This is a genomic window from Streptomyces flavotricini, assembly GCF_020639365.1.
In the GTDB taxonomy this organism is placed as follows: Bacteria; Actinomycetota; Actinomycetes; order Streptomycetales; family Streptomycetaceae; genus Streptomyces; species Streptomyces flavotricini.
In genome coordinates, this window is record NZ_JAINUL010000001.1 from 3,760,216 (window position 1) to 3,815,930 (window position 55,715).

General features: G+C 72.4%; 52 protein-coding genes, 1 pseudogene and 1 riboswitch (1 of these 54 running past the window's edge). Of the genes and pseudogenes, 22 read left to right on the top strand and 31 right to left on the bottom strand.

Annotated elements, in window-relative coordinates; translation table 11 throughout:
- Positions 1–186: 186 nt before the first annotated feature.
- From K7B10_RS16820 to K7B10_RS16830, 3 genes and pseudogenes are all read right to left on the bottom strand, one after another.
- Positions 187–1,098: an N-acetylneuraminate synthase family protein gene (locus K7B10_RS16820; RefSeq protein ID WP_229336812.1), complete on the bottom strand. Its 912-nt coding sequence runs from the start codon at positions 1,096–1,098 to the stop codon at positions 187–189.
- Between the two features lie 47 nt (positions 1,099–1,145).
- Positions 1,146–1,859, bottom strand: a pseudogene (locus tag K7B10_RS16825) (acylneuraminate cytidylyltransferase family protein); the annotation flags it as partial.
- Positions 1,856–3,220 (bottom strand): DUF6716 putative glycosyltransferase, encoded by a 1,365-nt coding sequence (locus K7B10_RS16830; RefSeq protein WP_229336813.1) that lies wholly within the window; start codon positions 3,218–3,220, stop codon positions 1,856–1,858. The gene K7B10_RS16830 and the pseudogene K7B10_RS16825, both read right to left, overlap by 4 nt.
- Positions 3,221–3,396: 176 nt before the next feature.
- Between K7B10_RS16830 and K7B10_RS16835 the strand changes: the two genes are divergently transcribed.
- Both K7B10_RS16835 and K7B10_RS16840 read left to right on the top strand, forming a co-directional pair.
- A complete protein-coding gene (locus tag K7B10_RS16835) occupies positions 3,397–4,374 on the top strand; it encodes a glycosyltransferase family 2 protein (RefSeq protein WP_229336814.1) in 978 nt (325 codons plus the stop codon).
- Positions 4,374–5,738 carry a polysialyltransferase family glycosyltransferase gene (locus K7B10_RS16840; protein WP_229336815.1) on the top strand — a complete coding sequence of 455 codons (1,365 nt, stop codon included), beginning with the start codon at positions 4,374–4,376 and terminating at the stop codon, positions 5,736–5,738. Before K7B10_RS16835 ends, K7B10_RS16840 begins: the two co-directional genes overlap by 1 nt.
- A gap of 58 nt (positions 5,739–5,796) precedes the next feature.
- Here the strand turns inward: K7B10_RS16840 and leuE are convergent, their stop codons facing one another.
- Entirely contained in the window at positions 5,797–6,450 is a 654-nt protein-coding gene (leuE, locus tag K7B10_RS16845) for a leucine efflux protein LeuE (RefSeq protein WP_229336816.1), read from the bottom strand.
- 58 nt (positions 6,451–6,508) lie between these two features.
- Complete coding sequence (locus K7B10_RS16850; protein ID WP_229336817.1) at positions 6,509–8,089, bottom strand: acyl-CoA mutase large subunit family protein; 1,581 nt, start codon at positions 8,087–8,089, stop codon at positions 6,509–6,511.
- 176 nt (positions 8,090–8,265) lie between these two features.
- Here K7B10_RS16850 and K7B10_RS16855 point away from each other — a divergent pair, with 176 nt between their 5' ends.
- Positions 8,266–9,150, top strand: coding sequence for a L,D-transpeptidase family protein (locus tag K7B10_RS16855; protein ID WP_267501410.1), 885 nt, complete (start codon positions 8,266–8,268; stop codon positions 9,148–9,150).
- A 296-nt stretch (positions 9,151–9,446) separates the two neighbouring features.
- On the opposite strand, the gene K7B10_RS16860 is transcribed toward K7B10_RS16855, so the two are convergent.
- On the bottom strand, positions 9,447–10,493 hold the full coding sequence (locus tag K7B10_RS16860) for a hypothetical protein (RefSeq protein ID WP_229336820.1): 1,047 nt from the start codon (positions 10,491–10,493) through the stop codon (positions 9,447–9,449).
- Positions 10,493–11,236 carry an RNA polymerase sigma factor gene (locus K7B10_RS16865; protein WP_229345155.1) on the bottom strand — a complete coding sequence of 248 codons (744 nt, stop codon included), beginning with the start codon at positions 11,234–11,236 and terminating at the stop codon, positions 10,493–10,495. Before K7B10_RS16865 ends, K7B10_RS16860 begins: the two co-directional genes overlap by 1 nt.
- 333 nt (positions 11,237–11,569) lie before the next feature.
- Here K7B10_RS16865 and K7B10_RS16870 point away from each other — a divergent pair, with 333 nt between their 5' ends.
- From K7B10_RS16870 to K7B10_RS16900, 7 genes are all read left to right on the top strand, one after another.
- Positions 11,570–12,175: a 2-oxo-4-hydroxy-4-carboxy-5-ureidoimidazoline decarboxylase gene (locus K7B10_RS16870; RefSeq protein ID WP_372481426.1), complete on the top strand. Its 606-nt coding sequence runs from the start codon at positions 11,570–11,572 to the stop codon at positions 12,173–12,175.
- 152 nt (positions 12,176–12,327) lie between these two features.
- Positions 12,328–12,708, top strand: a complete 381-nt coding sequence (gene sdhC, locus K7B10_RS16875) for a succinate dehydrogenase, cytochrome b556 subunit (RefSeq protein WP_078621959.1) — start codon at positions 12,328–12,330, stop codon at positions 12,706–12,708.
- Between the two features lie 5 nt (positions 12,709–12,713).
- A complete protein-coding gene (locus tag K7B10_RS16880; RefSeq protein WP_030865242.1) occupies positions 12,714–13,196 on the top strand; it encodes a succinate dehydrogenase hydrophobic membrane anchor subunit in 483 nt (160 codons plus the stop codon).
- Positions 13,197–13,219: 23 nt separating this feature from the next.
- The gene (gene sdhA / locus K7B10_RS16885) at positions 13,220–14,974 is read left to right on the top strand and encodes a succinate dehydrogenase flavoprotein subunit (protein WP_229336822.1); all 1,755 of its coding nucleotides are present in this window, start codon (positions 13,220–13,222) and stop codon (positions 14,972–14,974) included.
- Complete coding sequence (locus tag K7B10_RS16890; RefSeq protein ID WP_229336824.1) at positions 14,974–15,732, top strand: succinate dehydrogenase iron-sulfur subunit; 759 nt, start codon at positions 14,974–14,976, stop codon at positions 15,730–15,732. Before sdhA ends, K7B10_RS16890 begins: the two co-directional genes overlap by 1 nt.
- 154 nt (positions 15,733–15,886) lie before the next feature.
- Complete coding sequence (locus K7B10_RS41605) at positions 15,887–16,156, top strand: hypothetical protein (protein WP_372481427.1); 270 nt, start codon at positions 15,887–15,889, stop codon at positions 16,154–16,156.
- 42 nt (positions 16,157–16,198) lie between these two features.
- Positions 16,199–16,768, top strand: a complete 570-nt coding sequence (locus K7B10_RS16900; RefSeq protein ID WP_229336826.1) for a hypothetical protein — start codon at positions 16,199–16,201, stop codon at positions 16,766–16,768.
- On the opposite strand, the gene K7B10_RS16905 is transcribed toward K7B10_RS16900, so the two are convergent.
- A complete protein-coding gene (locus K7B10_RS16905) occupies positions 16,744–17,025 on the bottom strand; it encodes a DUF7737 domain-containing protein (RefSeq protein ID WP_229336828.1) in 282 nt (93 codons plus the stop codon). The two genes, K7B10_RS16900 and K7B10_RS16905, sit on opposite strands and share 25 nt — an antisense overlap.
- Positions 17,026–17,110: 85 nt before the next feature.
- Between K7B10_RS16905 and K7B10_RS16910 the strand changes: the two genes are divergently transcribed.
- The 5 genes from K7B10_RS16910 to K7B10_RS16930 all read left to right on the top strand — a co-directional run bounded on the left by K7B10_RS16910 (position 17,111) and on the right by K7B10_RS16930 (position 21,742).
- Positions 17,111–17,908 (top strand): alpha/beta fold hydrolase, encoded by a 798-nt coding sequence (locus K7B10_RS16910; protein WP_229336830.1) that lies wholly within the window; start codon positions 17,111–17,113, stop codon positions 17,906–17,908.
- A 78-nt stretch (positions 17,909–17,986) separates the two neighbouring features.
- Positions 17,987–19,993, top strand: a complete 2,007-nt coding sequence (locus K7B10_RS16915; RefSeq protein WP_229336833.1) for a bifunctional metallophosphatase/5'-nucleotidase — start codon at positions 17,987–17,989, stop codon at positions 19,991–19,993.
- A gap of 118 nt (positions 19,994–20,111) precedes the next feature.
- Entirely contained in the window at positions 20,112–20,516 is a 405-nt protein-coding gene (locus K7B10_RS16920) for a hypothetical protein (RefSeq protein WP_229336835.1), read from the top strand.
- Between the two features lie 3 nt (positions 20,517–20,519).
- Entirely contained in the window at positions 20,520–20,963 is a 444-nt protein-coding gene (locus K7B10_RS16925; protein WP_229336837.1) for a thiol-disulfide oxidoreductase DCC family protein, read from the top strand.
- Positions 20,964–20,974: 11 nt separating this feature from the next.
- The gene (locus tag K7B10_RS16930; RefSeq protein ID WP_229336838.1) at positions 20,975–21,742 is read left to right on the top strand and encodes a TetR/AcrR family transcriptional regulator; all 768 of its coding nucleotides are present in this window, start codon (positions 20,975–20,977) and stop codon (positions 21,740–21,742) included.
- On the opposite strand, the gene K7B10_RS16935 is transcribed toward K7B10_RS16930, so the two are convergent.
- The 3 genes from K7B10_RS16935 to K7B10_RS16945 all read right to left on the bottom strand — a co-directional run bounded on the left by K7B10_RS16935 (position 21,729) and on the right by K7B10_RS16945 (position 25,008).
- Positions 21,729–23,291, bottom strand: a complete 1,563-nt coding sequence (locus tag K7B10_RS16935) for an ABC transporter substrate-binding protein (protein WP_229336839.1) — start codon at positions 23,289–23,291, stop codon at positions 21,729–21,731. The two genes, K7B10_RS16930 and K7B10_RS16935, sit on opposite strands and share 14 nt — an antisense overlap.
- 140 nt (positions 23,292–23,431) lie before the next feature.
- Positions 23,432–24,751: a metallophosphoesterase gene (locus K7B10_RS16940; RefSeq protein WP_229336840.1), complete on the bottom strand. Its 1,320-nt coding sequence runs from the start codon at positions 24,749–24,751 to the stop codon at positions 23,432–23,434.
- Entirely contained in the window at positions 24,748–25,008 is a 261-nt protein-coding gene (locus tag K7B10_RS16945; RefSeq protein WP_030154873.1) for an SCO4848 family membrane protein, read from the bottom strand. The genes K7B10_RS16940 and K7B10_RS16945 overlap by 4 nt, the downstream gene beginning before the upstream one ends.
- A gap of 121 nt (positions 25,009–25,129) precedes the next feature.
- On the opposite strand from K7B10_RS16945, the gene K7B10_RS16950 reads away from it, so the two are divergent.
- Positions 25,130–26,386 carry a D-alanyl-D-alanine carboxypeptidase family protein gene (locus K7B10_RS16950; RefSeq protein WP_229336841.1) on the top strand — a complete coding sequence of 419 codons (1,257 nt, stop codon included), beginning with the start codon at positions 25,130–25,132 and terminating at the stop codon, positions 26,384–26,386.
- Here K7B10_RS16950 and K7B10_RS16955 read toward each other — a convergent pair.
- The 4 genes from K7B10_RS16955 to glyA form a co-directional block, all read right to left on the bottom strand.
- The gene (locus K7B10_RS16955; RefSeq protein ID WP_229336842.1) at positions 26,383–27,312 is read right to left on the bottom strand and encodes a YihY/virulence factor BrkB family protein; all 930 of its coding nucleotides are present in this window, start codon (positions 27,310–27,312) and stop codon (positions 26,383–26,385) included. The genes K7B10_RS16950 and K7B10_RS16955 overlap by 4 nt on opposite strands.
- A 166-nt stretch (positions 27,313–27,478) precedes the next feature.
- Positions 27,479–28,099, bottom strand: coding sequence for a 2'-5' RNA ligase family protein (locus K7B10_RS16960; protein ID WP_229336843.1), 621 nt, complete (start codon positions 28,097–28,099; stop codon positions 27,479–27,481).
- A gap of 98 nt (positions 28,100–28,197) precedes the next feature.
- A complete protein-coding gene (trpS, locus tag K7B10_RS16965) occupies positions 28,198–29,211 on the bottom strand; it encodes a tryptophan--tRNA ligase (protein ID WP_229336845.1) in 1,014 nt (337 codons plus the stop codon).
- A gap of 86 nt (positions 29,212–29,297) precedes the next feature.
- Entirely contained in the window at positions 29,298–30,566 is a 1,269-nt protein-coding gene (gene glyA / locus K7B10_RS16970) for a serine hydroxymethyltransferase (RefSeq protein ID WP_229336847.1), read from the bottom strand.
- A gap of 35 nt (positions 30,567–30,601) precedes the next feature.
- A riboswitch (ZMP/ZTP riboswitch) is annotated at positions 30,602–30,692 on the bottom strand.
- A gap of 158 nt (positions 30,693–30,850) precedes the next feature.
- Here glyA and rocD point away from each other — a divergent pair.
- The gene (gene rocD / locus K7B10_RS16975) at positions 30,851–32,065 is read left to right on the top strand and encodes an ornithine--oxo-acid transaminase (RefSeq protein ID WP_229336849.1); all 1,215 of its coding nucleotides are present in this window, start codon (positions 30,851–30,853) and stop codon (positions 32,063–32,065) included.
- A 15-nt stretch (positions 32,066–32,080) separates the two neighbouring features.
- Here rocD and K7B10_RS16980 read toward each other — a convergent pair whose 3' ends face one another.
- Entirely contained in the window at positions 32,081–33,274 is a 1,194-nt protein-coding gene (locus tag K7B10_RS16980; RefSeq protein ID WP_229336851.1) for a glutathionylspermidine synthase family protein, read from the bottom strand.
- Positions 33,275–33,280: 6 nt separating this feature from the next.
- Positions 33,281–33,610 (bottom strand): hypothetical protein, encoded by a 330-nt coding sequence (locus K7B10_RS16985; RefSeq protein ID WP_229336853.1) that lies wholly within the window; start codon positions 33,608–33,610, stop codon positions 33,281–33,283.
- Between the two features lie 97 nt (positions 33,611–33,707).
- On the opposite strand from K7B10_RS16985, the gene K7B10_RS16990 reads away from it, so the two are divergent.
- Entirely contained in the window at positions 33,708–34,559 is an 852-nt protein-coding gene (locus K7B10_RS16990) for a DMT family protein (protein ID WP_229345160.1), read from the top strand.
- 375 nt (positions 34,560–34,934) lie between these two features.
- Here the strand turns inward: K7B10_RS16990 and pdxR are convergent, their stop codons facing one another.
- On the bottom strand, positions 34,935–36,386 hold the full coding sequence (pdxR, locus tag K7B10_RS16995) for a MocR-like pyridoxine biosynthesis transcription factor PdxR (RefSeq protein WP_229336855.1): 1,452 nt from the start codon (positions 36,384–36,386) through the stop codon (positions 34,935–34,937).
- A gap of 46 nt (positions 36,387–36,432) precedes the next feature.
- On the opposite strand from pdxR, the gene K7B10_RS17000 reads away from it, so the two are divergent.
- Positions 36,433–36,936, top strand: a complete 504-nt coding sequence (locus K7B10_RS17000; RefSeq protein WP_030864199.1) for a carboxymuconolactone decarboxylase family protein — start codon at positions 36,433–36,435, stop codon at positions 36,934–36,936.
- 52 nt (positions 36,937–36,988) lie between these two features.
- On the opposite strand, the gene K7B10_RS17005 is transcribed toward K7B10_RS17000, so the two are convergent.
- The 6 genes from K7B10_RS17005 to K7B10_RS17030 all read right to left on the bottom strand — a co-directional run bounded on the left by K7B10_RS17005 (position 36,989) and on the right by K7B10_RS17030 (position 42,745).
- The gene (locus K7B10_RS17005) at positions 36,989–37,642 is read right to left on the bottom strand and encodes a serine/threonine kinase C-terminal domain-containing protein (RefSeq protein WP_229336857.1); all 654 of its coding nucleotides are present in this window, start codon (positions 37,640–37,642) and stop codon (positions 36,989–36,991) included.
- A gap of 150 nt (positions 37,643–37,792) precedes the next feature.
- The gene (locus K7B10_RS17010; RefSeq protein WP_229336859.1) at positions 37,793–38,188 is read right to left on the bottom strand and encodes a hypothetical protein; all 396 of its coding nucleotides are present in this window, start codon (positions 38,186–38,188) and stop codon (positions 37,793–37,795) included.
- On the bottom strand, positions 38,178–39,947 hold the full coding sequence (locus K7B10_RS17015) for an AbeC-like domain-containing protein (protein WP_229336861.1): 1,770 nt from the start codon (positions 39,945–39,947) through the stop codon (positions 38,178–38,180). The genes K7B10_RS17010 and K7B10_RS17015 overlap by 11 nt, the downstream gene beginning before the upstream one ends.
- Positions 39,948–40,122: 175 nt before the next feature.
- Complete coding sequence (locus tag K7B10_RS17020) at positions 40,123–41,112, bottom strand: malate dehydrogenase (protein WP_030154844.1); 990 nt, start codon at positions 41,110–41,112, stop codon at positions 40,123–40,125.
- Between the two features lie 309 nt (positions 41,113–41,421).
- Complete coding sequence (locus K7B10_RS41265) at positions 41,422–41,892, bottom strand: DUF3017 domain-containing protein (RefSeq protein WP_229336863.1); 471 nt, start codon at positions 41,890–41,892, stop codon at positions 41,422–41,424.
- On the bottom strand, positions 41,882–42,745 hold the full coding sequence (locus K7B10_RS17030) for a bifunctional methylenetetrahydrofolate dehydrogenase/methenyltetrahydrofolate cyclohydrolase (RefSeq protein WP_229336865.1): 864 nt from the start codon (positions 42,743–42,745) through the stop codon (positions 41,882–41,884). The genes K7B10_RS41265 and K7B10_RS17030 overlap by 11 nt, the downstream gene beginning before the upstream one ends.
- A gap of 281 nt (positions 42,746–43,026) precedes the next feature.
- Here K7B10_RS17030 and K7B10_RS17035 point away from each other — a divergent pair, with 281 nt between their 5' ends.
- Complete coding sequence (locus K7B10_RS17035; RefSeq protein WP_229336867.1) at positions 43,027–43,683, top strand: hypothetical protein; 657 nt, start codon at positions 43,027–43,029, stop codon at positions 43,681–43,683.
- 80 nt (positions 43,684–43,763) lie between these two features.
- Here the strand turns inward: K7B10_RS17035 and purH are convergent, their stop codons facing one another.
- On the bottom strand, positions 43,764–45,353 hold the full coding sequence (gene purH, locus K7B10_RS17040; protein WP_229336869.1) for a bifunctional phosphoribosylaminoimidazolecarboxamide formyltransferase/IMP cyclohydrolase: 1,590 nt from the start codon (positions 45,351–45,353) through the stop codon (positions 43,764–43,766).
- Positions 45,350–45,973 (bottom strand): phosphoribosylglycinamide formyltransferase, encoded by a 624-nt coding sequence (gene purN, locus K7B10_RS17045; protein WP_229336871.1) that lies wholly within the window; start codon positions 45,971–45,973, stop codon positions 45,350–45,352. The genes purH and purN overlap by 4 nt, the downstream gene beginning before the upstream one ends.
- A gap of 323 nt (positions 45,974–46,296) precedes the next feature.
- Here purN and K7B10_RS17050 point away from each other — a divergent pair, with 323 nt between their 5' ends.
- Entirely contained in the window at positions 46,297–46,929 is a 633-nt protein-coding gene (locus tag K7B10_RS17050) for a hypothetical protein (protein WP_229336873.1), read from the top strand.
- A 16-nt stretch (positions 46,930–46,945) separates the two neighbouring features.
- Here K7B10_RS17050 and K7B10_RS17055 read toward each other — a convergent pair whose 3' ends face one another.
- Entirely contained in the window at positions 46,946–48,601 is a 1,656-nt protein-coding gene (locus K7B10_RS17055) for a cell division protein PerM (protein WP_229336875.1), read from the bottom strand.
- Between the two features lie 123 nt (positions 48,602–48,724).
- Here K7B10_RS17055 and K7B10_RS41610 point away from each other — a divergent pair, with 123 nt between their 5' ends.
- Entirely contained in the window at positions 48,725–50,548 is a 1,824-nt protein-coding gene (locus K7B10_RS41610) for a helix-turn-helix domain-containing protein (RefSeq protein ID WP_229336877.1), read from the top strand.
- Positions 50,549–50,635: 87 nt separating this feature from the next.
- Here K7B10_RS41610 and sucD read toward each other — a convergent pair whose 3' ends face one another.
- From sucD to K7B10_RS17080, 4 genes are all read right to left on the bottom strand, one after another.
- On the bottom strand, positions 50,636–51,526 hold the full coding sequence (sucD, locus tag K7B10_RS17065) for a succinate--CoA ligase subunit alpha (RefSeq protein WP_030864229.1): 891 nt from the start codon (positions 51,524–51,526) through the stop codon (positions 50,636–50,638).
- Between the two features lie 21 nt (positions 51,527–51,547).
- Positions 51,548–52,726, bottom strand: coding sequence for an ADP-forming succinate--CoA ligase subunit beta (gene sucC, locus K7B10_RS17070; protein WP_030011549.1), 1,179 nt, complete (start codon positions 52,724–52,726; stop codon positions 51,548–51,550).
- Positions 52,727–53,088: 362 nt separating this feature from the next.
- Entirely contained in the window at positions 53,089–54,237 is a 1,149-nt protein-coding gene (locus K7B10_RS17075; RefSeq protein ID WP_229336879.1) for a VWA domain-containing protein, read from the bottom strand.
- 67 nt (positions 54,238–54,304) lie between these two features.
- Positions 54,305–55,715, bottom strand: partial view of a DUF5682 family protein gene (locus tag K7B10_RS17080; protein ID WP_229336881.1) — the 3' portion only. The gene runs 836 nt beyond the window's last position; only the last 1,411 of its 2,247 coding nucleotides appear in the window; its start codon lies beyond the right edge, outside the window; its stop codon occupies positions 54,305–54,307.

The following is a 55,715-nucleotide window of genomic DNA, read 5'->3' on the forward strand; positions in this document are numbered from 1 at the left end:
CCGGCCGGGCTGGCGCGGGACGGCGCCGAGCAGCGGGGCGCCGCCCGGCGTCGTCGCGGCCTCGGCGTGCGCCCACTCCAGCACGTTCAGGAGTTGGACCGGACTCTCGACGAAAGCCAGGGTGGAGGCGGAGGGGGTCACCACGTACTCCTCGTCAGGGGCGGCGGGTCGGGGCGTCGTACCGGGTCAGACCGAGGCGAGCTCGCCCCGGACCCGGCGGAGCTTCTTCATGGGGCCGAGCTCGGAGTCGTAGACGCGCTTCACGCCGTCGCCGAGGGCGGTCTCGATGGTGCGGATGTCGCGGACCAGGCGGGCCAGGCCGCCGGGCTCCACGGAGGCGGCCTGATCGGATCCCCACATGGCGCGGTCGAGGGTGATGTGGCGTTCGACGAAGGTGGCGCCGAGGGCGACGGCCGCGAGGGTGGTCTGCAGGCCCGTCTCGTGGCCGGAGTAGCCGATCGGGACGTTGGGGTACTCCTCCTGGAGGGTGTTGATCACCCGCAGGTTGAGCTCCTCCGCCTTGGCCGGGTACGTGGACGTGGCGTGGCAGAGCAGGATGTTGTCGCTGCCGAGCACCTCCACGGCGTGGCGGATCTGCCGCGGGGTGGACATGCCGGTGGACAGGACGACGGTGCGGCCGGTGGCGCGCAGGGCGCGCAGCAGCTCGTCGTCGGTGAGGGAGGCGGAGGCCACCTTGTGGGCGGGGACGTCGAACTTCTCCAGGAAGGCGACGGCCTCGGTGTCCCACGGGGAGGCGAACCAGTCGATGCCGCGCTTGGCGCAGTGCTCGTCGATGGAGCGGTACTCGGCCTCGCCGAACTCCACGCGGTGGCGGTACTCGATGTACGTCATCCGGCCCCAGGGGGTGTCGCGCTCGATGTCCCACTGGTCGCGCGGCGTGCAGATCTCCGGGGTGCGCTTCTGGAACTTCACGGCGTCGCAGCCCGCTTCGGCGGCGGCGTCGATGAGGGCGAACGCGTTGCCGAGGTCGCCGTTGTGGTTGATGCCGATCTCACCGACGACGTACACGGGGCGGCCGGGGCCGGCGGTGCGGGAGCCGAAGGTGCGCAGGCGGGAGTGGGGAGTGGCGACGGTCATGGCAGCTGAGGTCCTTCGTTCGGTGCGTGGGGGTGTCCGGGGGAGGTGAACAGCGGGGCGAGGAGGCGGGCGCGCGCCAGGTCGTGCGGGTCGTCGATCTCCAGGACCCGTGCGGGGTCGGTGGCGACGGGGAGGGTCCGCCCGAAGAAGCGGTGCCGCGCGCCGCGGAAGCCGGCGGCGTCCATGGCGTAGGCGGCGCCGGTCTCCAGCAGGTCCTGGGGCCGGTCCTGGCGGCGGGGGCGGACTGCCTTGTCGTGGTTGACGCCGACGCCGGTCCTCCCGTCGCGTTCGGCCGCCTCCCGCCAGAGGAACCCGTGGAAGGGGGCGACGGTCAGGGCCGAGTCGGCCGCGCCGGTGGCGACGGCGGCGGCGACCGACTCGACGTCGGAGGAGGTCAGGAAGGGGCTGGTGCACTGGACGAGGAGGACGACGTCCACCGTGAGGGAGTGCAGTTCCTCGAAGGCGTCGAGCGCGTGCAGCACGGCGGCCTCGCTGCTCGCGGTGTCCCCGGAGATCGCCGCGGGGCGGCGGATCGCGTCGGCGCCGGCGGTGCGGGCGGCGTCGGCGATGGGGTCGGCGTCGGTGGAGACCACGACGTCGGTGACGGTGGCCGCACCCCGGCAGGCCTGGACGGCCCGTACGACGAGCGGGACTCCGGCCACTTCGGCGAGGTTCTTGCCCGGGACCCCCTTGGAGCCGCCCCGGGCCGGGATCACGGCCAGTACGCGGGGGCGGGCGGCGGCGCTCGCGCGGGGGCTCACAGCTCCCCCATCCGGCGGATCATCGGGGCCACGCGCTGGACGCCGTGCCGGTACGCCCCGCGGGCGGCGTCGCGCAGGTGCGCGCGGAGCCTGCGGCGCAGCCGGGACTCCCCGCCGCTCTCGCGGAGGGCGCCGGGCAGTGGGGTGCCGTCGGGGGCGAGGTGGTGGCGGGCCAGGATCCCGGGCAGGTACCCGGGCGCGGTGGTCTGCGTGTAGTAGGGGGCGACGGCGGGGAGCACCGGGAGGTCCAGCAGTTCGCCGAGCCGGGCGCGGGCTGCGGCGAAGGGGTCCCGGGCGCCGGACGCACCGGCCGAGCCGGGCGCCCCCGTGACGCCCTGGTCGGCCAGCCACTGCGGGTCGCCCTGCGGCAGGAGCCCCGCGTCGAGCTGGTCCCAGGAGGCCAGGCAGCCCGAGCCGAGGAAGTGGTGGTTGCCGAGCACCTCGCGGATGCCGAGGTCGGTGAGGACCGCCGTCGGGATCCCGCGGTGCAGGGACTCCAGGGCGGCCGTGGAGGAGACGGTGACCAGCAGGTCGGTGCCGTCCAGGACCTCGCCCATGTTCCCGTACACCAGGCGGCAGTTGGCGGGCAGTCCGCCCGGGATCCGCTCGGCGAGCCGCTGGTACGGCTGCTCCTCCAGGTGCGTGGTGTGCTCCCCGGGCCGGCTGCGCAGCTTGATCAGCACCTCGCGCTCCGGGTGCAGCCGGGCGTGCCGGGCGGCCCGCTCCAGCAGGTGGGCGCGGTCGGCGCGGCTCTCGGGGACGGAGGGCTGGACGGCGAAGACCACGGTGTGCGCGCGGCTGCCGGCCTTCTCGTACGCCGCTCCGTCCAGGAAGGGCAGTGCCGTCTGCGTGACGGCGCCGGCGTCCGCGCCGACGCCCTCGTAGACCGCGCGGAAGCGTCCCGCGTCGTACCGGGAGTTGGCGAGGACGAGGTCGGCCCCGTGGCGCAGCAGCAGCCCGTCGGCGAGCTTCTCGTACACGACGCCCACGTACCCGGTGACGAGCACGGGACGGTCGGCCGGCTCGGGCCACAGTGCGCGGACCCCGTGCAGGACGGCCTGTACGGCCCCGCCGACGAGGGCGAGGACGACGACGTCGTACTTCTCGCGCTCGATCTCCGCGAGGAACTGTGCGCAGGTCACCTCGGAGAGCCGGTCCGCCCGGACGCCCACTTCGCCGAGCTGGCGGGCGGTCGGGGTGGCCCGGCCGCGGAGCAGGAACCCGGTGAGGTGCGGCTGCGTCGCGAGGCGGCGGGCGGTGAGTGCGCCCCATTTCCACCGTGTATCGGAATCGGCGAGTACGGCGACGCGGAGGGCGGTCCGGGGATGGCTGCGAGATGCTGCGCGATTGCTGGCTGGCACCCGGCAGAAGCTATTCCGCAATTTCGGTGATCGGCCCAACGAATGCACAACAGCGGGTTAACAACCCGTCTACGTCATGCGAAACCGCACCGGTTAACGCGCCCGCCCCGCTTCGTTCACATGGAATCCGCGTACGAGCCATGGTGAATGCCGGCCAACGCCTTAATGTCTCGCAGGTGCTCAAGCTCTCTGTTGTCGTGCCGTTCTACAACGTGCAGACATACGCACCCGATGCCCTGAAAAGCCTCGAACTGAACGCCCGGGACGATTTCGAGTTCCTGCTCGTCGACGACCGCTCGACGGACGGCACGCCCGAACTCCTGGAGCGGGCGGCCCGCGAGCTGCCGGGGGCGGTGCTCCTCAGACACGAACGGAACGGCGGCCTGGCCACCGCCCGGAACACCGGCCTGGACGCGGCGCGCGGCGAGTACGTCACGTTCCTGGACGGCGACGACTGGCTGGCGCCCGGCCACCTGGCCCGCACGCTGGCCGCCATAGAGGCCCTGAGCTGCGATTTCGTCCGCAACGACCATGTCCAGGTGACCGGCCGCACCCGCAGCGTGCAGCGCGTCCCGTACGGCCCGCAGCTGGTCGTCGGCGATCCGCGCGCCGGGATCCTGCCCGCCTCCCGGGCCACCTCGGTCGACTACCCGTACGCCTGGGCCGGCATGTACCACCGGCGGCTTTTGGACCGCGGGCTGCTGCACTTCACCGACGGGCTGCGGACGGCGGAGGACCGGCCGTGGATCTGGCGGCTGCACCGGGGCGCCGAATCGTTCGCGGCGGTCGGACTGCCGGGGATCTTCTACCGGCGCGGTGTCGCCACCTCGCTCACGCAGATCAAAGACGAGCGCCAGCTCGATTTCATCAAGGCTTTCGACCAGGTCCTGGCCGATACGGCCGAAGACCGGGAAAGTGATCTTCTGCTCCCGAAAGCCGTCCGAACATATTGTGCAATTATCGCGCACCATATCGGGACCATTGAAAGGTACGAACCGGCCGTGGCCAGGAAACTCCGTTCGATGAGCACGGCCGCGCTCGGACGCATGCCCCAGGACGTACTCGACCAGGCCCTGAACGCGATGGACGCCGACCGCGCCGGAGTGCTGCGCCGCCTGCGCCGCCGGCCCGCACGAGCGGGAGCCACGCTCTGATGACGACTCGGCACACCCCCTGCACGCAGATCTTCCTCGCCTCCACCCTCTACGGGACGGCCACGCTCGCCGCCGGCATCGACGCGGGCAGCTTCCCGCCGGCCCGCCGCCGCATCCTGCTCACCAGCAACCACGCCCTCACCGCCGAGGTCTCCCCCGGCCTCGCCGACATGCCGGGCTTCGCAGCGCTGCGCACCCGCTTCGACGAGGTGCTCGACTGGAACGCCGCCATCGCCCCGCAGCACCCGAGTGCCTGGGCCCCCCGCCCCGAGGACGTTCCGCTGTGGGAGCGGCAGCTCCGGGCGATCTGGGGACTGGGCGAGGACCGCGTCGAGATCATCGTGGAGTCGATCCAGGTCCCGCCCGCCCGGACCCTGTGCACGCTGTTCCCCGGCGCCGCCGTCGATGTCTACGCCGACGGGCTGATGAGCTACGGCCCCACCCGCTTCCGCCTCGACCCGCAGCTCGGCATGCGCGTGCGCCGCGTACTGCACCTGGACCTGGTGCCGGGTCTGGAACCGCTGCTGCTCACCGAGTTCGACGTACGGCCGGAGCTGGTCCCGGCCCCCGCGTTCCTGAAGGTGCTCGCCGAGCTGCCCTCGTACGGGCCCGAGCTCGACGGGGTCGCAGAGGCCCCGGCGCTGCTGCTCGGCCAGTACCTCTCCGCGCTCGAACTGCTCTCCCCGCAGGAAGAGGAGGAACTCCACGTGGAGATGGTCCGGGGCGCGTGCGCCCTCGGCCACCGCGAGCTCGTCTTCAAACCGCACCCCAGCGCCCCGGCAGCGTACTCGCGCCGCGCCGAGGCGGAGGCGGAGCGGCTCGGCGCCCGGCTCACCGTCATGTCCACCCCGGTCCTGGCCGAGACCCTCTACCAGCGGCTGCGCCCGGCGCTGGTCGTCGGATGCTTCTCGACCGGGCTGCTCACCGCCGCCACCCTGTACGGACTGCCCGTCGCGCGCACCGGGACCGAGGCCATACTGGCCCGCCTCACCCCCTACCAGAACAGCAACCGGATCCCGCTGACGATCGTGGACGCGCTGCTGCCCTCCCTCGCGGACGCCGCGGCCGTGGCCGGCTGGACCGCGCCCGGCCCCGAGGAGAACCGGGACCGGCTGACCGGGCTGCTCACCGCCGTCGGGTTCACCATGCAGCCGCAGATCCTGGCGGCGCGGCGCACCGAGGCCGAACGCCACCTGGCCGCGCATCTGGACGACCGGACCTGGCGCTACTTCAAGCGCCGCCGGCTGACCACCCTCGGGCTGCCCGGCGGCATCCCGGCCCAGCTGTCCTTCCTGCCGCACAGCCCGGCCGTCCGCCGCGTGGTCCGCCGGCTGAAGCGGCTGCGCGCGACCCGCGCCCGGTGACGGCGGCCGCCGGACAGGCCGGGCCGGGGCCTGTCCGACCCGGCCCTCCGGACAGCGCTCAGCTGACGGCGAGCTTGGCGGCGAAGCCGAGGAACAGCACGCCCGCCGCCGAGGTGGCCCCGGCCGAGAGCCGCTTGCGGCGGCGGAAGGCGGCGGACAGCCGGGTCCCGCTGAAGATCAGCACGGTCAGGTACAGGAAGCTGCCGAGCTGGAGCAGCGCCCCCAGCAGCAGGAACGAGAGCGCCGGGTAGGCGTACGAGGGATCCACGAACTGCACGAAGAAGGAGACGAGGAACAGGATCGCCTTGGGGTTGAAGAGGCTGATCAGCAGCGCCCGGCGGTACGGCCGCTCCCCTTCGGCGGCCTCGCCCGCGGGCGGGGCCGCGGCCCGTTCCTCCCGCTCGGCCCGCGAGCGCCACAGCGCCCACGCCCCGCGCATCATCCCGACCGCGAGCCAGGTCAGGTACCCGGCGCCGAGCAGCTTGACGACGCCGAAGGCCACCGGACTGGTCTGGAGCAGCGCCCCGGCGCCCGCGGCGGCGAGCGCCATGAGCACGGCGTCGCCGGTGAACACCCCGGCGGCGGCCTTGTACCCGGTCCGCACCCCGCGGCGGGCCGCGACGGAGAGCACGTACAGCGAATTCGGCCCCGGCAGCAAAATGATCAATATGAGCCCGACGAGATAGGTCGGCAGATCGATGACTCCCAGCATGGGCAGGAGTGTCCCATAGGGTTGCTCCTGTCGTGGCCGACGCTTTCCATTAAATACGTCACCATGTGGAATCCGTCGGTTCGTACGTCCCCCACACCTCCCGCAGCGCGTTGCAGACCTCGCCCACCGTGGCCCGGGCGCGCAGGGCCTCCTTCATCGGATACAGCACGTTCGCCGTGCCCGCCGCCGCCTCGCGCAGGGAGTCCAGCGCCGCCGCCACCGCCTCCCCGTCGCGCTCCGCGCGCAGCGCCGCCAGCGCCTCGCGCTGGCGGTCCTCGATCTCCGGGTCGACGCGCAGCGGCTCGTACCGCTCCTCCTGCTCCAGCGCGAAGCGGTTGACGCCGACCACGACGCGCTCGCCGCCGTCCGTCTCCCGCGCGATGCGGTACGCGTTCCGCTCGATCTCCCCCTTCTGGAAGCCGGCCTCGATCGCGGCCACCGCCCCGCCCAGGTCCTCGACCCGCCGCATCAGAGCGAGCGCCGCCTCCTCCACCTCGTCCGTCATCCGCTCCACCGCGTACGAGCCGGCGAAGGGGTCGACGGTGTGCGGCACGTCCGTCTCGTACGCGAGCACCTGCTGGGTGCGCAGCGCCAGCCGGGCCGATTTCTCCGTCGGCAGCGCGATCGCCTCGTCGAAGGAGTTGGTGTGCAGCGACTGGGTGCCGCCCAGCACCGCCGCCAGCGCCTGCACGGCCACCCGTACGAGATTCAGCTCGGGCTGCTGCGCCGTCAGCTGGACCCCGGCCGTCTGGGTGTGGAAGCGCAGCATCAGCGACTTCGGGTCCCGGGCGCCGAACTCCTCGCGCATGACGTGGGCCCAGATCCGGCGCGCGGCCCGGAACTTCGCGACCTCCTCCAGCAGCGTGGTGCGGGCGACGAAGAAGAAGGACAGGCGCGGGGCGAACTCGTCGATCTCCATCCCTGCGGCCAGCGCGGTCCGTACGTACGCGATCCCGTCCGCCAGCGTGAAGGCGATCTCCTGCGCGGGCGAGGCCCCGGCCTCGGCCATGTGGTAGCCGGAGATGGAGATGGTGTTCCAGCGGGGGATCTCGGCCTTGCAGTACCGGAAGGTGTCCGCGGTCAGCCGCAGCGAGGGGCCGGGCGGGAAGATGTAGGTGCCCCGCGCGATGTACTCCTTCAGCACGTCGTTCTGCACGGTGCCGGTCAGCCGGGCGCCCGTGATCCCGTGCTCCTCGGCGACCAGCTGGTACATGAGCAGCAGCAGCGCGGCCGGTGCGTTGATCGTCATGGACGTGGAGACCCGGTCGAGCGGGATGCCGTCGAAGAGCACCCGCATGTCGTCGACGGAGTCGACGGCGACGCCGACCTTGCCGACCTCCCCGTGGGCGAGGGGCGCGTCGGAGTCGTGTCCCATCTGCGTCGGGAGGTCGAAGGCGACCGACAGTCCGGTGCCGCCGCCCGCGATGAGCTGCCGGTACCGTGCGTTGGATTCGGCCGCCGTCCCGAACCCGGCGTACTGCCGCATGGTCCACGGCTTGCCGGTGTACATGGTCGGGTAGACACCACGCGTGTACGGATACGCCCCTGGTTCACCCAGTTTGACCCCGGGATCCCATCCCGTCAGATCGCCCGGCCCATACACGGGTTCGATCGGGATCCCGCTCTCGGTACTCGCCATGTGACCAAACCCTCCATGGAGCAAACGGGCTCGGGGCTGGTACAACTCCCCGCGGCGGCTCCGGCTGTCGTCTGACGGCCGCTGGTCACAATGGCGCAACATCCCTGGACCGTCTGCAACTGTCCACGCCCGCCAGGCATCACCTACATACACGACGTAGAAATCGGGGGACTGCAATGCTTCGCCAGAGAGTCATAATCCGCACGCTCGGGGTGGCCACCGCCGTCGCGCTCGCCGCGACCGCCTGCGGGCCCCAGAAGACGGAGCCGGCCGGCTCCGCTTCGAAGGTTCCGTCCGCGTCCGCGGCGGGTTCCACCCCCGAAACCTCCCCGTCCACGGACGACAAGCCCGCCGACGCCTCGCCCTCGCCCTCGCCCTCCGCGTCCGCCTCGCAGTCGGCCTCGCCGTCCGCGTCCCCCTCGCCGACGGTCAAGGCCATCATGGCGAACGGCGACGAGAGCGAGCAGGTGCGCGAGCTCCAGGCCCGCCTGAAGCAGCTCAAGTACATGACGGTCGCGCCGACCGGCTTCTACGGCTCGAAGACGACCGCCGCGGTCAAGTCCTTCCAGTCGAAGAACGGCCTGACGGCCTCCGGCGCGGTCGACGACGCCACCTGGAAGAAGGTCCAGAGCGTCAGCAAGAAGCCCACCGCCGACGAGCTGCGCCCGCCGACCGTCAACGAGGTCGACGCCCCGGACCCGCGCTGCATGACGGGCCGCGTCATGTGCATCAGCAAGGAGAGCCGCACGCTCGCCTGGATGATCGACGGCAAGATCGTCTCCACGATGGACGTCCGCTTCGGCTCCGAGAACACCCCGACCCGTGAGGGCCAGTTCAAGGTGGAGTGGAAGGCCAAGGACTGGACGTCGACGATCTACCACACGCCGATGCCGTACTCGATGTTCTTCAGCCAGGGCCAGGCGGTGCACTACTCCGCCGACTTCGCGGCCCGCGGCTACGCAGGTGCCTCGCACGGCTGCGTGAACGTCCGGGACAAGGGCAAGCTCGCGTCGCTGTTCGAGCAGGTGCAGGTCGGCGACAAGGTCGTCGTCTACTGGTGATCCCCGATGGCCGGGCGGTGCCGGTGATCCCGGTGTCCCCGGTGATCCGGTCTGTGAAGTAAAGGGCGCGGGCAGGGCCGGGGGAACGAACCCTGCCCGCGCCGGGTGCGCAGAGCCCAGGGGTACGGGGGGAACCCCGGCTCATGCGCGGCCGATGACCAGTCGGCTCGATATGTACTGCGCCGCAGGTTCGAAAAGTGTTACAGCCCGCTCATGACGTCGCCCGGAACCTTCCCGGTGCGCCCGTACGGACCACCCGAAAGGTGGCCGGAAACCGCCGTCGGGTCCTTGGAGCCTCAGCGCGACGGCAGCCGGGCGGGCGCCGAGATCCCCGGACTGGCCGGGGCCAGCGTCGGGGCCTTGAGCACTTCGCCCCCGCTGTCCGAACCGCGCGGAACGGTCGGAGTGGTGCTCCTGACCGGCCCGTCGAGCAGTTCCTCGCAGAAGTGCGGGATGCGCGCGAGGCCCTTCGCCAGCTTCGAGAGCTTGTCCCGGCGGTCCGGGTTCATCTCCCCCGAGCGGTAGGCCTCGCACAGATCCACCGCCTTTAGGCGGGTCTGCCCGTCCCCGTCCTTCAGCGAGGTGGTCCCGCCGGCGAGCGCGTCCTTGCCGTCCGGCGTGCCCTTGCCGTCCCGGCCGTCCGGGTCGGCGCCGCCGCCGGACGCCGCGTCGGGGCCCGTCACCGTTCCGGTTCCGAATCCCTGCAGCGCGCCCGAGTCCAGGCCGCCGGGCGCCTGCCCGCCGCCGGGGCTGGGCTGCACTCCGTCGGCTCCCCGGAAGGGGGTGGGCCGCAGCTGCAGGCCCGGGGTCGGGCCGCCGGTGTCGCCGGGCGGCGACGGGTTCTCGTCGGCACTGAGGGAGACCGCAGGTACGGGACCCGCCGAATCGTGCGTGCTCCGGTCCAGCAGCCCGGCCCCCGCGGCGACCGCGAGGCCTCCGACGGCGACGCCCGCCAGCGCGGCGACGAGCCCGAAACGCACCGGGCGGCCGCGCCGGGCCGGGGACACGGGGGCCGCGAGAGGAAGGATCCTGCCGAGTTCCACGAGGGGGGAGGTGTCGCCGCCGGCCGGGCCGGCCGGCCCCGACAGCCCCGGCACCGCCGATGTGCCGGACATCCCGGGAGCCCCGGCACCGCCCCGCGCCGCGCGGAAGGCGGCCACCGCGGCGGCCTCGCCGGACAGTTCCGCACCGGCGCACGGCTGCGCGGCCAGCACGTCGAGGGCGGCCCTGAGCCGGGCCTCCGCTTCGCGGGCGCTCCGGTCGCCGCCAGGTACGGCCTGGCCGCCGCTCAGCAGTCGTTCCGCCGCGGCCCGGTCCAGCCACCTGTTGCGCTCGTCGGCCATCACATGTCCTTCTGCGTCCGCCAACGTGAATGCGTCACACCGGTTTGCCGTACGAGACCGCCGCCCCGGCCGCGTTGGGCGGGCACCGCGTCGAGATCCCTCCCGCCCCCGCCGTCCCGCGCCTGGCCACCGGCATTATGACCGACCGGGTCCACCGGATCCGAGCCCGGATCCGACTCCGGCGCGAAGCCGCCGTCCGCGCCGATCAGCTCGGCCAGTTTCTTCAGGCCCCGATGGGCCGCGGTGCGTACGGCCCCGGGCCGCTTGCCCAGGGTCTCCGCCGCGGTCTTCGCGTCGAGGCCGACGACCACGCGGAGCACCACGGCCTCGGCCTGGTCCTGCGGAAGCTGGGCGATCAGCGCCATGGTCCGGCCGGTCGACAGGGCCTCCATCGCCTCGCCGGCGGTGTCGCTGTCGGCGGCGCGCCCCGTCAGCTCGGTCTCGTCGCCGCCGATGGCGGGACGGCGTCCGCGCATGCGGATGTGGTCGAGCGCGCGATTGCGGCCGATGCGGGCGGCCCAGCCGCGGAAGCGGTCGGCGTCGCCCGTGAAGGAGTCCAGGTCGCGGGCGATCTGCAGCCACGCCTCCGAGGTCACGTCCTCCGCGTCGCCGTCTCCGACGAGCGTGCGTACGTAACCGAGCAGGCGCGGGTGCACGGCGCGGTACACAGACCGGAACGCGCTCTCGTCGCCGCCCTGTGCCGCGAGCACCGCGGCGGTCAGCTCCGCGTCGTCCCCCAGCAAAGTCCCCAACCGTTTCACTGTCCTGTACCTGTGGCGCAAATCAGCACGTTACGGCTTTCAAGTACCTTCGTCCACGAGTTGTACGGGGAGCAACCAATCGTGCGCGAAGCGGGGTGTGACACAAAACGCACTCGCGGCGCTGACAGGGGTACGGGCTTGTCGCACGAGCCCGTACGGACGGCGACCGGGGCCTCTCCTGTGGGGGGTGGCGGCCTCGGTCGTCTTCCTCCCTCCCCCACCAGGCCGTTCCCTCGACACGCCCGTCATCCTTTCGGCTCACTTCCGGGTGAAAACCTCGGATCGGTACGACACACCCGGCCCGGCGTCGCTAGCGTGGCGGTACACCCACGCCACGCCCCGAGGAGCCCCCCGCTGTCCAGCCACCTTCCGGCACAGGTCCGCGGCAGCTCCGATCCCCTCCCCGGCTCCGGACTGGCGCGGTTCAACGCCCTCTCCCCCGAGGCCGCCGAGGCCGTGCTGCTGCACTGCTGCGGGAGCAGGCGCTGGGCGCAGCGGGTGGCCAGGCACCGCCCGTACCCGGACCCGGGCGTGCTGCTGGCCGCCGCCGACGAGGCCTCGTACGACCTCTCCCAGGCGGACCTGAGCGAGGCGCTGGCCTCGGAGGTCCCGGTCGAGCTGGACCACGGGGCCCCGTACGCCGCGCTGCTGGCGCTCGACGCCGCCCACGCCGAGTACGAGCGCAACTTCGGCCACGTCTTCGTGATCTGCCTGGACGGGCACCCCCCGGAGGAGCAGGCGGACCAGCTGCTCGCCGCGATCCGGCGGCGGATGGGACTGGAGGCGGACGAGGAGCGGTCGATCTCGGCGGACGAGCTGCGCCGCCTCGCCCAGGTGCGGCTCGCCGACCTGACACACTGGCTGACCTCCCAGGACGGGGTAAACGCCGAGGATTCAGGGCTATTCGCCCCTGTGGGATAGCCCGTCCGTGCCTGTTTGATCACACCGATGGACCCGGCGCGAGGGAACCGACAAAGCGTCGCTACGATGTCCGGGGCCGGAGGACCGTACCCGGCCGGGCCCGACCGACAAAGAAGCCGGCTGGCCCCCGCCCCGCTTCCGGAGGGTTTTCCGTGCCGGCTGGAACGTTGTACCGCGGCCGGGAAGGAATGTGGTCCTGGGTGGCTCATCGAGTCACCGGCGTCCTCATCTTCTTCTTCCTGTTCGTACACGTCCTCGACACCGCTCTCGTCCGCGTCTCTCCCGAGGCGTACGACGATGTCGTGGCTACCTACAAGACTCCGATCGTCGCGCTGCTGGAGTACGGCCTCGTGGCCGCCATCCTGTTCCACGCGCTCAACGGTCTCCGTGTGATCGCCGTGGACTTCTGGTCCAAGGGCCCCCGTCTCCAGAAGCAGATGCTCTGGGGCGTCATGATCATCTGGATCATCCTGATGATCGGGGCCCTGTACCCCGTCCTGGGCCACGCAGCTGCCGAACTGTTCGGGAAGTGACACCCATGTCTTCTGACACTTCTTCCGCCCAGGCCATCGGCGACGTGGAGGGCGTAAGCCTCTACGACGTCGACAACCCGGCGCCGTACATCGAGGCCCCGCGCAAGCGCACGGGCAAGACGCCCCGCTCGACCCGCGGCAACTTCGAGATGGCCGCCTGGCTGTTCATGCGCCTCTCGGGCATCGTCCTCGTCGTCCTCGTCATCGGCCACCTGCTCATCCAGCTGGTGCTGGACGGCGGCGTGTCCAAGATCGGCTTCGCCTTCGTGGCCGGCCGCTGGGCGTCCCCGTTCTGGCAGGTCTGGGACCTGCTGATGCTGTGGCTCGCCATGCTGCACGGCACCAACGGTCTGCGTACCGTGATCAACGACTACGCGGAGCGCGCCAACACGCGGCTGTGGCTGAAGGGCCTGCTCTACACCGCCACGGTGTTCACCATCATTCTGGGCACGCTGGTGATCTTCACCTTCGACCCGAACATCCGCTAGGCAACGGGGCTGAGGCGAAACCAATGAAGATCCACAAGTACGACACCGTCATCGTCGGCGCGGGTGGCGCGGGCATGCGCGCCGCCATCGAGTCGACGAAGCGCAGCCGCACCGCCGTGCTGACGAAGCTCTACCCCACCCGCTCCCACACGGGCGCGGCGCAGGGCGGCATGGCCGCCGCGCTGGCGAACGTGGAGGAGGACAACTGGGAGTGGCACACCTTCGACACGGTCAAGGGCGGTGACTACCTGGTCGACCAGGACGCCGCCGAGATCCTGGCGAAGGAGGCCATCGACGCCGTCCTCGACCTGGAGAAGATGGGCCTGCCGTTCAACCGCACCCCGGACGGCACCATCGACCAGCGCCGCTTCGGCGGCCACTCGCGCAACCACGGCGAGGCGCCGGTCCGCCGGTCCTGCTACGCCGCGGACCGCACCGGCCACATGATCCTCCAGACGCTGTACCAGAACTGCGTCAAGGAGGGCGTGGAGTTCTTCAACGAGTTCTACGTCCTGGACCAGCTGCTGGTCGAGGAGGACGGGGTCAAGAAGTCGGCCGGCGTGGTCGCGTACGAGCTCGCCACCGGCGAGATCCACGTGTTCCAGGCGAAGGCCGTCATCTACGCCTCCGGCGGCACCGGCAAGTTCTTCAAGGTGACCTCGAACGCGCACACCCTCACGGGTGACGGCCAGGCGGCCTGCTACCGCCGCGGCCTGCCGCTCGAGGACATGGAGTTCTTCCAGTTCCACCCGACGGGCATCTGGCGCATGGGCATCCTGCTGACGGAGGGCGCCCGCGGTGAGGGCGGCATCCTCCGCAACAAGGACGGCGAGCGCTTCATGGAGAAGTACGCGCCGGTCATGAAGGACCTCGCGTCCCGTGACGTCGTCTCGCGCTCCATCTACACCGAGATCCGCGAGGGCCGCGGCTGCGGTCCGGCCGGTGACCACGTGTACCTGGACCTGACGCACCTGCCGCCGGAGCAGCTCGACGCGAAGCTCCCGGACATCACCGAGTTCGCGCGTACGTACCTGGGCATCGAGCCGTACACGGACCCGATCCCGATCCAGCCCACCGCGCACTACGCCATGGGCGGCATCCCGACGAACGTCGAGGGTGAGGTCCTCAGCGACAACACCACCGTCGTCCCGGGCCTGTACGCGGCCGGCGAGGTCGCCTGCGTCTCCGTGCACGGCGCCAACCGCCTCGGCACCAACTCGCTGCTGGACATCAACGTCTTCGGCAAGCGTTCCGGCATCGCCGCGGCGAAGTACTCGCAGGAGAACGACTACGTCGAGCTCCCCGAGAACCCGGCGCAGCAGGTCGTCGACATGGTCGAGCACCTGCGCAACTCCACGGGCAAGGAGCGGGTCGCCGACCTGCGCCTGGAGCTCCAGGAGACGATGGACGCCTGCGTGATGGTGTTCCGTACGGAGCAGACCATCAAGACCGCGGTCGAGAAGATCGCGGAACTGCGCGAGCGCTACAAGAACGTGTCCGTCCAGGACAAGGGCAAGCGCTTCAACACGGACCTGCTGGAGGCCATCGAGCTGGGCAACCTGCTCGACCTGGCCGAGGTCATGGCCGTGTCCGCGCTCGCGCGCAAGGAGTCCCGCGGCGGTCACTACCGCGAGGACTACCCGAACCGCGACGACGTCAACTTCATGCGCCACACCATGGCGTACCGCGAGGTCGGAGCCGACGGCTCGGACTCGGTCCGGCTCGACTACAAGCCGGTCGTGACGACCCGCTACCAGCCGATGGAGCGTAAGTACTGATGGCTACCCCCACCCTGGAAAAGATGGAAGAGGCGGCCGCGGCCTCCCCGTACATCACGGTCACTTTCCGGATCCGCCGCTTCAACCCCGAGATCTCGGACGAGGCGCAGTGGCAGGACTTCCAGATCGAGATCGACCCGAAGGAGCGCGTGCTCGACGGTCTCCACAAGATCAAGTGGGACCTCGACGGCACGCTGACCTTCCGCCGGTCGTGCGCGCACGGCATCTGCGGCTCCGACGCGATGCGGATCAACGGCAAGAACAGGCTCGCCTGCAAGACGCTGATCAAGGACATCAACCCGGAGAAGCCGATCACCGTCGAGGCCATCAAGGGCCTCACGGTGATGAAGGACCTCGTCGTCGACATGGAGCCCTTCTTCCAGGCGTACCGCGACGTCATGCCGTTCCTCGTCACCAAGGGGAACGAGCCGACGCGTGAGCGCCTGCAGTCGGCGGAGGACCGCGAGCGGTTCGACGACACCACGAAGTGCATCCTGTGCGCGGCGTGCACCTCGTCGTGCCCGGTGTTCTGGAACGACGGGCAGTACTTCGGCCCGGCGGCGATCGTCAACGCCCACCGCTTCATCTTCGACTCGCGTGACGAGGCCGGAGAGCAGCGGCTGGAGATCCTGAACGACAAGGACGGCGTGTGGCGCTGCCGCACGACCTTCAACTGCACCGACGCGTGCCCCCGCGGCATCGAGGTCACGAAGGCGATCCAGGAAGTCAAGCGCGCCCTGATCACGCGCCGCTACTGACCTGGCGGTCCACGTTCGTACGAGGGCCCCGCACCCCGGTTCCACACCGGGGGGCGGGGCCCTCGCCCGTTCGGGTGAGGACGCGGCTTCCGGCCGGGGGAGCCAGGTCCGTCCTACGATGATGCTCTCGACAGCAGCCCACGGGAGGCACGTGATGTCCGCAGCACCCGGCGAGCAGCCCTACGGCGAACCGGAGCCCGAGCGCACGCTCCTCGAAGAGGCAAACGTGCTCATGGAGCGGCTCCCCGGCTACCGAGTCGAGATCATCGGAGGGCAGATCCCCGTGTCCCCGCCAGCAGACGGCCGGCCCGGTGAGCTCGTCACGCTCCCCGAGTCGATCGGCGCCAAGGTCACGCTGGACGTCGAGGCCGTCCTCGCGGCGGCACGGCGCAAGCCCGAGGGCGAAGACAACGGCCTCGCCTGATCGGGTTACTGGCCCGGGCGGGGCTGTGGAAAGATCGAGCGCATGAGCGAGCAGCAGCCCAATCCGTACGCGAAGGACAACGGGGCTCCCGGGGGCCCGGGTTACGGGTACCCGCAGGGGTATCCGGCGACTCCGGGGACGCCCGGGTACGGGTATCCGGCCACTCCGCCCGCGCCCGGGTACGGGTACCCGGCCACGCCGCCGGCCCCCGGGTACCAGCCGACCGTCGGCGGCATGCCGGCCCCCGGGTTCGCCCCGCAGGGCGTCGGCGGGTCCGGGCTGGCCCTCGGCGACATCACCATCGCCGGGGACCAGATCATCACCCCGTCGGGCCCGATGCCGCTCAAGGGCGCGATGTGGAACGCCACGGACTTCTCGCGCACCGAGACGAAGATCCCGACGCACGCCGTCGTGCTCGCGATCGTCTTCTTCCTGTTCTGCCTGCTCGGCCTGCTCTTCCTCCTCATGAAGGAGAAGACCACCACCGGCTACATCCAGGTCACCGTCACCAGCGGCGGCCGCCACCACTCCACGATGATCCCGGCGGTGGACGCCAGCACGTACCCCTGGGTCATGAACCAGATCAACTACGCCCGTTCCCTCAGTATCTGACGGCTGATCATCGGATCGGTGATGCCGGTGTCGTCCGCCGGCATCACCGCCCTGCCGAGGATCAGCGCGAGCGCCCGGTCCCCCTCGAAGGGCAGGTACCCGGTCTCCGCCCCGGGGGCCGTGCGCCCCGCCGCGACGATGCACAGGTACTGGTCGCCCCTGCCAGGTCGGGTCATTGCCGACGCCGGCCACGCCGACGAACAGGTGGTGCGGGGCGCGCCGACGAGCCGGAGCCGGTCGAGCAGCCGCTCGCGCACCGCCTCCTCCCCCGCATCCCCGACCAGCGCCCGGCCCCCGGATAACCGGAGGCGCTGCGGTACCCGCGTCGTGGAGGCTCTCCCCATGAACCCTGTGAACCCCATGAACCCCGTGAACCCCCTCCTCGCGCACGACGTGACCGGTCCGGCGGACGGCCCGGCCCTGGTCCTGCTCCACTCCTCGGTCTGCGACCGCCGCATGTGGGAACCGCAGTGGCGACCGCTGGCCGAGGCCGGATACCGGGTCGTCCGGGCGGACTTCCGCACCTGCGGGGATTCGCCGGCGGCCGTCGCGCCCTACCGCGACGAGCAGGACGTACTGGACCTGCTGGACTCCCTCGGCATCGAACGGGCCGCCTTCGCCGGGTCCTCCTACGGCGGGCGCGTCGCGCTGCTGATCGCGTCCCGGCATCGGGAGCGGGTGGCGGCGCTGGCCCTGCTCTGCCCGGCCGTCCCGGCCCAGCGGCGCGGACCGGCCCTGCAGGAGGTCGTCGACGCGGAGGACGCGCTGCTGGAGGCCGGGGACATCGCGGGGGCCGTGGAGCTGATGGTGGACACCTGGCTCGGCCCCTCGGCGGACGAGGAGGCCCGCGCGCTGGTCCGCACGATGCAGCGCCGGATCTTCGAGGCGGCCCGGATCCCGGCCGCCGACCACGAACTCCCGGAGCACGAGGCCGACCTGGGGGCCATCACGGCCCCGACCCTGGTGGTGGGAGGCGCCCACGACGTGGCGGACTTCCGCACCATCGCGGCCGGCCTCCCGCACCGGATCCCGGGCGCCCGCCACACGGAACTCCCCTGGGCCGGCCACCTCCCCACCCTGGAGCGCCCCGCGGAAACCACGGCCCTCCTCCTGGACTTCCTCCGCCACCCGAAGGGCTGAGTCCGCCCCCGCCCGGCCGCCGGAGGCCGGCGGCGGGGTGTGTCGACAGGGGGGGTGCGGGAGCGGGAACATGCGCGTGTGACGAGGCACCCGTACTCCACGACCACCTGTCCGGACCGGAGTTCACTTCACCTCGGGCGGCGGAGTTTCCTCACCGCCCTGGGGACCGCCGCGGCCACCTTCGCCACCGGGGTCCCCGCCCACGCCACCGAGCACGCGCGCGACGCCGCCTCCGCCGTCGAGTACGTCGACGTCCAGCTCCTCAGCATCACCGACCTGCACGGCTACCTCCAGGCCGCCCCCGGCACCAACGCCACCATCAGCGGGAACGGGGGAGGCACGTACACCGTCGGGGGCGTGGCCTACATGGCCACGCACCTCGCCCGGCTGCGCGCCGACCGCGCCAACTCGTTCTTCTTCACCCCCGGAGACGCCTTCTCGGGCTGGGAGTTCGACGCCGCCGCCTTCGCCGACGAACCCACCATCGAGGCCCTGAACCGCATGGGCCTCGACTTCGCGACCGCCGGCAACCACGAGTTCGACAAGTCCCCGGCCTTCCTCCGACGACACATGGAGCAGGGGGTCGCCTTCCCCGTCGAGGGGCGCGACGCCACCTTCACCGACTCCTCCGGCGCCCGCTTCCACGGCGCCGACTTCCGCTTCCACAGCGCCAACGTGGTCCGGACGGGCGAACAGAGCGGCACCGTCCTGCCCGCGTACAACATCGAGACGGTACGGACGGCCGCCGGCCAGGAGCTGCGGATCGGGTTCATCCACCTCACCGCCCTCGGCACCGAACTCTTCCCCTGCTCCTTCCAGCCCGGCCTCGCCACCCTCGCCGAGGTCGCCACCGCCGACCGGTACGCGGCCGAGCTCAAGGCCCAGGGCGTCAACGCCATCGTCCTGAGCCTGCACGACGGAGCCGTCGCCGGAGCCGACTTCAACAGCGGCACCGACCCCTCCGGCCCCGCCCTCGACCTGGCGCTGCGGGTCTCCCCCGACATCGACGCCATCGTCACCGGCCACTGGCACACCCGGTTCAACATGATGCTCCCGGACCCGAACGGCGTCCCGCGCCCGTTCGTCGAGGCGGGCTGCTACGGCCAGCTGGTCAACGAGATCAACCTCCGCCTCGACCCCGCCACCGGCAAGGTGGTCCGCGAGCTGACGGTGTCCACGAACCACCCCAACACCCGCGACGTCACCCCCGACCCCGCCCTCAAGGCGGTCGTCGACCACTGGGCCGGCCAGGCCGCGGCCCGCGACACCGGCAAGATCGGCAAGCAGACCGGCTCGTTCGTCCGTACGCGCAACACCGCGGGCGAGAGCACGATGGGCGACCTCGTCGCCGACTGGGCCCTGTGGGCGGGCAGCCGCCCGGCCGACCCCGAGAACGACGCCAACGTCCATCCCAACGTCGCCGCGCAGCTGGCCCTGGTCGCCGTGGCCCCACGCGTCGGCGTTACCGTGATCGCGGGCGATCTCGTACGGGACGCGGCCTCGGGCGGCGCCGTCACCTTCGGCCGCTGCTGGAGGGCCGTCGGCTTCGGCGACCCGATCGTCAGCGCCACGGTCACGGGGCAGCAGATCCACGACGCGCTGGAGCAGCAGTGGACGACCGCGGCCAGCGGTGAACTCCTCTTCGCGCCGCTGGCCGTGTCCCGGAACGTCCGCTACGCCTTCAACGCCCTGGGCGGTGTCGGCGACCGCGTGAACCCGGCCGACGTGTTCATCGACGGCGTCGCGCTCAGCCTCACCGGCACCTACCGCCTCGCCGCCCCCTCGTACACCTTCCTGGCGAACGACGGCTACGGAGCGCTGAGCGGCTTCGAGGCCCCGTACCGCCACCAGCGCGACTTCGAGAGCTTCGTCGCGTACGTCCGCGAGACCCAGACCCTCACCCCGGCTCCCCTGGACCGCGTCACCGCCGCCAACACCACCCGCCGCGGCGCCGACGCCGGCGTCGTCCTGGACCGCGGCCCCCTCCTCTACCCCGACGGCACCCCGCTGCCCCGCCCCGAGGCAGCGATCCTCTCGGCCGACCGCGACCGCACCGACCGCGACGGCCCCCGACCGCCCTGCTGACCGCGGCGGCCGCGCCCACGCCGGGGACCACCGGCGCCGAGAATGCTTGAACCTGTTCAAAAAGAGGTCTACAGTCAGTCCTGCCAACGAGTTGAACACGTTCAAGGGGGCAGAGGCAATGGACCTCACCGTCGTCGCATACGTCATCTACCTGCTCATCAGCATCGGACTGACCGTCTGGGTCGCCCGCACGCTCAGCCGGAACGGCCGCATCTTCATCGCCGACGTCCTGAACGGGAACGAGAAGCTCGCGGACGCCGTGAACCACCTCCTGGTGGTGGGGTTCTACCTCGTCAACATCGGCTTCGTGACCCTCTACCTGCGCTCGGACGTCGGCATCGACTCGGCCCGCCAGCTCTTCGAGGCCCTGTCGGTCAAGGTCGGTGTCGTCCTGCTCGTCCTCGGCGTCATGCACCTCGGCAACGTCTGGGTGCTGAACAAGATGCGCCGCCGCGGGATCATGGAGCGCCAGCAGACCCCGCCGGTCGCCCCGACGGCGTGGACCGCTCCGGCCGGGGCCTGAGCGGTGACCACGGCGACGACGGCGCAGGCGACCCGGCACCTGACGGTGCTGTACGACGCCGACTGCCCGCTCTGCGTCCACATCCGGCACTGGCTGCTCGGGCAGCGCTGGCTGGTGCCGCTCCGGCTGATCCCGGCCGGGTCCTTGGCGGCGCAGGGGCAGTTCCCCCGGCTCGACCACGCGTCGACGCTCCGCGAGATCACCGTCATCGGGGACGCGGGACAGGTGTGGACCGGGACGGACGCGTTCATCGTGTGCCTGTGGGCGCTGGCGGAGCACCGGCCGAAGGCGAACTGGCTCGCCACGCCGGCGGGCCGGCCCTTCGCCCGGGCCGCCATGTACACGGCCTCCGCATGGCGCCAAGCCGTGCGGACCGAGCCCGGCGCGGACGGTCAAGTGGAGCCGCGGGCCCCGGCCTGTGGCGACCAGTGCTCGGTACCCGGCTAGGCTCGTGCACCGTGACTGATCAGAAGGCTCCCAAGAGCGAGCAGACCCGCACGCTCATCCTCGAAACCGCGCTCCGCCTCTTCCAGGAGCGCGGCTTCGACAAGACGACCATGCGGGCCATCGCCAAGGAGGCAGGGGTCTCGGTCGGCAACGCCTACTACTACTTCGAGTCGAAGGAACACCTGGTCCAGGGGTTCTACGACCGGATCGGCGCCGCTCACCAGGCGGCGGTCCGGCCCATCCTGGACAGCGAGACCGATCTGCAGAAGCGGCTCGCGGGCGTACTGACCAGCTGGCTCGACATCGCGGCGCCCTACCACGAGTTCGCCTCGCAGTTCTTCAAGAACGCCGCGGACCCGGAAAGCCCGCTCAGCCCCTTCTCCCCCGAATCGGAACCCGCCCGCAAGGCGGCGATCGACATGCACCGCGAGGTGCTGGGCGGCGCGAAGACGAAGGTCCCGGCCGAACTGGCCGACGTGCTGCCGGAGCTGATGTGGCTCTCGCAGATGGGGCTCGTCCTGTACTGGGTCTTCGACCGGTCCCCGGACAGCGAGAAGACGCGGCGGCTCGCGGAGCGCGGCGCGCAGCTGACGACGCGGGGCATCGTCCTGGCCCGCTTCCGGGTGCTGCGGCCGCTGGTGCGCGAGGTCCACGAGCTGTTCGCGGACTTCCTGCCCGGGATGGCGCAGGCGGCGGTGTCCAAGAAGAAGAGGGCGTCCGACCCGGACGCCGACTTCGACCCCACGGCCGGCGCCGACGGAGCGGCTACAGCCAGTTGAGCTCCCACAGGCGCCAGACACCGGTCCCGTCGGAGAGGTACTGGGCTCCGGAGACGGAGTCGCGGGACATCACGTAGTCCTTCTTCTGCCAGATGGGCAGCATCGGGACCTGCTGGGAGACCAGCTTCTGGAGCTCGCGGAAGTCGGCCGCGGCCTGGCCGCGGTCCGAGAAGGACTGGGTCCGGGCGATGAGACCGTCGATGGCCTTGTCGGAGAAGCCGTTGTTCATGCTGGAGTCGGCGCCGACGAGCGGGGCGAGGAAGTTGTCCGCGTCCGGGAAGTCGGCGATCCAGCCGATGGTGTAGGCGTCGAACTCACCGGCCGCGTAGGCCTTCTGGAAGTCGGCCCACTGGTCGACGGCCTTGATCTTGATCTGGAAGAGCCCGGTGGCCGTGAGCTGCTTCGCGATCTCGTCGGCCTCCGCGACGTTCGGCCCGCGCGTGTTCACCCCGAGGGTGAGGGAGACCGGGGCGGTGATCCCGGCGTCCTTGAGCAGCTTCTTCGCGGCCGCGCCGTTGGGCGCCGGGTACGTGTCGAAGAACGGGGTGCTGTGCGCGGAGATGCCGGCCGGGACGAGGGAGTAGAGCGGGGTCACCGTGCCGTGGTGGATCTCGCCGGCCACCTTGGAGCGGTCGATGACCGCGGCGATGGCCTGGCGCACGGCGAGCGGCGCGGTCGTGGAGCCGGGGCGGACGTTGAAGACCATGCTGCGGGTCTCGGAGCCGCCGGAAGCCTGGTACTTCGTGTCCTTCAGGCCCGGGTTGAGGCCCGCGAGCACCTCGGGCGGCATGTCGCGGTGGGCGACCTCGACCTCGTGGCCGGTCCAGGCCTGGTTGAGCTGGGCCGAGTCCTTGTAGTACCGGACGGTGACGGCCGTCTTGGCGGGCTGCTTGGACTGGCCGCGGTAGGCCTGGTTCGGCTTGAGCTCGGCGCTGGTGCCGGCCTCGTACGCACCGAGCGTGAAGGGGCCGGAGCCGTCGACCTTGCCGTCCTCGCGCAGGGACTTCGCCGGGTACTTCTCCTTGTCGACGATCGAGGCGGCGCCCGTCGCGATCTTGAAGGGGAAGGTGGCGTCCGGCGCGGAGAGCGTGAAGGTGACGGTGCGGCCGTCGGCCTTGACCGACTGCAGGGTGTTGAACAGGGGCGCCGGACCCTGGTCCGAGTTGATCGCCTTGATCCGGTCGAAGGAGTGCTTGACGTCCTCCGCGGTGATGGCGCGCCCGTTCGAGAACTTCAGGTCGGGGCGGAGCTCGCACTGGTACGTGGTGAGCTGCGCGCCGGTGAACTTGCAGGCGGAGGCCGCGTCCGGGACCGGGGTGTCGGAGCCGGTCTTGATGGTCAGGAGCGACTGGTAGACGTTGCTGAAGAGGGCCCAGGAGCCCGCGTCGTACGCCCCGGCGGGGTCGAGGGACGAGACCACGTCGCTCGTCCCGACCCGCAGGGCGGTGCCGCTGCCGCGGCCCTCCTCCGGAAGCAGCTGCCAGGCGCCGACACCGGCCACGCCGATCACCAGCCCCGCCGCGATGACCTTCGAGCGGACAGACTTCACCCTTGACCCCACCCCACCCATGGAAATGCCATGGTTTGACTCGCCCACCGGATCCCCATGTCCGATTAACGGTCATCCCATCACGGAATTTCAGCCTCGGGAAGGCCGATTCACGGCGGGTCGTTACCGGTTGAGCCCGGTCACGCCTGGTATGAGGCGAGTTCGACGACCGTGATGTCGGACGGGGCCCCGACCCGGACCGGCGGCCCCCAGGCGCCCGCGCCGCGCGAGACGTAGAGCTGGGTGTCGCCGTAGCGCTCCAGCCCGGCGACGGTCGGGTTGGCGAGCTCGGCGAGGAGGCTGCCGGGCCAGAGCTGGCCGCCGTGGGTGTGGCCGGAGAGCTGGAGGTCGACGCCGTGGCGGACGGCGTCGTGGATGACGATCGGCTGGTGGGCCATGAGCACGGCGGCACGGGACGGGTCGCGGTCGCCGAGGGCGGCCGTGAAGTCCGGACCGTGGCCCTCCGTCTCGCCCGCCACGTCGTTGACGCCGGCGAGGTCGAAGTACGGCAGGGGCCGGCGGGCGTTCTCCAGCGGGGTGAGGCCCAGCTCGCGGACGTGGTCGATCCACTGCTGGGCGCCGGAGAAGTACTCGTGGTTGCCGGTGACGAAATACGCGCCGTGGCGGGCGGAGAGCCGGCGCAGGGGCTCGGCGGCGGGGCCGAGGTCGTGGACGCTGCCGTCGACGAGGTCGCCGACGACGGCGATGAGGTCGGGCTGCGTGCGGTTGATCGTCTCCACGATGCGGGTGGTGTGGGCGCGGCCGAGGACGGGGCCGAGGTGGATGTCGCTGACGACGGCGATGCGGAAGCCGTGGGCGGCTCGGGGGAGTTTGGCCAGAGGGACCTGGACGCGCTTGACGCGGGGGCCGCGGAGGACCCCGTACGTGCCCTGGGCGACCGTGGCGGTTGCCGCGAGGGCGGCTGCGCCGCCCACCGCTCGCGCGACGAACTGGCGGCGGGTGGCCGCGCCGGGGGTTCCGGTCGGCTCGGGCGCTTCGGCAAGGACCTGCGTCGCCGGGGCCCGAGGGGCCGGCTCGGTGGCGGAGGCGGCGGAGGTGGCGGGAACGGCGGAGGTGGCGGGGGCCGGGGCGGAAGCGGCGGGGGCGGGGGCGGCGGTTCCGCGGGCGGCATGCGCCGTACCGGGCTCCCGGCGGAGCAGGAACGCCCGGACCGGCTCCGCCACCAGCATCGCCAGGCTCAGGTAGAGGAGGACCGCCAGCCACATGTAACCCGGCCAGGCCACCGACTGTTGGAGCCGGAAGGGGGCGCCGGCGCGGCCCGCGGTGAGGGCGGCCAGCGAGAGGAGCGGCAGTGCGAAGGCGAGGGTGGTGCCGATGCGGCGCGCCGTGCCGCGCGGGCGCGTCGTATCGCGGACCAGCCGGATCCACAGCCAGCGGTGGACCAGGCCCAGCAGGGCCAAGACCGCCAGCGCGATGCCCGCGAAGAGCAGGATTCTCATGCGTCCGGGCCCCGGCGTGATTCACGCCGCAGCGCGAGGACTCCGCGCAACCCGATCACACCAACGGCCGTCCCCAGGAGAAAGGAGGCGATGGCCAGGAGAAGGTGTACCCAGAAGTAGGCCGTCGGCTCGCCCGCCGCGTCGAATGCCAGACCACTGGCGTCCTTCCACAGGTTCCGGACGAAAGTTGCCCAGATGAACCAGCTCCACACTCCGAAGGCGAGCAGGAACCAGGACACGGCGCGGCTGAGTTTCATGCCCCCAGTATCGGTTTGGTCCCCAGGACGGACGCGTCGGGGTGGGCTGTACCGGCGGTGGTTCGGCCACGTTGGCCGGTCCCTGACGGCGGAGCGCCGATCGGGATGTACTTTCACCTGCGTGTCTGCAAAGAAGACCGCGCTGACGGTCCTTTCCGCCGGGCTGCTCGTCCCCGCCATGCTCGTGGTGCCCGCGCACGCCGCGCCCACCCCGCCGACGGACGCGAAGGGGCAGCCGCCCAAGGCTCCGGCCGCGGCCGCGCCGCCGGCGTCGATGTCCACCGTCGGAGGAGCCCTGCTCGGCAAGCCGGGGGTGCAGGTCAATCTGCTCGCCGGGGCCCCCGCGCTGCCGACGAGTCTGACGGGGCGTTCGTGGATCGTCGCCGACGCCGAGACGGGCGAGGTGCTGGCCGCCAACAACGCGCACTGGCGGCTGCCCCCGGCCTCCACCCTGAAGATGCTCTTCGCCGACACGGTGCTGCCGAGCCTGCCGAAGGACCAGGTCCACAAGGTCACCGAGCAGGAGATGGCGGGCGTCGGCGCGGGCTCGAGCCTGGTCGGGGTCAAGGAGGACCACGAGTACTCGGTGCACGACCTGTGGCTCGGGGTGTTCCTGCGGTCCGGGAACGACGCCGTGCACGTGCTGGCCGCCATGAACGGCGGCATCGACAAGACCGTCAAGGACATGCAGGCGCACGCCGAGGAGCTCCAGGCCCTCGACACGCACGTGGTGTCCCCGGACGGGTACGACGCCCCGGAGCAGGTGTCGAGCGCGTACGACCTCACCCTGATCGCCCGCTCCGGACTGCAGAAGCAGGACTTCCGGGAGTACTGCGGGACGGCGGAGGCGAAGTTCCCGGGGCGTCAGGAGCCCGGGAAGCCGCGCGAGTACTTCGAGATCCAGAACACCAACCGGCTGATGACGGGCTCCAGCGGGCTCTCCCCGTACAAGGGCATCGCGGGGGTGAAGAACGGCAACACGACCATGGCCGGGTCGACCTTCACCGGCGCGGCGCAGCAGGGCAACAAGAAGCTGCTGGTCACGGTGATGAACCCGGCCTCGGGCGGGCTGAACTCGGTCTACGAGGAGACCGCCGACCTCTTCGACTGGGGGTTCTCGGCGATCGGCAAGGTCAAGCCGGTGGGCGAGCTGGTCCCGCCGAAGAGTGCGGACACCTCCTCGCTGGGCTCCCCCGCCCAGTCGCACGAGCACAACTCGTCGGCGGCCGGTGAGGGCGCGGGCGGCGGCGTCGGCACCGCGCTCGGGGTCGCGGGCGGGGCGCTGGCCGTGATCGCGGGCGGGGCGTACGCGGTCAACCGGCGCTGGCCGCGCGGCCCGCGCGGCCGCCGCACCGGCGGCGGCGACCAGGTGTCCTAGGGGTTTCGGGCCGCCGCCTGGTTCCCGGGTTCATCGGGCTCCGCGGGCTCCTCGGGCTCCTCGGGGCGGCCGTCCGCGTCGGCGCGGGTGGCCGTCCAGGCGGAGCAGTACAGCAGCAGCTTCGCCATGAGGTTGATCCAGATCAACAGGGCGACCGGCACGCCGAAAGCCCCGTACATGCTCTTCGCGGCGACTCCGCGCATATAGCCGCTGAGCAGCAGTTTCAGCAGCTCGAAGCCGGCCGCGCCGAGGAGGGCGGCCTGGAGGAGGCTGCGGCGCGGCGGTTCGACGCCGGGCAGCAGGGTCAGCACGTACAGCAGGAGCAGGAAGGCGGCGAGGACGCCCACGAGGAAGGCTCCGGTGCGCAGGAGCGCGCCGCCCGCGCCGTGCTGCGGCACACCCAGCCAGCCGCCGAACTTGCCGACCGCGCTGGAGCCGAGGATCGAGGCGGCCGCCGAGGCCAGGCCCACGCCGCCGAGGCCGACGAGGACGAGCGCGTCCTTGCCCTTGCGCAGGACGGGGTTCCCCAGGTCCTCGTCGTCCTTCTCCCACACCGCGCGCAGGCAGTCCCGCATCGAGCCGACCCATCCGATGCCGGTGACGAGCAGCAGGGCGGCGGCGACGAGACCGACCGTGCCCGCGTTCGCGACGAGGCCGTTGATGTCGAGCTGGTCGGAGATGCCGGGGACCTGCTCGGCGAGGTTCTTCTGGAGCCGGTCCAGCTGTTCCTGGCTGAGCAGCGCCGCGCCGATGGCGGCGGCCACGGTGATCAGCGGGAAGAGCGCGATGAAGCTGATGAAGGTGATCGCGGAGGCGAGGCGGCTCCAGTGGACGCGGTCGAGGCGTTCGTAGGCGCGCCAGGCGTGGGTCCGCATCAGGCGGACCACGAGCGGGCCGATCACCGGGAGTTTCGTCAGCCAGTCCATGGGGTCACGGTAAATGAGGGGACGGAAATAGCAGGGATTGCCGGGTTTGGGCACTACGGTCGTCGATTGTGACTTTTCGCGAAGTGCTTCCGACGGGCTGTTCATTCCCCACTCTGGTCCTACGTACGCTCCGCTTCCACGCCCGCAAGACCCTCAGGCCACTGCGTCAGGAGCGCGCCGCGGCGCCGTCGCCCGCGGCCCCCGCGGCAGGCGCCGCCTCACCGACCGGTGAGCCCTGCTGCGCCGGGACTCCGGCGATCGGGCCCGCGCCGAAAGGGTATTCACGCAGCTTGCGCCAGACCCCGTCCGAGCCCTGCTCGTAGAGCGCGAAGCCGGTGCAGGTCCACTGCGCCGCGTAGTCGGCGAGGGTGGCGAACGCCAGGTCCATCGCCTCCTCGGAGATCCCGTGGGCCACCGTGACGTGCGGGTGGTACGGGAACGCCAGCTCGCGGTTGAGCGGCCCGTCCGGGTCGCGGACCAGGCCCTGGAGCCGGGTGCAGCCCGTACCGCCCTCGACGACCTGGACGAAGACGACCGGCGAGAGCGGGCGGAAGGTTCCCGTCCCCTCCAGCCGCATCCCGAAGGGGCCGAAGGCGGCCGCGACCTCGGCGAGGTGGGCCCTGATCTCCGGCAGCCGGTCCGCCTCCACCTCGGTGGGCGGGACGAGGGTGACATGCGTGGGGATGCCGTGCGCGGCAGCGTCCCCGAAGCCGGCGCGCAGCTGCTGCAGCCGGCTGCCGTACGGCTCCGGGACCGCGATCGAAACGCCGAGCGTTACGGTCCCCACGTATGTCTCCTCCGTCGTCTGGTGTGTACGGGTTGCGTACGGGTCCTGCCGACCCAGTGTGGGGCCAGCACCCCCCGGATTGCCAGGGCCTCCGGCGGTCAGTGCTTCGCGGGCACCAGACCGAGGCGGTCGTAGGCCTGCGCCAGGGTCTCGGCGGCGACCGCGCGGGCCTTCTCCGCGCCCTTGGCCAGGATGGAATCCAGGGTCTCCGGGTCGTCCAGGTACTCCTGGGTGCGCTGCTTGAAGGGTGTGACGAAATCGACCATCACGGCCGCCAGGTCGGTCTTCAGCGCGCCGTAGCCCTTGCCCTCGTACGAGGCCTCCAGGGCCGGGATCGACTCGCCCGTGAGGGTGGAGTAGATCGTGAGCAGGTTGCTGACGCCGGGCTTGTTCTCGGTGTCGAAGCGGACCTCGGCCTCGGTGTCGGTGACCGCGCTCTTGATCTTCTTCTCGGTCGCCCTGGGCTCGTCGAGGAGGTTGATCAGGCCCTTGGGGGAGGACGCGGACTTCGACATCTTGATCGACGGGTCCTGGAGGTCGTAGATCTTCGCGACCTCCTTGACGATGTGCGCGGCGGGAACCGTGAAGGTCTGGCCGTAGCGCTGGTTGAAGCGCTCGGCCAGGTCGCGGGTCAGCTCGATGTGCTGGCGCTGGTCCTCGCCGACCGGGACGGCGTTCGCCTGGTAGAGCAGGATGTCGGCGACCTGGAGGATCGGGTACGTGAAGAGCCCGACGCTGGCGCTGTTGACGCCGCCCTTGGCGGACTTGTCCTTGAACTGGGTCATCCGGCTGGCCTCGCCGAAGCCGGTGATGCAGTTCATGACCCAGCCGAGCTGTGCGTGCTCGGGGACGTGGCTCTGGATGAAGAGCGTGCAGCGGTCCGGGTCGAGGCCTGCGGCGAGGAGCTGGGCCGCGGAGAGGCGGGTGTTGGCGCGCAGGTCCTTCGGATCCTGCGGCATGGTGATCGCGTGCAGGTCGACGACCATGTAGAACGCGTCGTGCGTCTCCTGCAGGGCGACGTACTGGCGGATGGCTCCGAGGTAGTTCCCGAGGTGGAACGAGCCGGAGGTGGGCTGGATGCCGGAGAGCGCGCGAGGACGATCAGAAGCCATGGCTTCATTCTCTCAGGTACGGCGGCCGCGGCGGTCCGCGCCCGTCCGGAAATCCCCCGGGGCCGGGGCCCCGGGGAGGGGACCGGTCAGGAGAGCGGGAGGCCCGGGGCGGGGAAGGCCGCCATCAGGTCCGCGACCTCGGCGCGGACCGCCGCGAGGGCCGGCTCGTCCGCCTTGGCCGCGGCGTCCACGGCGCGGGAGATCCACTGCGCCACCAGCGGCATGTGGTCCGTCCCCAGGCCCCGCGAGGTCAGGGACGGGGTGCCGATGCGGATGCCCGACGGGTCGAACGGCTTGCGGGGGTCGAACGGGACCGTGTTGTAGTTCACGACGATCCCGGCGCGGTCGAGCGCCTTGGCCGCCACCTTCCCCGGCACCCCCCGCGAGGTCAGGTCCATCAGGATCAGGTGGTTGTCCGTGCCGCCCGACACCAGGTCGAAGCCCCGGTCCAGCAGCGCCGCCGCCAGGGCCTTGGCGTTGGCGACCACCGCGTGCGCGTACGTCACGAAGGACGGCTGCGCCGCCTCGTGCAGGGCCACCGCGATGCCCGCCGTCGTCTGGTTGTGCGGGCCGCCCTGGAGGCCCGGGAAGACCGCCTTGTCGATGGCCTTCGCGTGCTCCTCCCGGCACATCAGCATCGCGCCCCGCGGCCCGCGCAGCGTCTTGTGCGTGGTCGTGGAGACCACGTCCACGTGCCCGACCGGCGAGGGGTGCGCCCCGCCCGCGATCAGGCCGGCGATGTGCGCCACGTCCGCGACGAGGACCGAGCCGGCCTCCCGGGCGATCGAGGAGAACGCCTCGAAGTCGATCGTGCGCGGGAGAGCCGTACCGCCACAGAATATGATCTTCGGCCGCTCCGCCAGCGCGAGCTCGCGCACGGCGTCGTAGTCGATCAGGCCCGTTTCGGCCGACACCCCGTACTGCACGCCGCGGAACCAGGACCCCGTCGCCGAGACCCCCCAGCCGTGCGTCAGGTGCCCGCCCATCGGCAGGGCCATGCCCATCACCGTGTCGCCCGGCTTCGCGAAGGCCAGGTACACCGCGAGGTTGGCCGGGGAGCCGGAGTACGGCTGGACGTTGGCGTGATCCACCCCGAACAGGCCCTTCGCCCGCTCGACGGCCAGTGCCTCGACGCGGTCGATGTTCTGCTGGCCCTCGTAGTAGCGGCGGCCCGGGTAGCCCTCGCTGTACTTGTTCTGCAGCACCGTGCCGGAGGCTTCGAGCACGGCGGCGGACACGTAGTTCTCGCTCGGGATCAGGCGCAGGGTCTGCGCCTGCAGGGTTTCCTCGGCGGCGACGAAGGACGCCAGCTCGGGGTCGACTGCGGTCAGGGCGGGGTGGCGGCTCGCGCTCATGGCGGCTCCTCCGGGGTCGATGTCAGTTCTCGTCCCCGCGAGGCCCAGGCGAGCGGCCCTGTATGCGGTCGTGCGCGCACGACTCCCCCGGAGTTGGTTCTCCGTACGCCAGTCGCCGTGCGTACCGCTCACCTTAGCGGGCGGTCCACAAGAAAGGTTTCCCCGTCCGGTATACGAGCGACGTATAGCCGTATACAAGGTGACGTGACGCAGGTGACGCCACCCCCGTCACCTCCATCGCCCTCGTCACGTCCATCACGCCCGCACCGACGATCGGAGACCCCGTGTCGACAACTGCTGAAGCGCTGCGTTCCGCCGAGGCGCACAGCGCGCACAACTACCACCCGCTGCCCGTCGTCGTGGCGACCGCGGAAGGCGCGTGGATGACCGACGTGGAGGGCCGCCGGTTCCTGGACATGCTCGCGGGCTACTCGGCGCTCAACTTCGGCCACGGCAACCGCCGTCTGCTCGACGCGGCCAAGGCACAGCTGGAGCGGGTCACCCTCACCTCGCGGGCCTTCCACCACGACCGGTTCGGCGATTTCTGCCGTGAACTCGCCGCGCTGTGCGGCAAGGAGATGGTGCTGCCGATGAACACCGGCGCGGAGGCCGTGGAGACGGCGGTGAAGACCGCCCGCAAGTGGGGTTACGAGGTCAAGGGCGTGCCGGACGGCCAGGCCAAGATCGTGGTCGCGGCCAACAACTTCCACGGCCGCACGACGACCATCGTGAGCTTCTCGACGGACCACGAGGCGCGCGACCACTACGGGCCCTACACCCCCGGGTTCGAGATCGTCCCGTACGGGGACCTCACCGCGCTGGCGGCGGCCGTCACGGCGAACACCGTGGCCGTGCTGCTGGAGCCGATCCAGGGCGAGGCCGGGGTGCTCGTGCCGCCGGCCGGCTACCTGCAGGGCGTACGGGAGCTCACGCGCGAGCGGAACGTCCTGTTCATGGCGGACGAGATCCAGTCGGGGCTGGGCCGGACCGGGAAGACCTTCGCGTGCGAGCACGAGGACGTCGTACCGGACGTGTACATCCTCGGCAAGGCGCTGGGCGGCGGCGTGGTCCCGGTCTCGGCCGTCGTCGCCGACCGGGACGTGCTCGGGGTGTTCCGGCCCGGCGAGCACGGCTCCACCTTCGGCGGCAACCCGCTGGCCTGCGCGGTCGCCCTGGAGGTGATCGCGATGCTGCGCTCCGGCGAGCACCAGCAGCACGCCGCCGAGCTCGGCGACCACCTGCACCGGGAACTGAACCTGCTGGTCGGCGGGGGCGCCGTGACCGCCGTGCGCGGGCGGGGGCTGTGGGCGGGCGTCGACATCGACCCGGCGCACGGCACGGGCCGGGAGATCTCCGAGGCGCTGATGCAGCGGGGCGTGCTGGTCAAGGACACGCACGGGTCGACGATCCGGATCGCGCCGCCGCTGGTGATCGGCAAGGAGGACCTGGACTGGGGCCTGGACCAGCTGCGCGAGGTGCTGGCCGCGGGCCCGGCATGAGCGGCGGGACACCCTCTAGAGGATGACGTGCGGCAGGAAGCGGGCGTACTCGTCCGTGACCGGGCCCGCCGATTCGCGGATGCCCAGGCCCGCCGCCTCCTCCTCGACGACCCAGGCGCCGAGCACCACGCGGTTGCCGTCGAAATCGGGGAGGGGGGCCAGGCCCTGGAAGACGTACGTCTCCCCCTCGGCCGGTGTGAACGGCTCGTCGCCTCCGGCCGGGTGCAGGGTGACCCCGGCGCCCTCGCGGCCCAGCAGCGGCTTCGCCGCGTACCCGGTGGTCCGCGCGAGCTCGCGCGGGCCGTCGAGGTAGGCGGGCAGCAGGTTCGGGTGCTCCGGGAAGAGCTCCCACAAGATCGCCAGCAGCGCCTTGTTGGAGAGCAGCATCTTCCACAGCGGCTCGATCCAGGTGGTGGTCCCGGAGCCGCCGCCGTGGTCGTACGTGCCGAGGACCTGCGGGCCGAAGGCGTCGGTGACCAGCCACTCCCACGGGTAGAGCTTGAAGCAGCTGCGGATGAAGCCGAGCTTCCGGTCGACGAACCGGCCCGACAGGCTGTCCCAGCCGATCTGTTCGACGGACAGCTCCTCGGTCTCCAGGCCCGCCTGCTCGGCGGTCTCCTGGAGGTAGGCGACCGTCATCAGGTCCTCGCCGAGCTCGTCCGTCTCGGAGTGCGCGAAGTGCACCGGGCCGGGCGGCAGCAGTTCCGCCTGCCGGCGCCAGGCTTCGACGAGCCGCTCGTGGAGGGAGTTCCACTGGTCGGCGCCGGGGAAGCGCTCCTCCATCCAGAACCACTGCGGACTGGCGGCCTCCACGAGGGAGGTGGGGGTGTCGGCGTTGTACTCCAGCATCTTGGCCGGGCTGCCGGTGCCGTCGTAGCGAAGGTCGAACCGGCCGTAGAGGGAGGGCTGTTCGGCGCGCCGGCGCCAGGACTCGGCGATGAGGGCGGCCAGCTTCGGGTCGGTGATGCCGAGGTCGGCGAAGCGGTCGTGCTCGACGATGTGCGCGGCCGCGGCCAGGCACATGGCGTGCAGCTCCTCCACGACGTTCTCCAGCGCCTCCACCTCGGGGAGGGAGAAGGAGTAGTACGCGCTCTCGTCCCAGTAGGGCCGCAGGGAATCGTCGGGGTAGCGGGTGAGGGGGTAGATCAGCCCCTGCTCCTCGACCGTCTTCTGCCAGTCGGGGCGCGGCTCGATGGTGTGGCGCTGCACGCTGGATCAGCCGCCCGAGGAGCTCTTGTGGCTGCCGCCGATGCCGCCGCGGGTGACGGCGGACTTGTCGAAGCTGCCGCCGCTGATGCGGTTGTTGCTCGCGACGGATCCGCCGTAGTAATACGAGCCGCGGCCGCCGCTCTTGCACTCCTTGGTGTTCAGCTTCTCCAGGGTGACGCGGTCCGCACAGCGCTTGTCGGGCTCGTTGCTGCTGCCGCACGCCACGAGGGCGGCGGCGAGCAGGCCCATGCCTCCGAGGGCGACGCCGCCGGAGCGCATGCGTCGTCGGGTGGTGGTGTTGTCGCCTGTTCTGCTGCCCGTACTGCTGTCATCCATGGCGGACAGACTAGAACGGGGCGGTGAACCGATGGAATCCGGCCGCCGAAACCCCCTCACGACCTCCATGATCTAGAGTCATTTCGTGCTCCTTGGGATGGTTTGCGCGCTCGGTGCGGCGGTCTGTTTCGGTACGGCCTCGGTACTGCAGGCGATGGCCGCGCGGGCGGCGGAGCCGGGGACCGGGTCCGGCGTGGACGCGGCGCTGCTGCTGCGGGCGGCCCGGCAGTGGCGGTACGTGGTGGGCCTGGGGCTGGACGCGGCCGGTTTCGTCCTCCAGATCGTGGCGCTGCGGAACATCCCGATCTACACGGTGGGGGCGGCGCTGGCGGCGAGCCTCGCGGTGACGGCCGTGGTCTCGGCGCGGTTGCTGCACGTACCGCTCAGCGGGGCCGAGTGGGGCGCGGTGGGGACGGTGTGCGCGGGACTGGCGATGCTGGCGCTGTCGTCGGGCGAGGAGGGCTCGGGGACGGGGTCGTTCGCGCTGAAGCTGGGGCTTCTGGGGGTGGCGGGGCTGGTGCTGCTGGTGGGGGCGGTCGCGGGCGGGCTCCCGGACCGCTCGCGCGCGCTGGTCCTCGGCCTCGCGTCGGGGACGGGCTTCGGGGTGGTGGAGGTGGCGGTCCGCCTCATCGACGACGTCTCGCTCGCGACGCTCGCGAACCCGGCGCTGTACGCACTGCTGCTGGGCGGCGGCGCCGGGTTCCTGCTGCTCACCTCGGCGCTCCAGCGCGGCTCGGTGACGGTGGCCACGGCGGGCATGGTGCTCGGCGAGACGATCGGCCCGGCGGCGGTGGGCGTGGCCTGGCTCGGCGACAGCACCCGTGAGGGCCTGACCTGGCTGGCGGTCCTCGGCTTCGCGGTGGCGGTGGCCGGAGCCCTGGCCCTGGCCCGCTTCGGCGAACCGCCGGCGGCACCGCGACCCGGCGACCCGGACCCCGCCGGGGCCTGAGCCGCCGCGTACCGCTGGCGGCCCGAACCGGCGAGGGCTGCGGCCTCGATCCGCCGGGCACCCCCTGGGTCGTGTCGTCGAAGTCCCTCCCCCCGCTACCGCTGGGAGGTGCCCCCACCGCGTCGATTCCCTCCTCCGCCTTGCGATCGCACGCACGGGACGCCGTCGACCCCGCCCTTCGGGCGGCCGACGCCACTGTGACGACGCCCCCTCAGGGCTGTCCCGTAATCCGCGGTGGGTCAGCGCGCGGCGTCAGATGCGGTGCATCGCAAGGCGGAGGGCCGTCCTCGTACGGGGCGTATTCGGGCGATCCCGACCACGCGGCGAGGTGCCGTAGCTGGCGCCGCGCGCCCGCCGGGGATTACGGGGCAGCCCTTAGGGCAGGGCGGCCAGCAAGGCCGTCAGCGTCGCCGACCAGGCGCTCGTCGGCGGGGTGCCGTAGCCGACCACCAGGGCCTCCCGCCGCGGGAGTTCCGCGTCCGGGTGGGCGAAGAAGGACAGCGGCACCACCGCCAGGTCCTGCCAGGCCGCGGACCGCAGGGCCGCGGCCTCGGTGCCCGCCGGGAGGTCGAGCACCGCGTGCAGGCCGGCCGCGATGCCCGACACCGCCACCCGGCCGGAGACGGCCTCGACCAGCTCGTCCCGGCGCCGCCGGTACCGCAGCCGCATGCCGCGCACGTGCCGGTCGTACGCCCCGGACCGGATGAACTCCGCCAGCGTCAGCTGGTCCACCGCGCTCGACGTCCAGTCGGTCCGCCCCTTCGCCGCGACGACCTCGTCCAGCAGCCCCGGCGGCACCACCATCCACCCCATCCGCAGCCCCGGAGCGAGCGACTTGCTCGCCGTGCCGAGGTAGACCACCCGGTCCGGGTCCAGACCCTGCAGCGCGCCCACCGACTGGCCGTCGTAGCGGAACTCCCCGTCGTAGTCGTCCTCCACGATGATCCCGCCCGTGCTCCGGGCCCAGTCGACCGCCGCCGCCCGGCGGGCCGGGGTCAGCGCCGCCCCGGTGGGGAACTGGTGCGCGGGGGTCAGCAGCACCGCCCCGGCGCCCGCGCCCACCGGCCCGGACAGGTCCGGCGTCCGCGCCCCCGCGTCGTCGACGGCGAGCGGCCGCGTCCGCAGCCCCGCGCGCGTCAGCGTCTCCCGGTGCATGTAGAGGCCGTACCCCTCCACCGCCACGTCCCGGACCCGGCGCGCCCGCAACACCCCCGCCAGCAGCATCAGCGCGTGCGCGAACCCCGCGCACAGCACGATCCGCTCCGGGTCCGCGTACACGCCGCGCGCCCGCGCCAGGTACCCGGCGAGCGCCTCCCGCAGCTCCACCCGGCCGCGCGCGTCGACCTGGTACCCGAAGGCGTCGTTCGGCGCGTCCGTCAGCGCCCGCCGGGCCGCCGTCAGCCAGGCGGCGCGCGGGAAGGCGCCCAGGTCCGGGGTGCCCGGCACCAGGCTGTACGAGTGCCGCTTGGGCGAGGGGTGCCGGACGCGGGCGGACCCCGCGGGCCGAAGCGGCCGGGCGCGTTCCGCGACCCGGGTGCCCGAGCCCTGGCGGGCCGTCAGCCAGCCCTCGGCGACGAGCTCGGCGTACGCCTCCGCGACCGTGTTCCGCGCGATCCCGAGGTCCGCGGCGAAGGAGCGCGAGGACGGCAGCCGGGTCCCGGGCGCCAGCCGCCCACTGCGCGCGGCCTCGCGCAGCGCTTCGACGAGACCGGCGCGCAGGCCGCGCCCGGCGGAAAGGTCCAGATGCAGGTCAGCACCGAAATCGGAACCGGCGCCGCCGCCCGTGCCATCCGCCTCGGCATCGAAAGTGGCCCATGAATCCGTCATGGATATGGACCATACGGGCGGGCCGCCTGCTTCTTAAAGTGGACACATGACCACCACGTACGAAGACACCACCGCACACGCACCCGAGCACACCCCCCGCATGGGCTGGGCCAAGCACGCGCCCGAGGTCTACAAGGCGATCGTGAGCCTGGAGATGGCCGCGAGGAAGGGCCTGGACCCGGCCCTGATCGAACTGGTCAAGATCCGCGCCTCGCAGCTCAACCACTGCGCGTTCTGCCTGGACATGCACACCAAGGACGCCATCGCCGGCGGCGAGAGCGTCGAGCGGATCGTGCAGCTGACCGCCCTGGAGGAGTCGCGCCACTTCTACACCGAGAAGGAAGTCGCCGCGCTCGAACTGACCGAGGCCGTGACCGTCCTGACCGAGGGATTCGTTCCCGACGAGGTGTACGAGAAGGCCGCGAAGCACTTCGAGGAGAAGGAGCTCGCCCACCTGATCGCCGTGATCTCGACGATCAACGTCTGGAACCGCTTCGCGGTCACCACGCGCATGGTCCCGGGCCACTACACCCCGGGCATGTTCAAGTAACGGACGGCCGGACCGGCGGTCGCTCCCGTTCCGGCCCGGCCCCGCCCCGGCCTCAGCCAGGCCGGAACGAGCCCAGGGCCGCCGCCATCCTCGCGCGGACGGCCGTGGTGTCGGCGGCCGGGCCGAAGCCCATGAGCACCCAGCGGCTGCCGCCGGACGCGACGATCAGCCGCCCGATGGCGTACGCGGTCCCGCCGTCCCCGTCGGGGATCTCGTACACGAGCTCGCAGCCGGTGGTGTCCTTCGCTTCGAGGGAGATCCGCCGGTAGCCGTCCCGGGTGCTCAGCTCCTTGGTGCTCTCGATCAGGACCTCGCACGGGTTGTCGGGGCCACCGCTGACCGGGAGGACCTGGAGCAGGCTGTCCCGGCCCTGCTCGGGCCGGAACACGGTGCCGGCCGCGGTCCCGCTCTCGGAGGTGCTGAGCTGCCAGTCGTCCGGGACCGCGACCTGGAAGCCCGCCCCGGCACTGCGCAGCACCTTGTACCCGTCGGGCAGGGCCGCCGGGTCCGCCCCGAGGTACGGGGCCGCCAGCACGGCCCCGCCGATGACCGCCGCCACGCCGACGGCGATGCCCAGCCGCAGCCGCCACCGGCGCGCCGTGCGCCGCGCGGGCGGGGTGTCCCCGGGCTCCCCGTCCTCCGGAGCGGCCCACGGGCTGCGCGGCTCGGTGCCCGGCGGCTCGGTGCCCGGCGGGTAGGCCGGCATCGGCGGGAGCCCCGGCCCCCCGGGCCCCGGCTCCGCCCCAAGCGGGGCGGGCTCCGGACGTCCTCGCCCGCGCCGCTGCGGGCCTTCCGGGCCCTCCCACTGCTGCGTGCGCGGGTTCCAGCGGACGGGGCCGCTCCCCTGGGCCACTGATCACCCCCCGAACGAGGTCAGCAGGGCGGCCAGCGCGGTGGCCGCGCTCACCGAGTCCACCAGCGGGGCCCACCGTTCCAGCGCCCCGCGCAGCCGGGCGGGCAGGCCCGGCCGCACCTCCTCGCCCGTCGCCTCCAACTCCTCTGCCGCCGCGTCCAGTTCGGCGTCGAGAGCGGTCCTCCCGTCGCTGCGTGGCAGGCGTACGAGGGCCGCGCGGAGGTCCCGTACGGCCTCCAGCAGCTCCTGGGCGGTCGGCCCGGCGCCGCCGGAGTCCGCCCTCGTACCGCCGTGGTTGACCGTGCTGTTGCTGACGTCCGTGCCGCCGATGCTGAAGGCGCTGCCGCGTACGTCGCCGATCCGCACCGAGGGCGGCCCGGCGCCTTCGCTATTGGCCACTTCTGCTCTCCTTCCCCGCGCGCACGCGCCCGTCCTTGCGGTCCGTGCCGTCCTTGCCCTGGTTCACCGTGCTGTTGTGGCTCACTCCGTTGATGCCGAAGGCGCTGTTGCTCACCGACTGGATGAACACCCCGCCCTCCGCGACGTTGACCGCGCGCTCCGCGAACTCCTCGGTGTGCCAGCCCGCGTCGTGCAGCGCCTGCGTCACGCCGCCCACGATGCGCTCCTGGATCGTCTTCACGTACCGGTCCATGTCCATCAGCTGGAACAGCGACAGATCGCCCTGCGAGGCGAGTTCGCGTACGGACGCGGCCGGTCCCGCCGCGTACGCGACGCCGTGCCCGGCGGTCACCAGCCGCCACGGGACCCGGCAGGCCCCGACCAGGGTGGCGAGGGCCACGCCGAGCGAGCCGGGGGCGTTGCTGAGGGCCAGCAGCACCTTGGCGAGGGGGGTGTTGCGGCGGTGGCGCCGGGCGATGTCGTCGGCCCGCTGGAAATCGGGCCGCACCGGCAGCAGCACGTGCGGCGCGACCTCCAGCATGAGCATGCCGCCCTGCGTGTGGACGCGGATGAACACGGTGATGACGAGGTTCTCGTCCCAGCCGCCGATCCGGACGCGCAGGAAGTGCCGGCGCCGCTCGCCGCCTTCCTCGACCGCGGCGGCGCGGTGTTCGGCGAACGCCTCCTGCGACACGTCGACCGCGTCCACGTCGGGCAGTCCCGCGGCCGGAAGGAACACGCACTCGTCGATGACCAGCTCGCGCAGCCGGTCCAGGACGCTCGCCTCCGCGCCCTCGGAGCCGCCCGGCGAGGGCACGCGCAGGGCCTCCAGCCTGGGCCGGATCCGCTCGATGATGCCCGCGTTGTCGAGGCGGCGGGCCCCCGCTCCGGCCCGCGGGCGCAGCTCCACCGTCAGCTGCCACGGCAGCCGGGCCTGGCCCGCCCCGCAGAACGGGTTGTCGACGTCGTACAGGACCACCTGCGCGTGCTGCAGGCGCAGGATCCGGTCCTGGGCCCGGTGGAAGCGCGGGCCCCCGACCGGGTCGGCCTCCCAGTCCGCGTAGTGCTCACGGCTGAGCTTGGAATTGATGGTCTGCGCGAAGTGCCCGCGCTGGAAGTAGACGAGCACCGTGACCAGCACGGCGATCAGGACGACCGTCCACGAGTAGACCTCCCCGTAGTACTGGCCGAGCCTGGGCAGCAGCATGAGGATGCCGGGCGGGTCGTGCTCGAAGAGGTACCCCACGTAGTCGCCGAGGAAGCTCAGGTCGGGGTTCCCCCTGCCGCCCAACTCGTACGCGAAGCCGCTGATCTCGTCCGTGAAGAAGCCCCGGAGCACGCCCCACAGGATCCGGCCGAGGAGGAAGACGGCGCAGGCGCGCAGGATCCACTCGAAGAACCGGATGCCGCGGCCGGTCCGCTCGCGGCGCTTCTTGAGGTGGCCGGCACCGCTCAGGAGCAGCGCCGGGACGAGCAGGAAGAGGAAGAACGCGCGGGTGAGGAGGAGGCCGAGCGCCCACACCGCGACGATCCCCGCCGACCAGGCCACCTCGGTGCGCAGGGCGCGCAGGGCGTGGGCGAGGACGCGGGAGGCGTCGAAGCCGTAGGAGGGCGCGGGGAACCGTTCCTCGTGGACGTAGAGCTCCTCGATCACCCGGTCGCGGTAGGCGGGGTCGAGGTAGGTGCCGGCGCACAGCAGGCGTCCCGCCTCTGTCGCGGTCGGGTCCACGGGGGCCCTGCCGTCGGGTGTGCCACTCACGCGTTCTCCTCGCTCGGGAGGAGGGCAACCGTACGGCGCGCGGGGTGCGCGTAAACAGGGTGCTTCACGCCAAAAGGCCCCGGCGTGCACGCCGGGGCCTTTCAGGTGTCGCGGGATCGGGTCCGGCCGGGCCGGCCGGGCCCTTCGCAGGGCCGGCCGGGTCCCGTGCGGCCGGTCAGATCAGGCCGAGCTCGCGGACCGCGTCGCGCTCCTCGACGAGCTCCGCCACGGACGCGTCGATGCGCGCACGGGAGAACTCGTTGATGTCCAGGCCCTGGACGATCTCGTACTTGCCGTCCTTGGTGGTGACGGGGAAGGAGGAGATGATGCCCTCCGGGACGCCGTAGGAGCCGTCCGACGGGATGCCCATGGAGGTCCAGTCGCCCGCGGCGGTGCCGTTGACCCACGTGTGGACGTGGTCGATGGCGGCGTTCGCGGCCGAGGCGGCCGAGGACGCGCCACGGGCCTCGATGATCGCGGCGCCGCGCTTGGCGACGGTCGGGATGAAGGTGTCGGCGAGCCACAGCTCGTCGCTGACGACCTCGGCGGCGTTCTTGCCAGCGATCTCCGCGTGGAAGATGTCCGGGTACTGGGTCGCCGAGTGGTTGCCCCAGATGGTGAGGCGCTTGATGTCGGAGACGGCGGCGCCGGTCTTGGCGGCCAGCTGCGAGATCGCGCGGTTGTGGTCGAGGCGGGTCATCGCGGTGAAGCGCTCGGCCGGTACGTCCGGGGCCGCGGCCTGCGCGATGAGCGCGTTGGTGTTGGCCGGGTTGCCGACGACGAGGACCTTGATGTCGTCCGCGGCGTGGTCGTTGATGGCCTTGCCCTGCGGCTTGAAGATGCCGCCGTTGGCGGAGAGCAGGTCGCCGCGCTCCATGCCCTTGGTGCGCGGGCGGGCGCCCACGAGCAGGGCGACGTTCGCACCCTCGAAGCCCGCGTTCGGGTCGTCGAAGATGTCGATGCCCTTGAGCAGCGGGAAGGCGCAGTCGTCGAGCTCCATGGCGGTGCCCTCGGCGGCCTTCATCCCCTGGGGGATCTCCAGGAGGCGGAGCTTGACCGGCACGTCCGCGCCGAGCAGGTGACCGGACGCGATGCGGAAGAGCAGCGCGTAGCCGATCTGGCCGGCGGCGCCGGTGACGGTGACATTCACGGGAGTGCGGGTCATGGCCTTCTCCGTTAGACAGCTGGCGGTGGGGCGTCGCTGCCCCATGTGCTGGCGGACGCCGCTCCCCTGCGAATCTTGACGTGAAGAGACATCCGGCGTCAGGCTATCCGACCTTCCGGCGGCCCAATCCCCCGGTCCGTGTGGTGCAGGGCACACGGACCGGGAGTTCGAAGGCGCGGAGGGGGATTTCCCCCCTCTTTTCGACCGCAGGACACCGCCGGACGGGTGTACGAGCGGGTGCGAGTACGTCAGCTGCGCCGGCCCCGCCGGACACGCCGGCCCCGTCGGGCACCCCGGCGGCGGCCGGGCTCAGCGGACCGTGAAGCGGACCGCGTCCTCCAGGAACGGGACGTCCAGCAACGGCTTGGGCTCCATCACCAGCGCGAGCAGCGTGATGGCCACGCCCAGCAGCCCGTAGGTGACCATGTCGGTGAACCGGGAGCGCACCGCGAGCATCCCCACCTGCGGCAGTGCGCGCCGCAGCACGGAGGCCGCGATCAGGGCCACGCCGATCACCAGGACACCGGCGCGGGGGTGGTTCAGCGCGGTCAGGAGCAGTCCGACCGCGGTGGCCCCGAGCACGCTGAGCATCGGCCACTGGCGGGCCGCGAGGGCGTCACCTGGCGCGGCACGGCCGTGGCCCTCGGGGCGGGCGGTGTCCTTGGTGATGGAGGGGAAGCGGCGCGACTTGGCGGCGTCGGGGGCGGCTCCGGCACCCGCGGGCTCGGCGCCGGGGCCGGACTCCGCGCCGGTCGCTTCCGCTTCGTGCTCAGCCCGCACTGGTCGACGTCCGTTCCGCCGCCTCGACGACGTTCACGAGCAGCTGCGCCCGCGTCATCGGGCCGACACCGCCCGGGTTCGGGGAGATCCATCCGGCCACCTCGGCGACGCCCGGGTGCACGTCGCCGACGATCTTGCCGTTCTCGTCGCGGCTGACGCCCACGTCCAGCACGGCCGCGCCGGGCTTCACGTCCTCGGGTTTGACCAGGTGCGGGACGCCCGCGGCCGCCACGATGATGTCCGCCTGGCGCAGCTGGGCCGCCAGGTCGCGGGTGCCGGTGTGGCACAGGGTGACGGTGGCGTTCTCCGACTTGCGGGTCAGCAGCAGGCCCATCGAGCGCCCGACGGTGATGCCGCGGCCGAGGAGCACCACGTGCGCGCCGTTGATCTCGATGCCGTGGTGGCGCAGCAGCTGCACGATCCCGTACGGGGTGCAGGGCAGCGGGCCCGGCTCGTTCAGCACCAGCCGCCCGAGGGACATCGGGTGCAGGCCGTCGGCGTCCTTCGCCGGGTCCATCAGCTCCAGGACCCGGTTGGTGTCGATGCCCCTGGGGAGCGGGAGTTGGACGATGTAGCCGGTGCACTCCGGGTTCGCGTTGAGTTCCCGTACGACCGCCTCGATGTCCTCCTGGGAGGCCGTCTCGGGCAGTTCGCGCTGGATGGAGGCGATGCCGACCTCGGCGCAGTCCTTGTGCTTGCCGTTGACGTACCAGCGGCTGCCCGGGTCGTCGCCGACCAGCAGGGTGCCGAGGCCGGGGGTGATGCCCCGGGCCTTGAGCGCCGCCACGCGGGCGGTCAGTTCGGACTTGATCGCGGCGGCGGTGGCCTTGCCATCGAGAATCTGGGCGGTCATGGCCCCATCCTCCCGGATGGACCGGCTTCGCTTCCAGTCGCGGGCCCGGCCGGGCGCCCATTCCCGGGCCCGGGCGGTGGCTCCGCGGCGGACTTGACCCGTTCATTGCACTTGCACAACAAGTGACCGGCCCGGCGCGCCGTCGCTGGACAACTCCCGCCCGGGCGGACCACGATGGCGTAAAGAGTGCCGCGGGCAGTGCCGGGGGGCGTACCGCACACAGCAGTGATTCCTCCGTGCGTGCCGTGCGTCCCCGCACTTCCACGGAGGAACACCCCAAGATGAGCTTCGGCGACCCGAACAACCCGTACGGGCAGCAACAGCCGCCGGCCCCGCAGGGCCAGCCCGGCTACGGCTACCCGAACCAGGCCCCGCAGGGCGTCCCGCCGCAGGGCGGCTACGCCTACCCGCAGCAGGCCCCGCAGGGCCAGCCCGGCTACGGATACCCGAACCAGGCGTACCCGGCCGGCCCCGGCGGCTACCCGGGCATGCCCATGCAGATGCCGGGTGTGCTGAAGACCGCGCGCGTGCTCCTCTTCATCATCGCGGCCATCCAGCTGATCGTCGGCGCGTTCGCCCTGCTCGGGGCGGCCTTCATCTCCAGCGCCGACTCCGGCAGCAGCTACGGCAGCAGCAACTCGGGCCAGGTGGCCGCCGGTGTGATCGCCCTGATCGCCGTCATCGCCATCGCGTTCGCCGTATGGGCGATCGTCCTCGGCGTGAAGTTCGGCAAGGGCGGCAACGCCACGCGGATCACGACGATCGTGTACTCCGTGCTCTTCCTGCTCAGCAGCCTCGCCAACTTCGCGAACACCGGCAGCAACGGCACGGGCCCCGCACTGGCGGGCGGCGTGATCGGCCTCGCCATCGGCGTGGTCATCCTGGTCGCCGCGGTGAACAAGGACTCGGTGGCCTGGTTCAACCGGCCGCGCTACTGATCCCCGTACGGTCCTCGCAGATGCGGCGAAGGCCGCCACCCTCGGTGGGTGGCGGCCTTCGCCGTGTGCGGGGGCCGGACTCAGTGGAAGAAGTGCCGCGTCCCGGTGAAGTACATGGTCACGCCGGCCGCCTTCGCGGCCTCGACGACCTGCTCGTCACGGACCGAACCGCCCGGCTGGACCACGGCCTTGATGCTGGCGGCGGTCAGGATCTCCAGCCCGTCCGGGAACGGGAAGAAGGCGTCGGAGGCGGCGTACGAGCCCTGCGCGCGCTCGGCGCCCGCCCGCTCGACGGCCAGCTTCGCCGAGTCCACGCGGTTGACCTGGCCCATGCCGACGCCCACCGAGGCGCCGTCCTTGGCGAGCAGGATCGCGTTGGACTTGACGGCCCGGCAGGCCTTCCACGCGAAGGCGAGCTCGGCGAGCTCCTCCGCGGAGAGGGCCTCGCCGGTGGCGAGGGTCCAGTTCTTCGGGTCGTCGCCCTCGGCCTGGAACAGGTCGCTCTGCTGGAGCAGCGCGCCGCCGGAGATCGGCTTCAGGTCACCCGGCTGGTGCGGGGTGCCGTCGACCTTCAGGACGCGGATGTTCTTCTTCTTGGCCAGGATCTCGACCGCGCCGTCCTCGTACGAGGGGGCGGCGATGACCTCGGTGAAGATCTCCGCGACCTGCTCGGCGAGCTCGACGGTCACCGGGCGGTTGACGGCGATGACGCCGCCGAAGGCCGACAGCGGGTCGCAGGCGTGCGCCTTGCGGTGCGCGGCGGCGACGTCCGCGCCGACGGCGATGCCGCACGGGTTGGCGTGCTTGATGATCGCGACGCAGGGCTCGTCGTGGTCGTACGCGGCTCGGCGGGCGGCCTCGGTGTCCACGTAGTTGTTGAAGGACATCTCCTTGCCGTGCAGCTGCTCGGCGTTGGCGAGCCCGCCCGGCTGGCCGTCGGTGTAGAGGGCGGCGGCCTGGTGCGGGTTCTCGCCGTAGCGGAGGGTGGACTTGCGGTCCCAGGCGCTGGCCAGGAACTCGGGGAGCACGGCCTCCGGCTCCGGGGCGTACGCATTCGTGAACCAGGAGGCCACGGCGACGTCGTAGGCGGCGGTGTGCTGGAAGGCCTCGGCGGCCAGCCGCTTGCGCGCGGTGAGGTCGAAGCCGCCGCCCTGGGCCGCGGCGAGGACGTCGGCGTACCGGGCGGGGCTGGTGACGACGGCGACCGAGGGGTGGTTCTTGGCGGCGGCGCGGACCATCGACGGGCCGCCGATGTCGATCTGCTCGACGCACTCGTCGGGGGTGGCGCCGGAGGCGACGGTCTCCCGGAACGGGTACAGGTTGACGATCACCAGGTCGAAGGGCTCGATGCCGAGCTCGGCGAGCTGGTTCTTGTGGTCCTCCAGGCGCAGGTCGGCGAGAATGCCGGCGTGCACGCGCGGGTGCAGGGTCTTGACCCGGCCGTCCAGGCACTCGGGGAAGCCGGTGAGCTCCTCGACCTTGGTGACGGGCACGCCCGCCGCGGCGATCCTGGAGGCGGTGGAGCCGGTGGAGACGAGCGCGACGCCCGCCCCGTGCAGGCCGCGGGCCAGCTCCTCCAGTCCCGTCTTGTCGTAGACACTGACGAGCGCGCGCCGGATCGGTCGCTTCGACGAGCTCGACGAGGTGGTGCTGCTCTCTACGGCGGTCACTGGATTGTTACCTTTCGTCCCTCAATGCGGTAGCCGTGCCGGGCCAGGCGCCCCACGACGTCGACGAGCAGCTGGCGCTCGACTTCCTTGATGCGCTCGTGCAGAGCGGCTTCGTCGTCCCCGTCCCGGACCTCGACCACACCCTGGGCGATGATCGGACCGGTGTCCACGCCGGCGTCCACGAAGTGGACCGTGCAGCCGGTGACCTTCGCGCCGTAGGCGAGGGCGTCCCGTACGCCGTGGGCTCCCGGGAAGGCCGGGAGGAGGGCGGGGTGCGTGTTGACGAAGCGGCCGCCGAAGCGGCCGATGAACGAGGCGCCCACGATCTTCATGAACCCGGCGGACACGACGAGGTCCGGCGCGTGGGCGGCGGTCGCCTCGGTGAGTGCGGAGTCCCACTCCTCGCGGGTCGCGTACGCCTTGACCGGGCACACGAAGGTGGGGATCCCTGCCTTCTCGGCCCGCTCCAGACCGGCGATGCCCTCGCGGTCGGCCCCCACGGCGACGACTTCGGCGCCGAAGCCCTCGGCTCCGCCGGGATGGGCGTCGATGGCGTCGAGCAGGGCCTGGAGGTTGGTGCCGGAACCGGAGACCAGCACGACCAGGCGGGAGGCGGCCATGGGAGGCCCTTTCTGCGGGAATGCGTCCATACGCACGTCACGTGGTGTCACGCACCGGGCGTACATCTTGTGTGATCAGACGAAAGCGGGGTGCCCCTGAATACGGGTGACCCTACGAAGCCGCCGACCGCCTGCAACGATACCGGCACACCGCACCGCCCCCGAGGGACGGGGGGACGGGCGAGAGGTAGCGTCTGGCATACAAGCCGCATACGGCGCGGTGCCCAGCACCGCGCCACACGTCAACAGCCCTTCGACGCACGCCGCTCACGAGGCCCACGGCGTCCCAGGACGTCCACGACACAGGGGAAGTAACGCACTCGATGCCGGATCGCCGCCAGCCCGACTCCTCCACCGACGACAACCCCTTCGCGGCTCCCCCGGAAGGCCGGCCCGACCAGCCGTGGCAGCCGCGCGGCAACGGCGACGGCGACGGCGGCGGTGACGGCCGCCCGGGCCAGGACCCCGGATCCGGCACCGGCGGGCCGGTGCGCTGGGACCCGACGGACCCGGTCCAGCGGCGGGCCCGGTACGCGCTGCTGGCCGGCATGTGGGGCTTCTTCTTCGGGATCTTCGGGATCCCGTCGGTGGGGCTGCTGCTCGGTGCGCTCGCCATGTACTGGGGGATCAGCGGGCTGCGCGGGAAGCCCGCGGCGCCGGCGCAGGCGTCCGCCGTGGACGCCCTGACGGGCCGTGCGCCCGCTCCCGACCCCGCTCCTCAGGGGGGCCTGGCCGCACTCGGGCCGGCGGCGCGCCCGCAGCGGACGGCGGCGATCGGCGGGCTGGTCACGGCCTCGCTGGCGATCCTGCTGGCGCTGAGCTCGTACGGCCTGCAGCTGGCCTACAAGGACTTCTACGTCTGCCGCGAGGACGCCCTCACGAAGTCGGCGGAGCTGCAGTGCAACAACCTGCTGCCGGACAACGTGCTGGGCAAGATCCTGAAGGTGCAGCAGTAGGCCCGGCGGCGCCGGTTCAGTCCTGCGGCTTGCGGCGGGTCAGTACGCGGGCGCCGGCCACGGGCGCGACGAGGGGCCGGGGCGGCGCGTCCGCCGGGGCCGTCGGGGTTTCCGGGGCGGTCTGGGCCGTCGGGACGGTCTGGGCCGTCGGGGCCGGAACCGGCGTCAGGTCCAGGTGAACCCCTGTCACGACGGTGAGCCGGCGGGGCGGTTTGGGTGCGGTGACCGGGACCGGTTCGGCAGAGGCCGGGACCGGTTCGGCAGAGGCCGGAGCCTGGGCCCGGGGCGGATCCTGGGTCAGGTCCGGTACGAGGGCGCCCGCCGCCCGGCGCAGGGCCTCCCAGCGCAGTTCCCGTACGCCGCTGTCGTGCCAGTCGTCGTCCGCGTCCGACGCGAGGGCCTCCGCCTGCCGGGCGGGCCGGGTCCGCCAGGAGTGCACCGCCACCGCGACCGGCACCGCCGGGAGCAGGGTCCAGGCGAAGGCCGCGGCGCCGACCGCCCACCACACCGGCCCGAAGCTCGCCAGCCCCCGTGAGCCGAGCGGCCCCGAGGAGACCGCCGCGAGCCCGGCCAGCAGCAGCGCGCACACCAGGGCGCCCAGAGCCGCCGTCAGGGCGGTTTCCTTGTAGGAGACTTCACGCGCCCGGCGTACGGCGAACCACCCGACCGCCAGCCCGGCCAGCAGCGGCACCCCGGTGGTCGCACAGGTCAGCAGCGTTCCGGGGCCCTCCGGGGGCAGCGCCGCCAGCAGCGGGAACCTCGGGAGCGCGGGCGAGCCGGCGAAGCCGAGCGGGGTCGCGGTCGCGCCGGCGCCGAGGGCGAAGCCGGGGCCGAGGGAGTACGCGGCGCCCCAGACCATGGCGTTCGGGAGCAGCGCGAGGGACAGGAGCAGGACCGCGAAGCGGCCCGACCAGACCTCCGTCAGCGCCAGGAAGGACGCCTGGACCTCGGCGGCGTGCCAGGCGAGCGAGGCCCCGACGAGCAGCGCGCCGCCGCCCAGCAGCACGAGGGCCCCGGCGGCTCCGGCACGCAGCGCGAGGGGGTAGCGGGGGCGGGCGGCGGCCCGGCGCACGGCCCCCGGAACCCAGTGCGGCAGCGGCCCGACGGGGCGCCCCTTGGCCGCCCAGACGCCGCCGGCGGCGGCGAACACGGCGACGAGCGGTACGTGCCAGGCGGCGCTGAGGGGGTCGGCGGGCATCGGCCCGGCGGCGGCGTAGATGGTCGCCAGGGAGCCGACCGAGAGATATCCGCAGGTCACGGCCGAAAAGACGGCGGAAGCGGGCAGCACTTCATCCCCGTCCCCATCCTCCCCCGAGGCGCTGCCGAGCCGCGCCGCCCGGCGCATGAGCAGGGCGGGCAGCGCGACGAGCAGCAGCGGGGTCACGCCGACGGGGGCCGGCACCCCGGAGAGGGTGTCGTACCGGACGAGCTCGGTCCCGTGGGCGAGCAGCCAGAGCCCGGCGGCCAGGTGCAGGGCGCCGCCGGGGCCGCTGTCGGGGTAGGGGGAGCTGATCCAGAGCACGATGACGAGCACGGCGAGGAAGCCGAGCCCGAGCCCGGCGGCGACGGCCCCGCCCAGTACGCAGGCGGCGGCGGCCGGCGAACGGCGCCGCCCGGCGGCGGCCCGGGGAGCCGCCGGCAACGGGGTCCCGCGTTCGGTCACTTGGGTCACCCCGCCATGGTGCCAACGACACGCGCTATGGGCGGGTAACAGGCGAATGTCCGTGGTGTCGCTCAATATACGTTTTATGTACTTTTTCGCCCAGGTCTGTCGGCAGGTCACGGGGAGCGAGGCATGACGGAGAGCGTCGGGGAGCCGAGGCTCCCCTCACCCAAGGAACGCCGCAGCCTGCGCGAGGCGGCGGGCCTGACGTACGAGGCGATCGCGACGGCGGTGGGCGTCCGGGCCAACACGGTCCGCTCCTGGGAATCGGGCCGCACCCATCCCCGGGGCCGCAAACTCGACGCCTACGCCGCTCTCCTGGGGTCCGTGGCCCCGACACCCGCGGACGCGGACGCGGCCCCCGACGCGTCGGGTGCTCCCGATGCGGCGGCGGCACCTGCCGGGGCGGCCCCGCCGGACGCCCCGCCCCCGGACCGCGCTCCCGGGGCGGTGCAGGCACCTGGAGCCATGTCCCGCGCCGGAACGCAGGACCCCGCCGGAGCGGCCCCCGGCGGGACGCCCGCGGGCCCGGGCCACGAGGCCGACCGGAGCGCCGGAGGGGAGGCGCGGGGCGGGGCCGTGGTGAGGCTGCCCGGGGGCCTGCGGCCCTTCGGCATGAGCGGGCCCGGGCAGCGGACCCGGCCGCCGGTCGCGGCCAAGCGGGCCGCCAAGCCGCCCACGGCCGTGCCCCGCCACGAGGCGAGGTACACCGTCAAGGCCACCGCCCGGGCCATCGGCACGCCCGGCCGGGCAAGGCTCGGGCGGAGCGCCCCCGCCGAAGCGGAGCCCCCGGCGCCCGACCACCCGCCCGCCGAAGGCGCGGCGGCCTCCTCCGAAGGGTGCGAGCAGCCCCCGTCCGGCCCGGGCGGCGGACACCCGTCCGGTCCCGGGGACGGACGGGCGCCCGCCGGAGCGACCACGACCGGGGCCGGCGGGCACCGGGCGCACCCGGCCGGGGACGCGCCCGGCGAGACGGCCGGGCCGGTCCCCGCCGAAGGGGCCGCCGGGCCGGTCCCCGCCGAGGAGGCGACCGCGGCCGACGGATCCGACACGGCCGGACCGGCGGTCGCCGAAGCCGCCGGGCAGGCCCCGGCCGAGGACGCGACCGCCGAGGAGGCGACTGCCGGGCCGGCGCCCGGGCCGCCCGGACCCGGAGCGGTGTTCGACGCGCTGTACCGGTACTCCGCCCCGGCGCTCGCACGGCAGGCGTACCTGCTCACCGGCCGCCGCCGGCTCGCCGAGGAGGCCGTCGAGCGGGCCTTCCAGCAGGCCTGGGCGCGGTGGCCCGAGGTGGCCGCGGATCCCGACCCCGTCGGCTGGGTGCGCGCGGCCGTGTACGAGTACGCCCTCGCCCCCTGGCACGGGTTCCGCCGCGCCCACAAGCACCCCGACAAGGCCCCCGCCGCGCCCGCCGACCGGATCCTGATGGACGCCATGCTGGCGCTCCCGCCGGCCCACCGCCGTACGGTCCTGCTCTACGACGGCGTCGGCCTCGACCTGCCCGACACCGCCGCCGAGACCGAGGCCAGCACCCCCACCGCCGGCAACCGCCTCCTGCACGCGCACGACGCCCTCGCCGACCGCGTCCCGGAGCTGGCCGCCGCGCCTCCCGAGAGGCAGTCCGCGGTGCTGCGCGAGCGGCTCGGCGCGGTCACTCCGGCCGTCCCGCTGGAACCCCGCCCGGCCGCCACCGTGCGCATGGCCGCCGAGTACCGGGCCACCCGCTGGACCCGCGCGTTCCTCGGCCTGACCGCCGTGATCGCCGTGGCGACCGCCTACACCACCGCCACCGCGCCCCGTCAGTACGAGCCCCCCATCGCGCCCGGCGCGAGCGTCTCCGGGGTCCCCCCGCTCGCCGGCCCCCAGCGGCTCACCGACGAGACCCGGCAGCTGCGCGAAAGGCTCCGCTCGCACCCGGCCCACCGGCCCGAGCGGATCGCGCCCAGCCTGGAGTGACAACACGAACGGGCGTGGCCCGCACCCCACTCGGGGATGCGGGCCACGCCCGTACGGCCGTACGCGTGCGTACGGCAGCGGCAAGCGTTACTTCGCGGCGTTCAGGATCTCGCGCGCCAGCTTGGCCGTCTCGGTCGGCGTCTTGCCGACCTTGACGCCGGCGGCCTCGAGGGCCTCCTTCTTGGCCTGCGCGGTGCCGGAGGAGCCGGAGACGATGGCGCCGGCGTGGCCCATGGTCTTGCCCTCGGGGGCGGTGAAGCCCGCGACGTAGCCGACGACCGGCTTGGTGACGTTCTTCGCGATGAAGTCCGCCGCACGCTCCTCGGCGTCGCCGCCGATCTCGCCGATCATGACGATGAGCTCGGTCTCCGGGTCGGCCTCGAAGGCCTCCAGGGCGTCGATGTGCGTGGTGCCGATGACCGGGTCGCCACCGATGCCGACGGCGGAGGTGAAGCCGATGTCGCGCAGCTCGTACATCATCTGGTAGGTCAGCGTGCCGGACTTGGACACGAGACCGATCTTGCCGGGCTTGGTGATGTCGCCCGGGATGATGCCGGCGTTGGACTGGCCGGGGGTGATCAGACCCGGGCAGTTCGGGCCGATGATCCGGGTCTTGTTGCCCTTGGCGGTCGCGTACGCCCAGAAGGCGGCGGAGTCGTGCACCGCGATGCCCTCGGTGATGACGACGGCCAGCGGGATCTCGGCGTCGATGGCCTCGACGACGGCGGCCTTGGCGAAGGCCGGCGGGACGAAGAGGACGGAGACGTTGGCGCCCGTCTCCTTCATCGCCTCGGCGACGGAGCCGAAGACCGGGACCTCGGTGCCGTCGAAGTCGACGGTGGTGCCGGCCTTGCGCGGGTTCACGCCACCGACGATGTTGGTGCCGTCAGCCAGCATCAGCTTGGTGTGCTTCATGCCCGTGGCACCGGTCATGCCCTGGACGATGACCTTGCTGTCCTTGTTGAGGAAGATAGCCATGTGAGTCTGTGACCTCTGCCCTTACTTCGCAGCCGCGAGCTCGGCGGCCTTGTCGGCCGCGCCGTCCATGGTGTCCACGCGCTGGACCAGCGGGTGGTTGGCGTCCGAGAGGATCTTGCGACCCAGCTCGGCGTTGTTGCCGTCGAGGCGGACGACGAGCGGCTTGGTGACCGCCTCGCCCTTGTCCGCGAGCAGCTGCAGCGCCTGGACGATGCCGTTGGCGACCTCGTCGCAGGCGGTGATGCCACCGAAGACGTTGACGAAGACGGACTTGACGTCCGGGTCGCCGAGGATGATCTCGAGACCGTTGGCCATGACGGCGGCGGAGGCGCCACCGCCGATGTCCAGGAAGTTGGCGGGCTTGACGCCGCCGTGGTTCTCGCCGGCGTACGCGACGACGTCGAGGGTGCTCATGACGAGACCCGCGCCGTTGCCGATGATGCCGACCTCGCCGTCGAGCTTCACGTAGTTGAGGTTCTTCGCCTTGGCGGCGGCCTCGAGCGGGTTCGCGGCCGCGTGGTCCACGAACTCCTCGTGGCCCGGCTGGCGGAACTCGGCGTTCTCGTCGAGCGAGACCTTGCCGTCGAGGGCGATGACGTCGCCGGAGGCGACCTTCGCGAGCGGGTTGACCTCGACGAGGAGCGCGTCCTCGGCGATGAAGGTGGCCCACAGGGTCACGAGGACCTCCGCGACCTTCTCGGCGACCTCGGCCGGGAACTGCGCCAGGGCGACGATCTCGCGGGCCTTCTCGATGGTCACGCCCTCGTTGGCGTTCACCGGGACCTTGGCGAGCTTCTCCGGGGTCTCCTCGGCGACCTGCTCGATGTCCATGCCGCCCGCGACCGAGGCCATGGCCAGGAAGGTGCGGTTGGTGCGGTCCAGCAGGTACGAGACGTAGTACTCCTCGAGGATCTCGGGAGCGGTCTCGGCGATCATCACCTTGTGGACCGTGTGGCCCTTGATGTCCATGCCCAGGATGTCCGTCGCGCGGGCGACGGCCTCGTCCGGGGTGGCGGCGAGCTTGACGCCGCCGGCCTTGCCGCGGCCACCGACCTTCACCTGCGCCTTGACGACCGACTTGCCGCCCAGCCGCTCGGTGGCCTCGCGAGCCGCCTCAGGCGTGTCGATGACTTCACCGGCCAGCACCGGTACACCGTGCTTGGCGAAGAGGTCCCTCGCCTGGTACTCGAACAGGTCCACGCGCGTCCGTCCCTTGTCTTCAAAGATTCGCAGTGATTCGCGGTTGTCTGCGTGGGCGTGCCGCGGAGGGCAACGTGACGGCGCTGTCACTAGGGAGGCGCACACGGTGACCGTGGACGCGGCATGTCCGTCCCGCAGGTTATCCCCGTGGGACGTGGGTCCCTAAATCGCAGATCACACCTGAGCGGTGATACCTGTCACAGATCCCCTCACGGTTGAGCTGGATGTTCGTGCGATCCGCCAGGCCTGGTGGCGCGTGGCGGGGGTGGCGTGAGACCGCGTCGCGGGAGGGATTGCGACCGCCTGGCGGAGCGGGACGCGGGGGGCGGCGGGAGGGGATCGGCGGGGCGGCCGGGGGGCGGTCAGGGGACGGGCAGGGGGCGCTTCTCCAGGGCCGCGGCCATCACCTCCGGGAACAGGTCGGGGGTGCAGGCGAAGGCCGGGACCCCAAGTGCCGCAAGGGCTGCGGCGTGTTCGCGGTCGTAGGCGGGGGCCCCCTCGTCGGACAGTGCGAGCAGGGTCACGAACGCGACGCCGGACGCCTTCATCGCCGCGACGCGGCCCAGCATCTCGTCGCGTATGCCGCCCTCGTGGAGATCACTGATGAGGACGACGACGGTGTCGGCGGGACGGGTGATCTTGGACTGGCAGTGGGCGAGGGCGCGGTTGATGTCGGTGCCGCCACCGAGCTGCGTACCGAAGAGGACGTCGACCGGATCCGCCAGCTGATCCGTCAAGTCCACGACGGCTGTGTCGAACACGACGAGCCGGGTCGCGATCGCGCGCATCGAGGCGAGCACCGCTCCGAAGACGGAGGCGTAGACGACGGAGGCCGCCATCGAGCCGGACTGGTCGATGCAGAGGATCACCTCCTTCTCCACCGACCGGGCCGCGCGCCCGTAGCCGATGAGCCGCTCGGGAACGACGGTGCGGTGCTCGGGCAGGTAGTTCTTCAGATTCGCCCGGATGGTCCGGTTCCAGTCGATGTCCGCGTGCCGGGGGCGGCTGGTGCGGGCGGAGCGGTCGAGGGCTCCGGCGAGGGTGGCCCGGGTGCGGGACGCGAGCCTCTCCTCCAGCTGCTCGACCACCTTGCGGACGACGGCACGGGCCGTTTCGCGGGTGGTCTCGGGCATGGCCTTGTTGAGGGAGAGGAGCGTGCCGACGAGGTGCACGTCGGGCTCGACGGCCTCCAGCATCTCGGGCTCCAGGAGGAGGGAGGAGAGGCCGAGCCGGTCGATGGCGTCCCGCTGCATGACCTGGACGACGGAGCCGGGGAAGTACGTACGGATGTCCCCGAGCCAGCGGGCCACGTGCGGGGCGGAGCCGCCGAGCCCCGCACCGCGCCGCCCGCCCCTCCCGTAGAGCGCCGAGAGCGCGGCGTCCATCCCGGCGTCCCGCGCGCCGAGCACGCACCCGGTCCCGTCCTCCTCCCCGCCGAGCACCATCCGCCACCTGCGCAGCCGCGCCTGCGCGCGGGCGTCCCCCGCTCCCGGGTCCCCTGTACCTGTCATCTCCGCGTCTCCTTCCGCTTCCGCTGCTCGTCCCCTCCACCGCCGGCCGCCCCGGCCCCCGCGGCGGTCATGGCGGCGGGCCGGAGAGGAGGAGGCCCAGGACCGGGAGGACCGCGTCGGCCCGGGTCGGGTCCAGGGTGGGGGCGAAGCCCTCGGGGGCACCGCCCGGGGCCGGTTTCGGCGAGCGGCCCCGGCGGACGAGCTCGCCCAGGCTCCGCTTGACGCCCGGCTCGTACGCCCCGAACGTCCGCCGCAGCAGCGGCAGTACGTCCGTGAAGGCCTGCTCCGGAACCCGGACCAGCCAGGTGTCGATCAGCGCCAGCAGCCGCTCGTCGTGGACGAGGAGCGTGCCGTCCGCCGCGAAGCCCTCGATCCAGCCCGCCGCGTCGGCCGGCGACGCCGCCGGGGACAGGGCCAGGCCCATCAGGCGTGCCGTCTCGTCGGCCGGCAGCCGCCCTTCGTCCAGGAGCAGCCTCACCGCACGGCCGCGGATCGGCCCCGGCACCCTGTCCCGGCCGGCCAGTGCCCGCAGCACCGCCGCCCAGCGCTCCCGCAGGCCCTCCCCGTCCAGCAGCCCGATCGCGCCGTGCACGGCGTCCACATGGCCCCGCAGCTCCGCCGCCGCCTCCGCGTCCAGACCCGCCGCGCAGGCGGGCGGCAGCGCCACGCAGATCCGCTCCGCGAGCCCTCCGGCGACGGTGGCCAGCGCCGAGGCGTCCGTACCCCGCACGTCCCCGTACCGCAGCGCACGGGCCAGCGCCGGCAGGGCCTGGGCCAGCCGTGCCACGTCGGTGTCGAGTGCTGCCCGGTCCGCGAGGGCCCGCAGTACGGCGGGCAGGGCATCGGAGAGCCCGGCCAGCAGGCACCGCTCGGCGAGCGCCGTCACCTCTCCGAGCTCCGCCGCCCCGGCCGCGTCCGACTCGGCCTTGGCGGTGGCGGCCGCCGGCACCGTGGTGCCCCAGATACCGGCCTCGGCCACCCGTACCGACAGCTCCGGCTCCCAGCAGAGCCGCCAGGTCTCGCGGAAGGTCCCCGTACTCCCCCGCGAGGCCGTCGGCGTGCCCCAGCCGATGCCGAGCAGCCGCAGCCGGTGCAGCAGCACGGACTTCGCCGCGTCGCTGTCCCTGCGCAGGTCCAGCTCCAGCTCGCGCTCCCGCGCCTCGGCCTTGAGCCGCAGCGAGCGCTGCCGGCGGGTCAGGTCACGCTGCAGCGGGACCGCGGGTGCCCCGTCGGGGACTCCGCCGAGCACGTCCCCGACGACCAGGCGGTCCTCGATCAGCGCGAGCGGCACGTCGGAGCCGTCGCACATCACCGCCCGGACCGCTTCCAGGGTCTCCGTCAGCCCGGGCAGCGGCCTTCCCCGCATCGCGGCGAGCGTCCCGGCCAGCCGGACCGCCTCGATGACGTGCGCCGGGGAGACCTGCCGGTCCTCCGCCCGGAGCAGCCCGGCGACCTCGGCCAGCCACCGCTCGACCGGC

What these genes read in the sequence shown, in the direction of transcription:
- K7B10_RS17005 (WP_229336857.1), bottom strand. Translation starts at nt 37,642, where the DNA reads ATGCCGGCCTACCCGCCGGGCACCGAGCCGCCGGGCACCGAGCCGCGC.
- K7B10_RS41610 (WP_229336877.1), top strand. Translation starts at nt 48,725, where the DNA reads ATGACGGAGAGCGTCGGGGAGCCGAGGCTCCCCTCACCCAAGGAACGC.
- purN (WP_229336871.1), bottom strand. Translation starts at nt 45,973, where the DNA reads ATGGCCGCCTCCCGCCTGGTCGTGCTGGTCTCCGGTTCCGGCACCAAC.
- K7B10_RS16990 (WP_229345160.1), top strand. Translation starts at nt 33,708, where the DNA reads ATGGTTTGCGCGCTCGGTGCGGCGGTCTGTTTCGGTACGGCCTCGGTA.
- K7B10_RS17030 (WP_229336865.1), bottom strand. Translation starts at nt 42,745, where the DNA reads ATGACCGCCCAGATTCTCGATGGCAAGGCCACCGCCGCCGCGATCAAG.
- K7B10_RS17050 (WP_229336873.1), top strand. Translation starts at nt 46,297, where the DNA reads ATGCCGGATCGCCGCCAGCCCGACTCCTCCACCGACGACAACCCCTTC.
- K7B10_RS41605 (WP_372481427.1), top strand. Translation starts at nt 15,887, where the DNA reads ATGTCCGCAGCACCCGGCGAGCAGCCCTACGGCGAACCGGAGCCCGAG.
- K7B10_RS17035 (WP_229336867.1), top strand. Translation starts at nt 43,027, where the DNA reads ATGAGCTTCGGCGACCCGAACAACCCGTACGGGCAGCAACAGCCGCCG.
- K7B10_RS16855 (WP_267501410.1), top strand. Translation starts at nt 8,266, where the DNA reads ATGCTTCGCCAGAGAGTCATAATCCGCACGCTCGGGGTGGCCACCGCC.
- sdhA (WP_229336822.1), top strand. Translation starts at nt 13,220, where the DNA reads ATGAAGATCCACAAGTACGACACCGTCATCGTCGGCGCGGGTGGCGCG.
- K7B10_RS16900 (WP_229336826.1), top strand. Translation starts at nt 16,199, where the DNA reads ATGAGCGAGCAGCAGCCCAATCCGTACGCGAAGGACAACGGGGCTCCC.
- sucD (WP_030864229.1), bottom strand. Translation starts at nt 51,526, where the DNA reads ATGGCTATCTTCCTCAACAAGGACAGCAAGGTCATCGTCCAGGGCATG.
- K7B10_RS16840 (WP_229336815.1), top strand. Translation starts at nt 4,374, where the DNA reads ATGACGACTCGGCACACCCCCTGCACGCAGATCTTCCTCGCCTCCACC.
- K7B10_RS16860 (WP_229336820.1), bottom strand. Translation starts at nt 10,493, where the DNA reads ATGGCCGACGAGCGCAACAGGTGGCTGGACCGGGCCGCGGCGGAACGA.
- pdxR (WP_229336855.1), bottom strand. Translation starts at nt 36,386, where the DNA reads ATGACGGATTCATGGGCCACTTTCGATGCCGAGGCGGATGGCACGGGC.
- glyA (WP_229336847.1), bottom strand. Translation starts at nt 30,566, where the DNA reads ATGAGCGCGAGCCGCCACCCCGCCCTGACCGCAGTCGACCCCGAGCTG.
- K7B10_RS16985 (WP_229336853.1), bottom strand. Translation starts at nt 33,610, where the DNA reads ATGGATGACAGCAGTACGGGCAGCAGAACAGGCGACAACACCACCACC.
- K7B10_RS16920 (WP_229336835.1), top strand. Translation starts at nt 20,112, where the DNA reads ATGGACCTCACCGTCGTCGCATACGTCATCTACCTGCTCATCAGCATC.
- K7B10_RS16850 (WP_229336817.1), bottom strand. Translation starts at nt 8,089, where the DNA reads ATGGCGAGTACCGAGAGCGGGATCCCGATCGAACCCGTGTATGGGCCG.
- K7B10_RS16880 (WP_030865242.1), top strand. Translation starts at nt 12,714, where the DNA reads ATGTCTTCTGACACTTCTTCCGCCCAGGCCATCGGCGACGTGGAGGGC.
- K7B10_RS17000 (WP_030864199.1), top strand. Translation starts at nt 36,433, where the DNA reads ATGACCACCACGTACGAAGACACCACCGCACACGCACCCGAGCACACC.
- K7B10_RS17075 (WP_229336879.1), bottom strand. Translation starts at nt 54,237, where the DNA reads ATGACAGGTACAGGGGACCCGGGAGCGGGGGACGCCCGCGCGCAGGCG.
- trpS (WP_229336845.1), bottom strand. Translation starts at nt 29,211, where the DNA reads ATGGCTTCTGATCGTCCTCGCGCGCTCTCCGGCATCCAGCCCACCTCC.
- leuE (WP_229336816.1), bottom strand. Translation starts at nt 6,450, where the DNA reads ATGCTGGGAGTCATCGATCTGCCGACCTATCTCGTCGGGCTCATATTG.
- K7B10_RS16955 (WP_229336842.1), bottom strand. Translation starts at nt 27,312, where the DNA reads ATGGACTGGCTGACGAAACTCCCGGTGATCGGCCCGCTCGTGGTCCGC.
- K7B10_RS16820 (WP_229336812.1), bottom strand. Translation starts at nt 1,098, where the DNA reads ATGACCGTCGCCACTCCCCACTCCCGCCTGCGCACCTTCGGCTCCCGC.
- K7B10_RS16910 (WP_229336830.1), top strand. Translation starts at nt 17,111, where the DNA reads ATGAACCCTGTGAACCCCATGAACCCCGTGAACCCCCTCCTCGCGCAC.
- K7B10_RS16945 (WP_030154873.1), bottom strand. Translation starts at nt 25,008, where the DNA reads ATGAAACTCAGCCGCGCCGTGTCCTGGTTCCTGCTCGCCTTCGGAGTG.
- K7B10_RS17020 (WP_030154844.1), bottom strand. Translation starts at nt 41,112, where the DNA reads ATGACCCGCACTCCCGTGAATGTCACCGTCACCGGCGCCGCCGGCCAG.
- K7B10_RS16890 (WP_229336824.1), top strand. Translation starts at nt 14,974, where the DNA reads ATGGCTACCCCCACCCTGGAAAAGATGGAAGAGGCGGCCGCGGCCTCC.
- K7B10_RS16940 (WP_229336840.1), bottom strand. Translation starts at nt 24,751, where the DNA reads ATGAGAATCCTGCTCTTCGCGGGCATCGCGCTGGCGGTCTTGGCCCTG.